Origin of the sequence: Streptomyces sp. NPDC001381, from assembly GCF_042895685.1 — a bacterium.
Classification (GTDB): Bacteria; Actinomycetota; Actinomycetes; order Streptomycetales; family Streptomycetaceae; genus Streptomyces.
The window spans coordinates 581,390-637,550 of record NZ_JBIAWO010000005.1 but is presented as its reverse complement, the minus strand read 5'-3'; the positions used below and the strand labels follow the sequence as shown (position 1 = coordinate 637,550).

General features: G+C 72.1%; 53 protein-coding genes and 1 pseudogene (2 of these 54 cut by a window edge). 15 read left to right on the top strand and 39 right to left on the bottom strand.

What is annotated here, in order from left to right; translation table 11 throughout:
* The 14 genes and pseudogenes from mptB to ACFY2L_RS25500 all read right to left on the bottom strand — a co-directional run.
* A pseudogene (mptB, locus tag ACFY2L_RS25565) lies at positions 1–350 on the bottom strand (polyprenol phosphomannose-dependent alpha 1,6 mannosyltransferase MptB); its annotated part reaches 1,087 nt to the left of the window's first position; the annotation flags it as partial.
* A gap of 63 nt (positions 351–413) precedes the next feature.
* A complete protein-coding gene (locus tag ACFY2L_RS25560) occupies positions 414–1,343 on the bottom strand; it encodes a glutaminase (RefSeq protein ID WP_390657693.1) in 930 nt (309 codons plus the stop codon).
* A 56-nt stretch (positions 1,344–1,399) separates the two neighbouring features.
* Positions 1,400–2,809 carry an aspartate ammonia-lyase gene (gene aspA, locus ACFY2L_RS25555; RefSeq protein WP_390657692.1) on the bottom strand — a complete coding sequence of 470 codons (1,410 nt, stop codon included), beginning with the start codon at positions 2,807–2,809 and terminating at the stop codon, positions 1,400–1,402.
* 674 nt (positions 2,810–3,483) lie between these two features.
* Positions 3,484–4,500 carry an asparaginase gene (locus ACFY2L_RS25550; protein WP_390657691.1) on the bottom strand — a complete coding sequence of 339 codons (1,017 nt, stop codon included), beginning with the start codon at positions 4,498–4,500 and terminating at the stop codon, positions 3,484–3,486.
* A 44-nt stretch (positions 4,501–4,544) separates the two neighbouring features.
* Positions 4,545–5,984: an amino acid permease gene (locus ACFY2L_RS25545; RefSeq protein ID WP_390823460.1), complete on the bottom strand. Its 1,440-nt coding sequence runs from the start codon at positions 5,982–5,984 to the stop codon at positions 4,545–4,547.
* Positions 5,981–6,658 (bottom strand): FadR/GntR family transcriptional regulator, encoded by a 678-nt coding sequence (locus ACFY2L_RS25540; RefSeq protein WP_390657689.1) that lies wholly within the window; start codon positions 6,656–6,658, stop codon positions 5,981–5,983. The genes ACFY2L_RS25545 and ACFY2L_RS25540 overlap by 4 nt, the downstream gene beginning before the upstream one ends.
* A 171-nt stretch (positions 6,659–6,829) precedes the next feature.
* A complete protein-coding gene (locus ACFY2L_RS25535) occupies positions 6,830–7,666 on the bottom strand; it encodes an undecaprenyl-diphosphate phosphatase (protein ID WP_390657688.1) in 837 nt (278 codons plus the stop codon).
* An 82-nt stretch (positions 7,667–7,748) separates the two neighbouring features.
* Positions 7,749–8,114, bottom strand: a complete 366-nt coding sequence (gene crcB, locus ACFY2L_RS25530) for a fluoride efflux transporter CrcB (protein WP_390657687.1) — start codon at positions 8,112–8,114, stop codon at positions 7,749–7,751.
* Positions 8,111–8,491 carry a DUF190 domain-containing protein gene (locus ACFY2L_RS25525; protein WP_390657686.1) on the bottom strand — a complete coding sequence of 127 codons (381 nt, stop codon included), beginning with the start codon at positions 8,489–8,491 and terminating at the stop codon, positions 8,111–8,113. Before ACFY2L_RS25525 ends, crcB (ACFY2L_RS25530) begins: the two co-directional genes overlap by 4 nt.
* Positions 8,491–8,943, bottom strand: coding sequence for a fluoride efflux transporter CrcB (gene crcB / locus ACFY2L_RS25520; protein ID WP_390823459.1), 453 nt, complete (start codon positions 8,941–8,943; stop codon positions 8,491–8,493). The genes ACFY2L_RS25525 and crcB (ACFY2L_RS25520) overlap by 1 nt, the downstream gene beginning before the upstream one ends.
* A 78-nt stretch (positions 8,944–9,021) precedes the next feature.
* On the bottom strand, positions 9,022–9,990 hold the full coding sequence (locus ACFY2L_RS25515; RefSeq protein ID WP_390823458.1) for an SMP-30/gluconolactonase/LRE family protein: 969 nt from the start codon (positions 9,988–9,990) through the stop codon (positions 9,022–9,024).
* A 156-nt stretch (positions 9,991–10,146) separates the two neighbouring features.
* Entirely contained in the window at positions 10,147–10,434 is a 288-nt protein-coding gene (locus tag ACFY2L_RS25510) for an ArsR family transcriptional regulator (RefSeq protein WP_390657683.1), read from the bottom strand.
* A gap of 216 nt (positions 10,435–10,650) precedes the next feature.
* Complete coding sequence (locus ACFY2L_RS25505) at positions 10,651–12,219, bottom strand: arabinogalactan endo-beta-1,4-galactanase (protein WP_390657682.1); 1,569 nt, start codon at positions 12,217–12,219, stop codon at positions 10,651–10,653.
* Positions 12,220–12,349: 130 nt separating this feature from the next.
* Complete coding sequence (locus ACFY2L_RS25500) at positions 12,350–14,371, bottom strand: beta-galactosidase (protein WP_390823457.1); 2,022 nt, start codon at positions 14,369–14,371, stop codon at positions 12,350–12,352.
* A 229-nt stretch (positions 14,372–14,600) separates the two neighbouring features.
* Here ACFY2L_RS25500 and ACFY2L_RS25495 point away from each other — a divergent pair, with 229 nt between their 5' ends.
* The 6 genes from ACFY2L_RS25495 (at position 14,601) to ACFY2L_RS25470 (ending at position 19,810) form a co-directional block, all read left to right on the top strand.
* Positions 14,601–15,920: an ABC transporter substrate-binding protein gene (locus ACFY2L_RS25495; RefSeq protein WP_390657680.1), complete on the top strand. Its 1,320-nt coding sequence runs from the start codon at positions 14,601–14,603 to the stop codon at positions 15,918–15,920.
* A complete protein-coding gene (locus ACFY2L_RS25490) occupies positions 15,917–16,891 on the top strand; it encodes a carbohydrate ABC transporter permease (RefSeq protein WP_390657679.1) in 975 nt (324 codons plus the stop codon). Before ACFY2L_RS25495 ends, ACFY2L_RS25490 begins: the two co-directional genes overlap by 4 nt.
* A complete protein-coding gene (locus ACFY2L_RS25485; protein ID WP_390823456.1) occupies positions 16,888–17,793 on the top strand; it encodes a carbohydrate ABC transporter permease in 906 nt (301 codons plus the stop codon). Before ACFY2L_RS25490 ends, ACFY2L_RS25485 begins: the two co-directional genes overlap by 4 nt.
* Entirely contained in the window at positions 17,790–18,824 is a 1,035-nt protein-coding gene (locus ACFY2L_RS25480; RefSeq protein ID WP_390657677.1) for a LacI family DNA-binding transcriptional regulator, read from the top strand. The genes ACFY2L_RS25485 and ACFY2L_RS25480 overlap by 4 nt, the downstream gene beginning before the upstream one ends.
* Before the next feature lie 170 nt (positions 18,825–18,994).
* A complete protein-coding gene (locus tag ACFY2L_RS25475; RefSeq protein ID WP_390657676.1) occupies positions 18,995–19,342 on the top strand; it encodes a VOC family protein in 348 nt (115 codons plus the stop codon).
* 66 nt (positions 19,343–19,408) lie between these two features.
* Positions 19,409–19,810, top strand: coding sequence for a MarR family winged helix-turn-helix transcriptional regulator (locus ACFY2L_RS25470; RefSeq protein ID WP_390657675.1), 402 nt, complete (start codon positions 19,409–19,411; stop codon positions 19,808–19,810).
* Between the two features lie 55 nt (positions 19,811–19,865).
* On the opposite strand, the gene ACFY2L_RS25465 is transcribed toward ACFY2L_RS25470, so the two are convergent.
* From ACFY2L_RS25465 to ACFY2L_RS25455, 3 genes are all read right to left on the bottom strand, one after another.
* Positions 19,866–20,957 carry a hypothetical protein gene (locus ACFY2L_RS25465; protein ID WP_390823455.1) on the bottom strand — a complete coding sequence of 364 codons (1,092 nt, stop codon included), beginning with the start codon at positions 20,955–20,957 and terminating at the stop codon, positions 19,866–19,868.
* A gap of 157 nt (positions 20,958–21,114) precedes the next feature.
* Positions 21,115–21,513, bottom strand: coding sequence for an SseB family protein (locus ACFY2L_RS25460; protein WP_390657673.1), 399 nt, complete (start codon positions 21,511–21,513; stop codon positions 21,115–21,117).
* 185 nt (positions 21,514–21,698) lie between these two features.
* The gene (locus ACFY2L_RS25455) at positions 21,699–22,316 is read right to left on the bottom strand and encodes a MerR family transcriptional regulator (protein ID WP_390657672.1); all 618 of its coding nucleotides are present in this window, start codon (positions 22,314–22,316) and stop codon (positions 21,699–21,701) included.
* A 116-nt stretch (positions 22,317–22,432) separates the two neighbouring features.
* Between ACFY2L_RS25455 and ACFY2L_RS25450 the strand changes: the two genes are divergently transcribed.
* The 4 genes from ACFY2L_RS25450 (at position 22,433) to ACFY2L_RS25435 (ending at position 27,074) form a co-directional block, all read left to right on the top strand.
* Complete coding sequence (locus ACFY2L_RS25450) at positions 22,433–22,834, top strand: DUF3291 domain-containing protein (RefSeq protein WP_390823454.1); 402 nt, start codon at positions 22,433–22,435, stop codon at positions 22,832–22,834.
* Between the two features lie 28 nt (positions 22,835–22,862).
* Positions 22,863–24,323 (top strand): MFS transporter, encoded by a 1,461-nt coding sequence (locus tag ACFY2L_RS25445; protein ID WP_390823453.1) that lies wholly within the window; start codon positions 22,863–22,865, stop codon positions 24,321–24,323.
* A 74-nt stretch (positions 24,324–24,397) separates the two neighbouring features.
* Positions 24,398–25,843 carry a glyceraldehyde-3-phosphate dehydrogenase gene (locus tag ACFY2L_RS25440; RefSeq protein ID WP_390657669.1) on the top strand — a complete coding sequence of 482 codons (1,446 nt, stop codon included), beginning with the start codon at positions 24,398–24,400 and terminating at the stop codon, positions 25,841–25,843.
* 115 nt (positions 25,844–25,958) lie between these two features.
* Complete coding sequence (locus tag ACFY2L_RS25435) at positions 25,959–27,074, top strand: LacI family DNA-binding transcriptional regulator (RefSeq protein ID WP_390823452.1); 1,116 nt, start codon at positions 25,959–25,961, stop codon at positions 27,072–27,074.
* Positions 27,075–27,693: 619 nt separating this feature from the next.
* Here the strand turns inward: ACFY2L_RS25435 and gndA are convergent.
* From gndA to ACFY2L_RS25415, 4 genes are all read right to left on the bottom strand, one after another.
* On the bottom strand, positions 27,694–29,133 hold the full coding sequence (gene gndA / locus ACFY2L_RS25430) for an NADP-dependent phosphogluconate dehydrogenase (RefSeq protein ID WP_390657667.1): 1,440 nt from the start codon (positions 29,131–29,133) through the stop codon (positions 27,694–27,696).
* Positions 29,134–29,289: 156 nt separating this feature from the next.
* A complete protein-coding gene (locus ACFY2L_RS25425) occupies positions 29,290–29,796 on the bottom strand; it encodes a MarR family winged helix-turn-helix transcriptional regulator (RefSeq protein WP_390657666.1) in 507 nt (168 codons plus the stop codon).
* Between the two features lie 54 nt (positions 29,797–29,850).
* A complete protein-coding gene (locus ACFY2L_RS25420; protein WP_390823451.1) occupies positions 29,851–30,735 on the bottom strand; it encodes an LLM class flavin-dependent oxidoreductase in 885 nt (294 codons plus the stop codon).
* 215 nt (positions 30,736–30,950) lie between these two features.
* Entirely contained in the window at positions 30,951–32,630 is a 1,680-nt protein-coding gene (locus tag ACFY2L_RS25415) for a cellulase family glycosylhydrolase (protein WP_390823450.1), read from the bottom strand.
* Positions 32,631–32,825: 195 nt separating this feature from the next.
* On the opposite strand from ACFY2L_RS25415, the gene ACFY2L_RS25410 reads away from it, so the two are divergent.
* Positions 32,826–33,341: a hypothetical protein gene (locus ACFY2L_RS25410; protein WP_390823449.1), complete on the top strand. Its 516-nt coding sequence runs from the start codon at positions 32,826–32,828 to the stop codon at positions 33,339–33,341.
* Positions 33,342–34,132: 791 nt separating this feature from the next.
* Here ACFY2L_RS25410 and ACFY2L_RS25405 read toward each other — a convergent pair.
* Positions 34,133–34,696, bottom strand: coding sequence for a hemerythrin domain-containing protein (locus ACFY2L_RS25405; RefSeq protein WP_390657662.1), 564 nt, complete (start codon positions 34,694–34,696; stop codon positions 34,133–34,135).
* Positions 34,697–34,961: 265 nt separating this feature from the next.
* Here ACFY2L_RS25405 and ACFY2L_RS25400 point away from each other — a divergent pair, with 265 nt between their 5' ends.
* Positions 34,962–36,806: a protein kinase gene (locus ACFY2L_RS25400; RefSeq protein WP_390823448.1), complete on the top strand. Its 1,845-nt coding sequence runs from the start codon at positions 34,962–34,964 to the stop codon at positions 36,804–36,806.
* A gap of 48 nt (positions 36,807–36,854) precedes the next feature.
* Here ACFY2L_RS25400 and ACFY2L_RS25395 read toward each other — a convergent pair whose 3' ends face one another.
* Complete coding sequence (locus ACFY2L_RS25395; RefSeq protein WP_390823447.1) at positions 36,855–38,045, bottom strand: PucR family transcriptional regulator; 1,191 nt, start codon at positions 38,043–38,045, stop codon at positions 36,855–36,857.
* A gap of 149 nt (positions 38,046–38,194) precedes the next feature.
* Between ACFY2L_RS25395 and ACFY2L_RS25390 the strand changes: the two genes are divergently transcribed.
* Together ACFY2L_RS25390 and ACFY2L_RS25385 are read left to right on the top strand one after the other, a co-directional pair.
* Positions 38,195–39,682: a long-chain fatty acid--CoA ligase gene (locus ACFY2L_RS25390; protein ID WP_390823446.1), complete on the top strand. Its 1,488-nt coding sequence runs from the start codon at positions 38,195–38,197 to the stop codon at positions 39,680–39,682.
* A 285-nt stretch (positions 39,683–39,967) separates the two neighbouring features.
* The gene (locus ACFY2L_RS25385) at positions 39,968–41,242 is read left to right on the top strand and encodes a glycosyltransferase (RefSeq protein ID WP_390657659.1); all 1,275 of its coding nucleotides are present in this window, start codon (positions 39,968–39,970) and stop codon (positions 41,240–41,242) included.
* A 65-nt stretch (positions 41,243–41,307) separates the two neighbouring features.
* Here ACFY2L_RS25385 and ACFY2L_RS25380 read toward each other — a convergent pair whose 3' ends face one another.
* The 3 genes from ACFY2L_RS25380 to rfbA form a co-directional block, all read right to left on the bottom strand.
* Entirely contained in the window at positions 41,308–42,198 is an 891-nt protein-coding gene (locus ACFY2L_RS25380; protein ID WP_390657658.1) for a hypothetical protein, read from the bottom strand.
* Between the two features lie 229 nt (positions 42,199–42,427).
* Positions 42,428–43,027 carry a dTDP-4-dehydrorhamnose 3,5-epimerase gene (rfbC, locus tag ACFY2L_RS25375; RefSeq protein WP_390657657.1) on the bottom strand — a complete coding sequence of 200 codons (600 nt, stop codon included), beginning with the start codon at positions 43,025–43,027 and terminating at the stop codon, positions 42,428–42,430.
* A 4-nt stretch (positions 43,028–43,031) separates the two neighbouring features.
* Positions 43,032–43,970, bottom strand: coding sequence for a glucose-1-phosphate thymidylyltransferase RfbA (gene rfbA, locus ACFY2L_RS25370; protein WP_390657656.1), 939 nt, complete (start codon positions 43,968–43,970; stop codon positions 43,032–43,034).
* 210 nt (positions 43,971–44,180) lie between these two features.
* Here rfbA and ACFY2L_RS25365 point away from each other — a divergent pair, with 210 nt between their 5' ends.
* Positions 44,181–44,567 carry a hypothetical protein gene (locus ACFY2L_RS25365; RefSeq protein ID WP_390823445.1) on the top strand — a complete coding sequence of 129 codons (387 nt, stop codon included), beginning with the start codon at positions 44,181–44,183 and terminating at the stop codon, positions 44,565–44,567.
* 90 nt (positions 44,568–44,657) lie between these two features.
* On the opposite strand, the gene hypE is transcribed toward ACFY2L_RS25365, so the two are convergent.
* The 13 genes from hypE to ACFY2L_RS25300 all read right to left on the bottom strand — a co-directional run.
* Positions 44,658–45,731 (bottom strand): hydrogenase expression/formation protein HypE, encoded by a 1,074-nt coding sequence (gene hypE, locus ACFY2L_RS25360; RefSeq protein ID WP_390657654.1) that lies wholly within the window; start codon positions 45,729–45,731, stop codon positions 44,658–44,660.
* Positions 45,724–46,851, bottom strand: coding sequence for a hydrogenase formation protein HypD (gene hypD / locus ACFY2L_RS25355; RefSeq protein WP_390823444.1), 1,128 nt, complete (start codon positions 46,849–46,851; stop codon positions 45,724–45,726). The genes hypE and hypD overlap by 8 nt, the downstream gene beginning before the upstream one ends.
* Positions 46,848–47,153: a HypC/HybG/HupF family hydrogenase formation chaperone gene (locus ACFY2L_RS25350; RefSeq protein WP_390657652.1), complete on the bottom strand. Its 306-nt coding sequence runs from the start codon at positions 47,151–47,153 to the stop codon at positions 46,848–46,850. The genes hypD and ACFY2L_RS25350 overlap by 4 nt, the downstream gene beginning before the upstream one ends.
* Positions 47,154–47,183: 30 nt before the next feature.
* Positions 47,184–49,559, bottom strand: a complete 2,376-nt coding sequence (hypF, locus tag ACFY2L_RS25345) for a carbamoyltransferase HypF (protein WP_390823443.1) — start codon at positions 49,557–49,559, stop codon at positions 47,184–47,186.
* The gene (gene hypB, locus ACFY2L_RS25340) at positions 49,556–50,320 is read right to left on the bottom strand and encodes a hydrogenase nickel incorporation protein HypB (protein WP_390823442.1); all 765 of its coding nucleotides are present in this window, start codon (positions 50,318–50,320) and stop codon (positions 49,556–49,558) included. Before hypB ends, hypF begins: the two co-directional genes overlap by 4 nt.
* Before the next feature lie 3 nt (positions 50,321–50,323).
* On the bottom strand, positions 50,324–50,722 hold the full coding sequence (locus ACFY2L_RS25335) for a hydrogenase maturation nickel metallochaperone HypA (protein ID WP_390657649.1): 399 nt from the start codon (positions 50,720–50,722) through the stop codon (positions 50,324–50,326).
* A 142-nt stretch (positions 50,723–50,864) separates the two neighbouring features.
* A complete protein-coding gene (locus tag ACFY2L_RS25330) occupies positions 50,865–50,969 on the bottom strand; it encodes a DUF6893 family small protein (RefSeq protein ID WP_390657648.1) in 105 nt (34 codons plus the stop codon).
* Positions 50,970–50,979: 10 nt separating this feature from the next.
* Positions 50,980–51,510, bottom strand: a complete 531-nt coding sequence (locus tag ACFY2L_RS25325; protein WP_390657647.1) for a hydrogenase maturation protease — start codon at positions 51,508–51,510, stop codon at positions 50,980–50,982.
* A complete protein-coding gene (locus ACFY2L_RS25320; protein ID WP_390657646.1) occupies positions 51,507–52,928 on the bottom strand; it encodes a hypothetical protein in 1,422 nt (473 codons plus the stop codon). The genes ACFY2L_RS25325 and ACFY2L_RS25320 overlap by 4 nt, the downstream gene beginning before the upstream one ends.
* A complete protein-coding gene (locus tag ACFY2L_RS25315; protein ID WP_390657645.1) occupies positions 52,925–53,617 on the bottom strand; it encodes a DUF6084 family protein in 693 nt (230 codons plus the stop codon). Before ACFY2L_RS25315 ends, ACFY2L_RS25320 begins: the two co-directional genes overlap by 4 nt.
* Positions 53,614–54,327 (bottom strand): DUF5947 family protein, encoded by a 714-nt coding sequence (locus ACFY2L_RS25310; protein ID WP_390823441.1) that lies wholly within the window; start codon positions 54,325–54,327, stop codon positions 53,614–53,616. The genes ACFY2L_RS25315 and ACFY2L_RS25310 overlap by 4 nt, the downstream gene beginning before the upstream one ends.
* Positions 54,324–54,857 (bottom strand): hypothetical protein, encoded by a 534-nt coding sequence (locus ACFY2L_RS25305; protein WP_390657643.1) that lies wholly within the window; start codon positions 54,855–54,857, stop codon positions 54,324–54,326. The genes ACFY2L_RS25310 and ACFY2L_RS25305 overlap by 4 nt, the downstream gene beginning before the upstream one ends.
* Positions 54,854–56,161, bottom strand: the 3' portion of a protein-coding gene (locus ACFY2L_RS25300; protein ID WP_390823440.1) for a nickel-dependent hydrogenase large subunit. Its footprint extends 474 nt past the window's final position; the window shows 1,308 of its 1,782 coding nt (coding positions 475–1,782); the start codon falls outside the window, past its right edge; its stop codon occupies positions 54,854–54,856. Before ACFY2L_RS25300 ends, ACFY2L_RS25305 begins: the two co-directional genes overlap by 4 nt.

The following is a 56,161-nucleotide window of genomic DNA, read 5'->3' as shown; positions in this document are numbered from 1 at the left end:
CTGTAGACGTCCCGGCTGAACAGCGGCGGTCCGATCAGCAGCGGCGCCGCCCAGACGGCGAGGACCAGGACGAGGGCGCGCGGAGCCGGCGGGTCCGCGCCGCGGACGAGGCGGCCGAGCAGCACCCAGGCCACGGTCAGCAGCACCAGCCCGAAGTACACGCCGACCAGGCCCAGTACGGCGTGGACCGACGAGGGGGCCAGGAGTTCCCGCGCGGGCAGCGCGCCGGCGCTCTCGCCGCCCAGCGCGAGAGCGGACGTACCGGCCAGGCCCAGCACCTGGCAGCGGCGGAGATCGACGGGGAAGGCCATGGCCGACATTCCGTCAGCGTGTCGACGCCGGGTGGCCGGAACCTGACGCGCCGCCCTCGGCCCGGGGGCAGGTGTGTGACCGGTGTGTGCGCGGCACCCGGGTCAGAACACGGACAGCCCCGTGAGGGTCGTGAAGCGGTCCAGGGCCGCGACGCCGGCCACCGAGTTGCCGCGCTCGTCCAGGCCCGGGCTCCACACGCACAGGGTGCAGCGGCCGGGTACGACGGCGATGATGCCGCCCCCGACCCCGCTCTTGCCGGGCAGCCCGACCCGGTAGGCGAAGTCGCCGGCCGCGTCGTAGGTGCCGCAGGTCAGCATCACCGCGTTGACCTGCTTGGCCTGGCTGCGGGTGAGCAGGCGGGTGCCGTCGGCGCGGATGCCGTGGCGGGCGAGGAAGGTGGTGGCGAGGGCCAGGTCGGCGCAGGAGGCGGTGAGCGAGCACTGGCGGAAGTACTGGCCGAGGAGGACCGGCACCGGGTTGTCGATGTTGCCGTAGGACGCCATGAAGTGGGCGAGCGCGGCGTTGCGGTCGCCGTGCGCGGACTCCGACGCGGCGACTTCCTCGTCGAAGTCGAGCGTGGCGTTGCCGCTCTCGGCGCGCAGGAAGGCGAGGAGTTCCCCGGCCGCGTCCCCGCTGCGGGTCTGGAGGCGGTCGGTGACGACCAGGGCGCCCGCGTTGATGAAGGGATTGCGCGGGATGCCGTTCTCGTACTCCAGCTGGACCAGGGAGTTGAAGGGGTTGCCGGAGGGCTCGCGGCCCACGTGCTCCCAGAGCGCGTCGCCCTCGCGGGCCAGGTCGAGGGCCAGGGTGAAGACCTTGGTGATGGACTGGGTGGAGAACGGCTCGCGCCAGTCCCCCACCCCGTACACCGTGCCGTCCAGTTCGGCGACGGCCATGCCGAAGCTGCGGGGATCGCGGGCGGCGAGCGCCGGGATGTAGTCGGCGGGGCGGCCGCGGCCGGGTGTGCGCTCCATCTCCTCGGCGATGCGCTCCAGGACCGGCTGGAAGGTCAGGGACGACGTCGTTGTCATGATCACTATTGTGCCTCCGGGCCGGTTCCGGCGCGTCACCGCAGGTCAGGAAGGGGTCATACGAGGGGGGCGCCGCTGCCCGCCACGACCTCGGGGCGCAGCAGGTCCGCGAGTCGATCGGCGGGCAACAGGCCCTTCTCGAGGACGAGTTCGGCGACCCCGCGGCCGGTGACGAGGGCCTCCTTGGCGATGTCGGTGGCCGCCGTGTACCCGATGTGCGGGTTGAGGGCGGTGACCAGGCCGATGGAGTTCTCGACACTCGCGCGCAGTGCCTCGGTGTTGGCGGTGACGCCGTCCACGCAGCGTTCGGCGAGGGTGAGGCACGCGGCGCGCAGATGGGTGATGCTCTCCGACAGGGAGTGCAGGATGATCGGCTCGAACGCGTTGAGCTGGAGCTGTCCGGCCTCGGCGGCCATGGTGATGGTGACGTCGTTGCCGATCACCTCGAAGGCGACCTGGTTGACGACCTCGGGGATGACCGGGTTGACCTTGCCCGGCATGATGGACGAACCGGCCTGCACGGGCGGGAGGTTGATCTCGCCGAGGCCCGCACGCGGCCCGGAGGACAGCAGCCGCAGATCGTTGCAGCTCTTGGAGAGCTTGACGGCGACGCGCTTCAGCACGCCGGACATCTGGACGAACGCGCCGCAGTCCTGGGTGGCCTCGACGAGGTTGGCGGCGGTGACGAGGGGCAGGCCGGTGATGGCGGCGAGGTGGCGGCGGGCCGCCTCGGCGTAGCCCGCGGGGGCGTTGAGGCCGGTGCCGATCGCCGTGGCTCCCAGGTTGATCTCATGGATCAGCTGGACGGCCTCGTCGAGACGGTTGCGGTCCTCGTCGATCATGACGGCGTACGCCGAGAACTCCTGACCGAGCGTCATGGGGACCGCGTCCTGCAACTGTGTACGGCCCATCTTGAGCACATCGCGGAACTCGACGGCCTTGCGGGCGAACGAGTCCTGCAGCACCGCCATGGCCTTGAGCAGTCCCCGCACCGCGAAGACCGTCGCCACCTTGACGGCGGTCGGGTAGACGTCGTTGGTCGACTGGCCCAGGTTGACGTCCTCGTTCGGGTGCAGGAACCGGTACTGCCCCTTCTCGTGGCCCATCAGCTCCAGGGCGCGGTTCGCCACGACCTCGTTGGCGTTCATGTTGGTCGAGGTGCCGGCACCGCCCTGGATGACGTCCACGACGAACTGGTCGTGCAGCCTGCCCCCGCGGATCTCCCGGCAGGCGGCGACGATCGCGGCGGCCTTCTCGGGCGCCAGCAGACCGAGTTCCTCGTTGGCGAGGGCGGCGGCCTCCTTGACGGCGGCGAGGGCGTCGACGAGGTGCGGATAGGCGGAGATCGTGGCGCCCGTGATCGGGAAGTTCTCCGTGGCGCGCAGGGTGTGGATGCCCCAGTAGGCGTCGGCGGGGACGTCCCGGTCTCCGAGCAGATCGTGTTCGCTGCGGGTGGCGGCGGTCATGAGGGTGCGGCCTCTTTCTGAGGTGAGGTGGGGGGTGGGGTGAGGAGCAGGTGACGTCGGGTGGGCTGGTGGCCGGCCCGGGCGGTACGGGGTGTCGTCCGCCCGGGCCGGTCGTGGCACCGGTCCGGTGGTGACCGGACCGGCGGTTCGGGGGCCGGCGGTGGATGCGCCGGCGGGGGTCGGCGGTGGATGCGCCGACGGGGATCCGCTCGGCGGTGGATGCGCCGAGCGGGGATTCGGTCGGCGGTGGATGCGCCGACCGAACGGATCCGGCCCATGGTCGGCGCGCCGACCGGGGGCTTCGGCCCACGGTCCATGCGCCGACCGAACGGATCCGGTCCGCGATCAGCACGACGACCAAGGGATCCGGCCCGCCGACCAAGGGATCCGGCCCGCCGGCCGGGGGACCCGGCCCGCGGTCCACACCCCGGCCGAGACGACCCGGCCCGCGGTCGGCACACCGGCCGCGACGATGCGGTCGGCGGCCGGTGCGCCTGCCGCAGGGGTTCGGTCGGCGGTGGATGCGCCGGCCGAACGGGTCCGGTCCGTGCGCCGTGCGCCGACCGGGCGGACCCGGCCCGCGCGCGACCGGATCCGGATCCGGATCCGAATCCGGGGTCCGGATCCGGGGTCCGCCGGTGACCACCGCGCACACTCGGTGGTCACCGGAGCCTTCAGGCGCAGGCCCGCACCGTGAGGGGGTCCAGGGCGCGCACCGGGCGGATCGAGCCGACCGGTACGCCGCCGCCGAGGAGCGGTTCGCCCGCGAACTCCGTGAGCAGGGCGGGGTCCACCCCCGCCCGGGCCAGGGCCGCCGCGGTGACCGGGACACGCGCCCGGTCGGCGCCGTCGGAGATCTTGACGGCGACGGCGCGGCCGTCCGGGAGGGCGGCGACCTCCACGCCCTCGAAACCGTCCTTCGCCAGCAGGCCGGGCACGGCCCGCATGAGGGCGGCCACGTCCCGGCCGGAGCCGGAGGCCATCTCGGCGTGGTCGCGCATCGCGTCCGCCACCCGGGCCTCGGGGGTGCCGGGGGCCGCGGTGGTGATGCGGGCGGCGGCCCGGGCGAGGCCGTGCAGGGAGACGGAGAAGAGAGGGGCGCCGCACCCGTCGACGGTGACCCGTGCGATCCGCTGCCCGGTGAGGTCCTCGACGATCTCGGCGATCGCCTGCTGGAGCGGGTGCTCCGGGTCGAGGTAGCCGTCGAGGGACCAGCCGTTGAGCTTGCAGGTGTACAGCATGGCCGCGTGCTTGCCGGAGCAGTTCTGGGCCAGGCGGGAGGGCGCGCGGCCCTCCCGTATCCACGCGTCGCGGACCGCCGGGTCGTACGGCATGTCCTCGACGTTGCGCAGGTCGTCCTCCGTGATGCCCGCCAGGCCGAGGATCTGCCGGGTCCCGGCGAGATGGCGTTCCTCGCCGGAGTGGCTGGCGGCGGCGAGCGAGAGCAGCGCGCCGTCGAGCGGCAGTCCGGCCCGCAGCATGGCCACGGCCTGGACGGGCTTGAGCGCCGAGCGCGGGTAGAAGGCGGCCTCGATGTCGCCGAGCTGGAAGTCGACCTCACCCCGCGCGCCGAGGACGACGACGGAGCCGTGGTGGACGCCCTCGGTCACCCCGCCGCGGACGAGATGGGCGACGGGCACATGGAGGGGTTCACGGATCACGGGGGCGTCCGCGAGAGAACTGCTGTACATCACTGCCTGGATCACTTGTGGGTTGTCGGGGGCCGGCGCCGGGTTCACGCGTCGGCCTTGGCCGAGGTGCGCGCGAGGCGGCCGCGGATGGCGTACCAGCCCGCTACGAGCGCTCCGACGATCAGCGGCAGGCACAGCACGGTGGTGCGTCCGGCGCCGCCGTCGGCGTACATGAGGACCAGGACCGAGGCGAGGAAGAACAGCGTCACCAGTTCGGTCCAGGGGGAGCCCGGCAGCTGGTAGCCGGGGCGGGTCAGCTCGCCCTTCTGGGTCTTCTGCCAGAAGAGGAGGTGACAGATCATGATCATGCCCCAGGTGGAGAGGATGCCGAGGGCGGCGAAGTTCAGGACGATCTCGAAGGCGTCCGCCGGGACCACGAAGTTGAGGCCGACGCCCAGGACGCACATCCCGCTGGTGAGCAGGATCCCGCCGTACGGCACCTGGCTGCGGCTCATCTTCGCGGTGAACTTCGGTGCGGAGCCGTTGACGGCCATGGAGCGCAGGATGCGGCCGGTGGAGTAGAGGCCGGAGTTGAGGGAGGACATCGCCGCCGTCAGGACGACGAGGTTCATCACGCCGCCCGCCGCGGGGACGCCGATGTTGGACAGCACGGTGACGAAGGGGCTCTCGCCGGCCGTGTACTTGTTCCACGGGAGCAGCATCGACAGCAGGATGACGGAGCCGACGTAGAACAGACCGACGCGCCACATGATCGAGTTGATGGCCTTCGGCATGATCTTCTCGGGGTTCTCGGTCTCGCCCGCCGCGACACCGACCAGCTCGACCGAGGCGTAGGCGAAGACCACGCCCTGGATGATCAGCAGCATGGGCAGCAGGCCGTTGGGGAAGACGCCGCCGTGGTCGGTGATCAGGGAGGGGCCGGGGGTGGTGCCGTCCACCGGGTGCTGGGTGACCAGCAGGAAGATCCCGATGCACATGAAGACCACCAGCGCGCTGACCTTCACGATGGCGAACCAGAACTCCAGTTCGCCGAAGATCTTCACCGAGATCAGGTTCACGGTGAGGACGACGGCCAGGGCGATCAGGGCGATCACCCACTGGGGTATGTCGGAGAACATGCCCCAGTAGTGGGTGTAGGTGGCCACCGCGGTGATGTCGGCGATGCCGGTGGTGGCCCAGTTCAGGAAGTACATCCAGCCGGCCGTGTACGCGCCCTTCTCGCCGAGGAACTCTCGGGCGTACGACACGAAGGCGCCGGAGGAGGGGCGGTACAGGACGAGCTCGCCGAGGGCGCGCACGACCAGGAAGGCGAAGACGCCGCAGACGGCGTACGCGACGAAGAGGGAGGGTCCGGCGTCGGCGAGCCGGCCGCCCGCGCCGAGGAAGAGGCCGGTGCCGATGGCGCCGCCGATGGCGATCATGTTGACGTGCCGGTGCTTCAGCGACTTGCTGTAGCCGTGGTCTCCGGCGTCGACGTGACGGGACGAGGGGCGCGTCTCGTCTTTGAGGTGCTGTTCGCTCACGCCTCGGGTCCGCCTTCCAGGGGATTGTTCGTGCCAGGGGAACGCACGATGTCGGTGAGGGTCGTCTCGACGCGGTCGAGGTGGTGGCTCATGGCCTCCACCGCGTCGTGCTCGGAACCGTCGATCAGCGCCTCGACGATGGCCCGGTGCTCGCGGTTGGACTGCTCGCGCCGGCCGCCCAGCTCGTTGAGGAAGGCCGACTGACGCGCCAGTGCGTCCCGGATCTCCTCGATGACCCGGCGGAAGACCGGGTTCTGGGCGGCTTCGGCGACGGCCAGGTGGAAGAGGGTGTCCATCGCGACCCACGCGGTGGTGTCCGTCTCCCGCTCCATGCGGTCGAGCAGATGGGCCAGGTGGTCCAGGTTCTCCGCGGTGCGGCGCCGTGCCGCGTACCCGGCGACCGGGATCTCGACGTGACGGCGCACTTCCAGCAGGTCGCTGGCCGCGTAGTCGCCGAAGGTGGGGTCCTCGACGGTGTTCGCGATCACGAAGGTGCCCTTGCCGGTCTTGGCGACCGTCAGGCCCATGGTCTGCAGGGCGCGCAGGGCCTCGCGCAGGACGGGCCGGGACACCTCGAGGGTGCGGCAGAGCTCCGCCTCGGAGGGGAGCTTGTCGCCGATGGCGTATTCGCCGCGTTCGATGGCGCCACGGAGATGGCCGAGAACCGCTTCCATGGCGCTGACGCGCCGCGGTGCCCTGCCACCTGTCTGGCTGTCTGACAGGTTCACGGGAGAGATGTTCCGGGTCACGTGCCGGTGGTGTCAAGGTCGACGAAAGGAGAAATTCAGCGGGCGGGAAGCCTGAAAACAGACTTCCCGCCCCGAGAGCGCGGAGGGGAACGGAGTTCAGCCGCTCAGCACACCGGTGCCGAGCAGCCCGAACAGCAGGACGCCGACGGCGATCCGGTAGATCACGAAGGCGTTGAAGGAGTGCTTGGCGACGAACTTCAGCAGCCAGGCGATGGAGGCGTAGGCCACCACGAAGGAGACGGCGGTGCCGACGACCAGCGGGGCCGCGCCCGCGCCGGTGCCGAGCGCGTCCTTCAGCTCGTACAGGCCCGCGCCGGTCAGCGCCGGGATGCCGAGGAAGAAGGACAGGCGGGTGGCGGCGACCCGGTCCAGGTCGAGGATGAGCGCCGTGGACATGGTGGCGCCGGAGCGGGAGAAGCCGGGGAAGAGCAGCGCCAGGATCTGGGAGCTGCCGACCAGCATCGCGTCCTTGAAGGAGGTGTCGTCCTCGCCGCGCTTGTGCCGGCCCATCTGGTCGGCCGCCCACATCACACCGCTGCCGACGATCAGCGAACCGGCGACCACCCAGAGGGAGGCCAGCGGGCCTTCGATGAGCGGCTTGGCGGCGAGACCGACGACGACGATCGGGACGGTCGCGTAGATCACCCACCAGGCGAACTTGTAGTCGTGGTGGACGCGCTCCTCGCGGTGGCGCAGGCCCCGGAACCAGGCCGACACGATCCGGGTGATGTCCTTGCGGAAGTACACCAGCACGGCGGCGATCGCGCCGACCTGGATCACGGCGGAGAACCCGACGACGGCGTCGTCGTCGACCGGGATGCCCATCAGGCCCTCGGTGATCTTCAGATGGCCGGTGGAGGAGACGGGGAGGAACTCGGTCACTCCCTCGACGGCTCCCAGGACGACGGCTTGGCCGACGGAGATGGCGCTCATGGAATCCAGTTCTGCGTGGGTCGACAACTGCGGTGGACAGTCCTACCAGGCGAATCCTGGCGGGCGTGGCGCGGCGGACCGGCTACGGCCACACCGCCTGGCCTATCGCGACCCCGGCGAACGCGGCCCCGAGGCCCGCCAGCACGCTCCCGAGGACATTGGCGGCAGCGTAGAGGCCCGCGCCCGTCTCCGTCAGCCGCAGCGTCTCGTACGAGAACGTCGAGTACGTCGTCAGCGCCCCGCACAGGCCGGTGCCCAGGAACAACCGCAGGTCGGGGCCGACGGCGCCGGCGCCGGTGAGGATGCCGAGGATCAGACAGCCGGTGACGTTGACGGCGAAGGTGCCCCAGGGGAAGACCGAGTCGTGCCGCGACTGCACCGCGCGGTCGGTCAGATAGCGCAGAGGGGCGCCGATCATGCCGCCCGCGACGACGACCCACCAGTTCACAACGACTTCTTACCCTCCGTGTCCGCTTCGCCCTGGTTCGCTCCACGGCCCGCGTACCGCACGACATGGCACTCGTCGAGGACCACCAGCCCTTCCGTGACCAGCTCGTCGAGCTGGGGCAGGAAGGCCCGCACCCGGTCCTCCGTGTCGACGACGACCACGGCGACGGGCAGGTCCTCGCTGAGCGAGAGCAGCCGTGAGGTGTGGATCAGCGAGGACGCGCCGAAGCCCTCGACGCCGTGGAAGACGCTGGCGCCGGCCAGTCCGGCCGCGCGGGCGCGGTGCACGATCTCGGTGTAGAGGGGCTTGCGGTGCCAGGTGTCGTTCTCGCCGACGAAGACGGTCAGGCGCAGGGCGTTGCCGGTCAGTCTCGTCATCACTGCCTCCACAGCAGAAGCCGGCGCGTCGCGGTCGCCGCGAGCCACACGGCCGCGAGTGCCGCGCACAGGGTCGCGGCGAGGTAGGCGAGGGCGGCGCCCGGGCGGCCCGCGTCGACCAGCCGCTGGATGTCGACGGCGTACGTCGAGAAGGTCGTGAAACCCCCGAGGACACCGGTGCCGAAGAAGGGGCGCACCAGCCGGTGGACGGTCAGGGCCTCGGTGATCAGCACCAGGAAGACACCGATCACCGCGCAGCCGACGACGTTCACCCCGAGGGTGGTCCAGGGGAAACCGCCCGTGCGTGTGGGCCACCACAGCGTGGCGGCGTAGCGGGCGGCGGCACCGATCCCGCCCCCGACGGCGACCACGGCGACCACCGGGAGCCGGCCGCTCCCGGTGGTCCCGCGGGGGGCGCCGGTGCGGAGGCTCTCGGCCTGCGGGGCTGTCATGTCGTACGTCTCCTGACCGGTCCCTGACCGCCGCTGTTCTCCGGGGCGATCACGGCCGGGCACCAGCGTAGCGCCGTCTCACTTGGTCACGGGCGCCTCGCAGACGGCGATCCCGCGCTCCCACAGGCTGCCCAGGACCAGGCGGCCACCGGTCTCGCAGACGCTGGTGACCATGCGGAAGCCGGAGCGGCGGCGGGTGAGGTGTTCGAGGATCCGGCCCTCGTCGTCGACCGCGAGGACCCCGGTCGTGCCCGAGGGGCGGAAGGGCGCGCGCAGGGCCACGCGGGCGGCACGGCGGCGTGCGGCGGGGCCCGCGCGGTGGAGGAGGTCGAGGGGTGGGACGCGAGGGCCGGCCAGGGCGACCCGGATCGGGCCGTCGGGAGCGCCGCGCCACATGTTGTCGGGGAAACCCGGCAGGTTCTCGGCGAGGGGTTCCGCCTGGCCGGCGCGGGGGCCGGTGAGGTGGAAGCGGGTGAGGCGGCGGGCGCCGGTCTCGGCGACGACCAGGAACGAGTCGTCGGCGCCGCGGACCAGGCCGTTGGCGAACTGCAGCCCGTCCAGGACGACTTCGGCCTCGCGCCGGCCCGGCTCGAGGCGCAGCAGGCGGCCGGTGCCGGTGTGTTCGACGATGTCCCCCATCCAGTCGCGCAACGGGTGGACCCGGCTGGAGACGGTGAAGTAGACGGTGCCGTCGGGCAGGGCGACGACGTTGCTGCAGAACCGCAGCCGCTCCCCCGCCGCCGATTCGGTCAGCACGCGGACGTTGCCGGGGCCGCGCTCGGGGTCGAGGCGCAGCAGAGCGCCGTCGGCGTCGCAGACCAGCAGGTCACCGTCCGGGAGGAGTTCGAGGCCGAGGGGACGGCCGCCGATCTCGCCGATGTGCTCGACGCGGGCCGAGGACGGGTCGTCCAGGCCGTCGATCCGCAGGATCCGTCCGTCCGCCACCCCGGTCAGCACACGTCCTCCGGGGTCGGCCACGACGTCTTCGGGGCCGTGACCGGGGAGAGTGAGGTAGCTGGTCGGGACGAGGGCCGTCCGACGGTCCATGAGGTTCCGTCCTTCCTGGAGGAAGTGGCCATCCTCGCAGGCAGGGGTGTCGGCGACGGGCCGTACCCGTGGTGTTTTGCCGGGGCTTTCCGGAAACGGTTCTCCGTGGTGCCGCCCCGCCGCACGGCGTGCCCGGGCGTCCCTTCCGCCCGCCCTTCACCATCCCTTTTCGAACATGCGCGCCACCTCGGCGATGCGCACCTCGTCGCGCCGGTAGTAGACGCGCCGGCGTACGCGGGTGGCGCGCAGCAGGCCGAGGTCGGTGAGCAGGGTGAGGTGGGTGTCGGCCACCCGGCGGCGCACTCCGAGTTTCGCCGCGATGGCGTCGGCGGTGACACCGTCGTCGGCGAGGTGGCCGTGCCGCTGGGGCGGGAAGTGCCGGGCCGGCTCCTTCAGCCACTCCAGGATGTCGAGCCGCCGCTCACCGACGGGAGTCCTCAGCATCGTCGTCCCCCTCCGTCCGGGCCTCCTCGTGCCGCGGCTCCCCACTCTTGCGCAGTCTGGGGCGCCGTGTAGGGAACTTGTGAAGGCTTGGCTGGGATCGAACACCCTTGTCATGGAGGGGTGTTCGGATCAGGAGGCCCCATGGACACGGTCGCCGCGACGCGGAAAGGCCCGGCCGCGGGTGCGGCCGGGCCCCCGGTTCACCGGGTGACGTGGTCAGCGGTGGCTGAACCACGCCATCGAGGACAGGGCCTTGTCGTCGTAGCCGAACAGGGCCTGGTTCTCCCAGCCGTTGCCCGAGGTGGCGTCGGCGGGGTCCCAGCCGTTGCCGCTGACGGCGGTCCAGGTGGCCTCCCAGTAGAAGACACCGAGCCCGCGGCCGTTGGGAACGGCTTCCACGATGTTCGCGACGGCGTTCATCCACGCCAGCTGGCCGGCCGCGCTGGCCGGGTAGCCGGAGACCAGCTCACCGGTGGTGTCGATCTGGTTGGTGAGCGAGTCGTCGCTGTCGAGACGGAAGGGGTAGGCCGTCTCGGCGATGAACACCGGCTTGGCGTAGCGCGAGGCCACGTCGTCGAGGGTGGTCTGGGCGGCGGCCGGCGAGCCGTGCCAGTAGCCGTAGTACGACAGGCCGATCACGTCGTAGGTGATGCCGTACGTCTTGGCGTTGTCGAACCACCAGCGGACGGTGGCGTCGTCACCGGCGTTGGCCAGGTGCAGTGCGACCTGTGTGCCGGAGGAGACGGCCTTCACCGCGCTGTAGCCGGAGTTGAGCAGCCCGGCGAGCTGCGACCAGTTGTCCGTGGAGCCCTCGGACCACAGCATGCCGCCGTTGATCTCGTTGCCGACCTGCACCATGTCGGCCGTGGTGCCCTGTGCCTTCAGCGCGTTGAGCACGTCGTACGTGTGGTTGTACACGTCCGTCTTCAGCTGGCTGTAGGAGTGGCCGGACCAGGCGGAGGGCTTGGTCTGCTTGCCCGGGTCGGCCCAGGTGTCCGAGTAGTGGAAGTCGACCAGCAGTTTCATGCCCGCGGCCTTGACCCGCTTGGCCATCGCCAGCACGCGCGTCTTGTTGTTGTAGCCGTCGGCGGGGTTCACCCAGACCTTCAGGCGCGCGTAGTTCATGCCGGCGTTCTTGAGGATGGTGACCGCGTCGCCGGTGGTGCCCGAGCTGGTCCGGTAGACGCCGCCGAGGGCCTCGCTCTTGGCGAGCGACGAGATGTCGGAGCCCTTGACGGACAGGCCGGTCGATCCCGACGTGAAGGTCAGGTCGTCGACGTTGATCCAGTTGCCCGCTTTCGCGTCGCTGTTGATGCTGATCGTGCACTGGTTGTTCGTCACGTTGACCGACGTGACGATCCGGACCCAGCCACTGGCCGACACCGGCAGGTCCGTGCGCTGTTCCGAACTGCCGCAGTTCTTCAGGGCTATGTAGGCGGAGTTCTGGCCGCCGCCGGAGCGGACCCAGGCGGTGAGGGTGTGGTACCCGTTGGTCAGCCCGGACAGGTACTGGTACGTCTCCACCTTGTAGGCGGTGGACGCCCAGTGGGTCAGACGGTAACTGCCGCCGTGGCCACCGGACTCGGTGAAGGAGGCGGAGTTCTGCCCGGCCGCCGAGTACGTCGACCAGCCGGACGGGGTGGCGGTGCCGGTGCCGTCGGACTCGAAGCCGCCGTTGCTGAGCGTGGCGGCCGCCTGGGCGGTCTGCGCGGGCAGGGCCGTGAGGGCGAGCCCCGCGACGAGCGGCAGGAGCAGGGCTCTGAGGGTGCGTCTGGGATGGAACATCGTCGTCCGTCGTCCCTTCGACGTGATGGGGATGGGGTTCCCTCCCGAGGTGGGCGCCCCGCGGGGGCTCTCTCGTGAGGGGCCCCCTCCGCCCGCGGCTCGCGGCTCCACGGGCGGAGGGGGAGTCGGCTCAGCCGTCGAGTCGGACGACCCGTACGGCTCCCGCCGGGACCGCGAGGCGGCCGGCGGCGCGTTCGCCCGTCAGCAGCTCGGTGCCGGGCGTCTCCAGCGGCACCTTGGCGTCGGTGGCGGTGTGATTGACGGCGAAGAGGTAGCTGCCGCTCTCGCCGGAGCGGCGCACGACCTCCACGTCCCGGGGCAGGTCGGCGCGGGGGGCGAGCCGGGCGTCCTCGGCGGCCCAGCCGATGAGGGCGTCCAGGCCCTCGTGGCCGAGGCGGGTGGAGACGTACCAGGCGGTGCCCTCGCCGAGGCGGTGCCGGGTGACGGCGGGGTGTCCCGCGGTGAGGCCGTCGGCGTACGTCCAGACGGTCTCGGCGCCGCGCGGCACCACGAACTCGGTCCACACGTCGCCGCCGAGTTCGGAGCCGTCGGGACCGGTCAGGCGCACGTCCTGGCCCGGGAGCAGCGGGGAGAACTCCTCGACGGTCAGGCCCAGGACGTCGCGCAGCGCGCCCGGGTAGGCGCCCTCGTGGACGGCGTCGTGCTCGTCGACGATGCCGGAGAAGTACGACACGACGAGCGTGCCGCCGTTCTCGACGTACTCCCTGAGGTTGTTCCCGGCCGCCTCCGTCGTCAGATAGAGGGCGGGCACCACGACCAGCGGGTACGCCGACAGGTCGGACTCGGGGTGGGCGAAGTCGACGGTGAGGTGGCGGTCGTAGAGCGCCTCGTAGAAGGCGTCGGCGCGCTCCCTGGCGTCATGGTCCTCGCTGGGGCGCCAGGCGAGGTTCTGCGCCCACCAGGAGTGCCAGTCCCAGAGCACGGCCACGTCGGCCTCGGTGCGGGTGCCGCGGATCGTGGCCAGCGAGTCGAGGGAGGCGCCGAGCTCGACGACCTCGCGCCACACGCGTGTGTCGGTGCCGCCGTGCGGGACCATCGACGAGTGGAACTTCTCGGCACCGCGCCGGGACTGCCGCCACTGGAAGAACATGGCGCCCTCGGAGCCCCGGGCCACGTGGGCGAGTGAGTTGCGGGCCATCTGGCCGGGGGCCTTGGCCGGGTTGCGCGGCTGCCAGTTGACGCCCGACGTGGAGTGTTCGAGGAGGATCCAGGGGGCGCCGCCCGCGACCGAGCGGGTCAGGTCGGCGGCCATCGCCAGATTGACGTGGGTACGGCGGCCGTCGGTGATCAGATAGTGGTCGTTGGTGACGATGTCGACCTCGCGGCCCCAGGCCCAGTAGTCGACGGAGTCGCACTGGCTGAGGGCCGTCATGAAGTTGGTCGTGACGGGGACGCCGGGCGCGAGGCGGTGCAGGATGTCGCGCTCCGCGCAGAAGTTCTCGCGCATGGTGGCGTCGGCGAACCGCCGGTAGTCGAGGGCCTGGCCCGGGTTGCCGACGGTCGGGGTGGCACGCGGCGGGTTGATCTCCTCGAAGCTCGCGTAGCGCTGGCCCCAGAAGGCGGTGCCCCAGGCCTCGTTCACCGCCTGCACCGTGCCGTACGTCGTCTCCAGCCAGCGGCGGAAGTGGGCGGCGCAGGAGTCGCAGTAGCAGGCGGAGACGGGGACGCCGTACTCGTTGTGCACGTGCCACATCGCGAGCGCCGGGTGGTCGCCGTAGCGCTCGGCGAGCCGGGTGGTGATCGCCGCGGCCGCCGCGCGGTAGTCCGCGTTGCTGTGACAGATGGCGCCGCGGGAGCCGAACTCGTAGCGCACGCCCTCGGACGTCACGGGCAGCGCCTCGGGGTGGGCGCGGTAGAACCAGACCGGCGGGACGACGGTGGGGGTGCCCAGGTCGACGCGGATGCCGTTCTCGTGCAGCAGGCCGATGATCCGGTCCAGCCAGCCGAAGTCGTACACCCCGGGCGAGGGCTCGAGCAGGGCCCAGGAGAAGATCCCGACGCTCACCATGGTGACGCCGGCCTCCCGCATCAGCCGGACGTCCTCCTGCCAGACGCTTTCCGGCCACTGTTCGGGGTTGTAGTCCCCACCGAAGGCGAGCCTGGTGAGGCCCCTGGGGGTGGTCTCCGGCATGGATGTCTCCCGTTTAATCGATCATTTGGGAACGTGCACACACTGCGGCGGCGTTCGGAGCCCAACATAACCGCACAGCAACAACCATTGACAAGTGTCCGGGATGTTTCTCTACTGTGAACGCTCACAGACAGCATGACGGGGCCCCGCGACGGGCGGGGACCCAGGTCGTGCCATTCGCATGGCAGGTTTCCGCACCCGGCGGGGACCCAGGTCAGGGGAGAGATCCATGCCCAACACGAAGCGCCGTCGCCTCGTGGCAACTGCTGTTGCCGTCGCTCTCGGCAGCACCGCCCTCGCCGCCTGCGGCTCGTCCGACGGTGACAGCAAGGCCGAGTCCGGTCCGGTCTCGCTGACGTACTGGACCTGGACGCCCGGCATGGACAAGGTCGTCGACCTCTGGAACAAGGGCCAGGGCAAGAAGGACCGGATCACCGTCACGGTGAAGAAGCAGGCGTCCGGCGACACGCTGGTCACCAAGATCCTCACCGCGCACAAGGCGGGCAAGGCGCCCGACCTGGTCCAGGCCGAGTACCAGGCGCTGCCGACGCTGGTCAGCAATGACGCGCTGGCGGACATAGCGAAGAACGTCGGGGACGCGAAGAGCAAGTTCGCCGACGGTGTGTGGCAGCAGACCACGCTGGGCACGGACGCGGTCTACGCGGTGCCGCAGGACATCGGCCCGATGATGTTCTACTACCGCGCCGACCTCTTCAAGAAGTACGGCCTGACGGTCCCGACGACCTGGGACGAGTTCGCCGAGACCGCCCGCGCGCTGAAGAAGAAGGCGCCGGACACGGACCTCACCACGTTCTCCGCCAACGACTCCGGTCTGTTCGCGGGCCTCGCCCAGCAGGCCGGCGCACAGTGGTGGACCACCTCCGGCGACAAGTGGAAGGTCGGCATCAACGACGCGGCCACCAAGAAGGTCGCCGACTTCTGGGGCGGCCTCGTCAAGGAGGGCGCCATCGACAACCAGCCGATGTACACCCCGGCCTGGAACAAGGCGCTGAACACCGGCAAGCAGATCGCCTGGGTGTCGGCCGTGTGGGCGCCCGGCACGCTGACCACCGCCGCGCCCGACACCAAGGGCAAGTGGGCCATGGCCCCGCTCCCCCAGTGGTCGGCGAACGAGAACGTCACCGGCAGCTGGGGCGGCTCCTCCACGGCCGTGACGACGGACTCGAAGCACCAGGAGGCCGCCGCCGAGTTCGCCGCCTGGCTGAACACCGACGACGAGGCCCTGCAGGCGCTGGCCAAGGAGAGCGGCATCTACCCGGCGGCCACCAACGCCCAGATCAGCGGCGCCTTCTCCACCCCGCCGGAGTACTTCTCGACGCAGCCGGACTTCTACACGCTGGCCGCCGGCATCGCGAAGACGACGGCGCCCTCCGCCTGGGGCCCGAACGTGAACGTGGCCTACCAGACCTTCAAGGACGCCTTCGGCGCCGCCGCGAAGAACAAGTCCGACTTCTCCGCCGCCCTGGACGAGATGCAGGACGACACGGTCGCCGACCTCGAGAAGCAGGGCTTCGAGGTCTCCGAGTGACCACCGCACGCCGGACGTCGTACGGGGTCGAGGAGGCCCCGTACGCCCTCCCGTCTCCCGCCGGTGCCCTCAGACGAGCGCGAAGCGCCCCCTACTTCTTCCTCCTCCCCGCGACACTCCTCTTCGCCCTGTTCTTCGCCCTGCCCATCGGGTACGCGGTCTGGCTCAGCTTCCACAAGGTGAAGGTGTCCGGGCTCGGCCTGGGCGCCGGTGCCCGGAAGGAGGTCTGGGCCGGCATCGAGAACTACACCGACGCCTTCACCGACAGCGAGCTGGTGAACGGCGCGCTGCGCGTCCTCGGGTACGGCTGCGTCGTCGTCCCGGTGATGCTGGGCCTGGCCCTGCTGTTCGCGCTGATGCTGGACTCCGAGAAGGTGCGGCTGGCCCCGTTCACCCGGCTCGCGATCTTCCTGCCGTACGCCATCCCCGGCGTGGTGGCGGCGCTGCTGTGGGGCTTCCTGTACCTGCCGGACGTCAGCCCCTTCTACTTCGTGCTGGAGAAGCTGGGCCTGCCGCAGCCGGACCTGCTGGACGGCGGTCCCCTGTACCTCGCCCTCTCCAACATCGCGGTCTGGGGCGGCACCGGCTTCAACATGATCGTCATCTACACCTCGTTGCAGGCCATCCCGGCCGAGGTCTACGAGGCGGCGAAGCTGGACGGCGCCACCCCGCTGCAGATCGCGCTGCGGATCAAGATCCCGATGGTGGCGCCCTCGCTGGTGCTGACCTTCTTCTTCTCGATCATCGCCACACTCCAGGTGTTCAACGAGCCCACCACCCTGAAACCGCTCACCAACTCCGTGTCCACGACCTGGAGTCCGCTGATGAAGGTGTACCGGGACGCGTTCGGCACGGGCGACATCTACCAGGCGGCCGCCGAGGCCGTGATCATCGCCCTCGCCACGCTGGTGCTGTCGTTCGGCTTCCTGCGGGCCGCGAACCGTCGTAACAAGCAGGAGGCAGCACTGTGAGCTCTCTTGCCGTCCACAAGGCGCCGTCGGCGGCCGGTGCGACCGGCGCCGCGCGGAGCCGCCCGCCGCTGCGCGGCCGGGTCGCGCTGGTGCCGACGATCACGCTGCTGCTGGGCGCGGTCTACTGCCTGCTGCCCGTGGCATGGGTGGTGATCGCCTCCACCAAGTCCGGCCGTGAGCTGTTCTCCACGTTCACCTTCCTGCCGGGCACGGGCTTCGCCGACAACATCAAGGACCTCAGCTCCTACCGCGACGGCGTCTACTGGAAGTGGCTGGGCAACTCCGCCCTGTACGCCGGCCTCGGCGCGCTGCTGTCGACCTGTGTGTCGGCGTTCAGCGGGTACGCGCTGGCGACCTACCGCTTCCGCGGCCGTGAGTCGATGTTCAACATCCTGCTCGCGGGCGTGCTGATGCCGCCGATCATCCTGGCCGTCCCGCAGTACCTCCTGCTGGCCCAGGCGAACCTCACCGACTCGTACTGGTCCGTGCTCCTGCCGCAGATCCTCTCCCCGTACGGCGTGTACCTCGCGCGCATCTACGCGGCCGCGGCCGTGCCCGGTGACGTGGTGGAGGCGGGCCGGATGGACGGGGCGGGCGAGTGGCGGATCTTCACGCGGATCGCGCTGCCGATGATGGTGCCCGGGCTGGTGACGGTGTTCCTGTTCCAGTTCGTGGCGGTGTGGAACAACTTCCTGCTGCCGTACATCATGCTGAGCGACGACGAGAGGTTCCCGATCACGCTGGGTCTGTACACGCTGCTGGAGCAGGGCTCGAACCAGCCCGCGCTGTACACGCTGGTGATCACCGGGGCGTTCCTGGCCGTGATCCCGCTGGTGGCGCTGTTCCTGGTGGTCCAGCAGTTCTGGAGTCTGGATCTGCTGTCCGGGGCCGTAAAGTCATGACCATGAGCAATGGTGCGGGGGGCCGGCGCAAACCGCCGACGATCCACGACGTGGCCCGGGAGGCAGGGGTCTCCCGGGGCACCGTCTCTCGGGTGCTCAACGGCGGGCACTACGTCAGTCCCTCCGCGGCGGAGGCGGTCAACGCCGCGATCCGCAAGACGGGTTACGTCGTGAACCGGCACGCCCGCTCATTGATCACCGGCCGCTCGGACTCCGTGGGCTTCCTGCTGACGGAGCCCCAGGAGCGGTTCTTCGAGGACCCCAACTTCAACGTCCTGCTGAGTGGGTGCACCCAGGCCCTGGCGGCGCACGACATCCCGCTGCTGCTGATGCTGGCGGGCACGAAGGACGAGCGGCGGCGCATCACGCGGTACATCACCGCGGGTCACGTCGACGGGGTGCTGCTGGTCTCCAGCCACTCCGGGGACCCGGTGGCGGAGGAACTGCGCGAGGCGGGGGTGCCTCTCGTCCAGTGCGGCAAGCCGATGGGGCTCCGCTCCAAGGTGAGCTACGTGGCCGCGGACGACCGGGACGGCGCCCGTGACATGGTGCGCCACCTGCTGTCGCTGGGCCGCCGGCGCATCGGCGTGGTGAGCGGCCCGCTGGACACCCCGGGCGGAGTCGATCGCCTCGCCGGTTACAAGGAGGTGCTCACGGAAGCGGGCATCGAGGTCGACGAGCGGCTCATCGTCTCCGGCGACTACAGCCGGGCCAGCGGCCAGGCGGGCGCCGAACGGCTGCTGGCGCAGGCGCCGGACATGGACGCCGTGTTCGTGGCGTCCGACCTCATGGCCCAGGGCGCCCTGACCGCGCTGCACCAGGCGGGCCGCCGGGTTCCCGAGGACGTGTCCGTGGGCGGCTTCGACGACTCCGTCGCGGCGACGGAGGCCACCCCGCCCCTCACCACGATCCGTCAGCCCTACGACCGGATCAGCGCCGAGATGGTGCGCGTGCTGCTCGCCCAGATAGGCGGTGAGGATCCGGCGGCGGTGATCCTGCCGACGGAGCTGGTGAAGCGGGAGTCGACCTGACGGATCGCCGGCGGGGCCGGTCACGAGGACCGGCCCCCGTTTCCGTGCTGTGCCGTGCCCCACGATCCGGTCAGGATTCGAGAAGCGTCCTCCCCTGCCCTCGGCCTAGCGTGAAACCACCGACGCCGACGATCCCGTCGGCGGCACGCACCAGCGAGGAGTGACCAGCCATGGCTGACGGACTGCAGACGATCATCTACCCCGTCAAGGACCTCGACCGGGCGAAGGCCGTGTTCAGCGCGTTGCTGGAGGTCGAGCCGTATGCGGACGAGCCCTACTACGTCGGCTTCAAGGCCGCCGGCCAGGACGTCGGCCTCGACCCGAACGGGCACGGCAAGGGCATGACCGGCCCGGTTCCGTACTGGCACGTCACGGATCTGCGCGAGCGGCTCGCGGCGCTGCTGGCGGCGGGCGCGGAGCTGCTCCAGGACGCGCACGACGTCGGCAACGGCCGGCTGATCGCCTCCGTGAAGGACCCGGACGGCAACCTGGTGGGGCTGCTCCAGGACCCCTCGTAGCGAACTGCTTGCATCCGCACTAGTTGCACTGTCAAGGAAAGGCGGAGACGGTGTTACCGTGCGGGTATGGCAGCGAAGACGGCCGGGGCGGGCCTCGAGGAACGGTGGCGGGACATCCTGTCGGTGCACGCGCGCACCATGTGCGAGATCGACCGCGCGCTGCACCCGCACGGCCTGGGCGCGAGCGACTTCGAGGTGCTCGACGTCCTCGCCGCCGAGGCGCCCCTGCGGGGCGACCAGTGCCGGGTGCAGGACCTCGTCGGGCGGGTGCACCTCAGCCAGAGCGCTTTGTCCCGCCTCATCGGCCGGCTGGAGAAGGACGGTCTCGTGGAGCGTGCCGTCTGCGTGGAGGACCGGCGCGGGGTGTACGTGACCCTCACCCGGAAGGGCCGTGACCTGCACTCCGAGGTGCTGCCGCTGCAGCGGGCGGTGCTGGAGCGGATGCTGGGCGGCGCTTCCCGGGCCTGATCCCCGTGCGTCCTTCCCACGGATCACCTGGCCGTGCCCGGCAGGCGCCGTCTGCCTACGACCGTGTCTCCCCCGGCCTGCGGTCCGCCGGCCGGCGCGGGGGGATCGGCGCCGACGGGAAGTCGCGCGGCCCTGTCCACAGGGCCGGGACCGCGTCGCAGCGGCGGCACAGTTCGTAGCCGAGCGCCTCGTAGTTGACCCGCCAGCCCTTGAAGTGCGGCCATGCCTCCTCGGTGTCGCGTTCGGCCCGGAAGCCGGCCGACTCCAGCATCGACACCGCCGCGTCGAACTCGACGTAGGTCAGGCGGACCGGGGCGTCCGGCGAGGGGTCGGAGTCGAAGGTGAAGCGGATCGAGCGGGCGATGTCCCGCAGGGCGGTGAATCCGGCGCGCAGCACGAGCCGGGCCTCCGGCGGGGCGGAACGCGGTGTCAGCGCGAGCTGCATGGCCGCCGCGTCCATCACCGCGATGAGCCCGACCAGCCAGCTGCGGTGCGGGCGCGGGGAGCGGAAGGCGAGCAGCACGGGGTACGTCGAGTGGCTCTCCCCCATGTCCGAGGCCAGCCGCTCCCAGGCCCGGTACAGCTCGGGCAGGGCGGTCTCGGTGTCGACGAGCCACTGCCGGGCGAGGATCTCCGGACCCCAGGCGGGCTCGCCTGCCCGGGACTGGAGCAGGGTGACCTCCAGCTCACGGCGGTTGTAGGCGGCGTAGAGGGTGGGGAGGTAGGCGATCTGCAGGGCGATGACGACCGGGCCGGTGATCGCGGCGGCGAAGTCGAGGCCGGTCAGTCGCAGGCGGGCGCCGCCGGCGAAGCCCAGGGTGAAGAGGCTGGAGCCGGCCTCCCGGAAGGAGGTGGTCCAGTCCAGCGGGGACAGGGCGTACAGCAGCAGGCCGTACCCGATCAGGGCACCGACCAGCCAGATCCCCAGCATGCCGACCAGCATCAGCGGGGCGAGCCAGGCCTGCAGACGGTCGATGGCCTCGTAGCCGCGGCGCAGGGCGGCCAGGTGCAGCAGGCGGCGCAGCGTCCACCACAGCCGGTACACCACCACGGAGTACAGGCCGCGCGGTACGACGAGGGTCCGCAGGATGCTGCCGAGGACCAGCGCGAGCACGAGTCCGCCGGCCACGCCGGAGAGCCAGATCATGCGGTCATTCTGGATCACGTGCCCGGGGCGGACCGTTCTCTCCGTGCAGCGGTTCGCGCCGGAGCGGCCGGCCCCGCGGCCCGCGTGCTCCGGCGCCCTCCGCCGGCTGAGGTCTTCGGTCCGTGCGGGATCCTCTGTCCCGCTCCGGGTCTCCGGCTCACCTGACGAGCAGGGTCCGTACTCCTTCGGAGGTGAGCGTCAGCGGGTGCTCGCCGGCCGCGTCGATCGCGAGCGACAGTTCCTCGGCCGGCCACTGCGCGGCGAGCGCGCCGAGGGGCACCAGACGGTAGCGGTCGACACCGGGCAGCAGTCCGGCCATCTCCGGTTCGGAGGTGAACACCGGTACGACGGGTGCGCCGCCGGGGTTCTCCAGCACCGGCAGGGCCACCGTCGCGGGGTTGGTGACGTCCTCGTCGGTGGCGTCGTCGGGCACGGGCACCAGCACGTCGCAGTGCGCGAGCGTGTCCAGGGCCGTCGTGTCCTCGGTGTCCCGGGCCAGCGCGTCCAGCGCCCACTGGGCGGGGTTGGCCTTGCGGTCGTGGGCGGGCGTCTCCATGGCAGATCCCCTCGTCGCGGCGGTCGTACGGCCCGCTCCGGAAGCATTCCCTCCGGGCGGGGTCCGGCCACGCGTACCCGACGGGGCGAGGATCAATCCCCTCGCTCCCCGGGGTTGACCCGGCCGCGCCGGGGCGGAGGGGAGGCGAGGAGACCGGCCGAGGGGAGGCGAGGGCGCGGCACTCGCTAGGTGGTGTGCCGCCGGGCCGACTCGTTCTCCTGGGCCATGCGCCGGAGTGCCATCAGGGCGGGTTCCAGCAGGACGGTCAGCAGCAAGGCGCGTTCGGCGGTCTCCAGCGGGTCCTCGATCCCGTCGAGCTGGTCGAGGTCGAGCACCGCGGTGTGCTCGGCGAGGCGGGCGTACGGCAGCAGGGTGTGCCAGTCCAGGGGGACGCCGAGGGCACGCAGTGAGCCGAGGGTCTCGGCGAGGGTGGCGCGGGCGGGTGCCGCCTCGTGCACGTCCCAGCCCAGCTCCCTGACGAGCGCGTCGACGTCGGCCGCCTCCGGGACCTCGTCGGCGGGCTTCTCCCCCACCCGGACGGAGCCCAGGGCGAGGCCCAGGAGGCGGTGGGTGTCGCCGGAGTGCTCGGCGAGGGCGTCCAGCACCTCGCGGGTGGTGCTGACCGACAGGCCCCGCACGCCGGTCAGGGCGCGGATCAGGCGCAGCCGGCGCAGGTGCTGGTCGTCGTACTCGGCCTGGGTGGCGGCCGTCTGACGGCCGGGCGGGAGCAGGCCCTCGCGGAGGTAGTACTTGATCGTCGTCACGGAGACGCCACTGCGGCGGCTCAGTTCGGAGATGCGCATGCGGTTCGGCTCCGATTTCGTGCGGCCCCACTCTTGAAAACTGGATACCTCTACTGTCTAACATAGATAGTAGAGGTATCCAATTACCCCGCACCGTCGGAGAGAAGGCCTCAGCCATGCCCACCCTGCGCTGGACGACTGTCAGCACCCCCGCACCCGACACCGAGGCGTTCGTGATGGCGTCCCGGTTCGAGGTCCGCTCGTTCAAGGACGTACCGCGCTTCCTCTGGAAGTCGCTGGCCGCGTGGCGGCAGGTCTCGGGCGCGCCCGGCGCGTACGGCGCCTCCCTGATCGCCGAACCCCTCAAGCGCACCTTCTGGACCCTGTCGGCCTGGGAGGACGAGAGCGCCCTGTACACGTACGCGAGGAGCGAGCCGCACCGGTCGGTCATGACCGGCCTGCGGCCCACGACGAAGGAGTCGGTCTTCACGTTCTGGCAGGTCCCGGCCGCCGGACTGCCCATCGACTGGAACGACGCCCGCCGCCGCATCGCCGAGCAGGCCCGCTCCGGTGCCTGACCGCCCCCACCCAGGAGAGATCCCCGCCATGACCCTGTCCGAAGAGAGCCCGGTCCTCGACGCACCGGCCGTCTCCACCCCCGGGGCCCGGAGCCGACGCACACCGCTCTGGCTCGCGATCGTCGCGGCCGCCGTGCCGATGTTCATGGTCGCGCTGGACAACCTCGTCGTCTCCACGGCCCTGCACACCCTGGCCGTGGACCTCCAGGCGGACACGCAGGAACTGCAGTGGTTCGTCAACGCCTACGTGCTCAGCTTCGCCTGCCTGCTGATGACCGGCGCCGCCCTCGGCGACCGCTTCGGGCGGCGGCGGGTGTTCGTCGTCGGCATCGCCCTGTTCACCCTGGCCTCCATCGGCTGCGGGCTGTCCGACACCAGCGCCCAACTGATCACCTTCCGCGCGCTCCAGGGCCTCGGCGCGGCCGCCGTGATGCCGCTGTCGCTGACCCTGTTGTCGCAGGCCGTGCCGGAGCGGCTGCGCGGCATGGCCCTCGGGGTGTGGTCCGGGGTGAGCGGTCTCGCCGTGGCGATGGGCCCGGTGGTCGGCGGCGCGGTCGTCGACGGCTGGGACTGGCGGTGGATCTTCTGGATCAACGTGCCGGTGTGCGTGATCGCGATCCCGCTGGTGCTGTCCGCCCTGCGCGAGAGCTCGCTGCCCGGCGTCCGGCTCGACCTGACCGGCATGGTGCTGGCGGCGGCCGGGCTGTGCGCCGTGGTGTGGGCGATCGTGCACGGCGAGCCCGACGGCTGGACCTCCTGGAAGGTGCTGGGCGCGTTCGCGGCGGGCGTGGCGCTGCTGGCCGGGTTCGCCCTGTGGGAGGCACGGGTCCCCGCGCCGATGCTGCCGCTGTCGTTCTACCGGGTGCGGGCCTTCACCCTCACCAACTTCGTGTCCGCGGCGATGTACTTCGGGGTCTTCGGCTCCCTGTTCCTGCTCGCCCAGTACCTCCAGATCGTGCCGCCGCGCACCCCGCTGGAGGCCGGTGTGCGCACCCTGCCCTGGACGCTGATGCCGATGTTCGTCGCCCCCGTCGCCGGACTGCTCACCGACCGGGTGGGCGGCGGCCGGCTGATGGCTCTCGGCCTCTTCCTCCAGGGGGTCGGCCTGGGCTGGATCAACCTGGTCGCCGACGTCGACACGGAGTACGCGTCCCTGGTCGGCGCGATGATCGTGGCCGGCGTCGGCATGGGCTTCGTGTTCGCCCCCACGGCGGCGGTCGTGCTCGGTTCGGTCGCCGGGGAGCACGCGGGCAAGGCGTCCGGCGCCAACGCCACCGTGCGCGAGATCGGCGGCGCGCTCGGCATCGCCGTCCTCAGCACGGTGTTCGTGGCACACGGCAGCACCGTGGAGCCGCGGCAGTTCGTCGACGGCCTGCACCCCGCGGTGTGGGTCGGGGTCGCGGTGGTGTTCGCCGGCGCGCTGTGCGCCCTGGGGATTCCCCGGCGGCCGCGGCCGTCCGAGTCCGCACCCGCCCATCCGCACACCTGAGCGGACCCCCGCTTGAATGATCGAAGGGGCATCGGGTTAGCATCTGAGCGCCACCTAGCTCGAAAGATAGGCCCGTGACGCTCAACGACGATTCGTTCACCAACTGGAAGAACCGCGAGGAGATCGCGGAGTCGATGATCCCGATGATCGGGAAGCTGCACCGCGAGCGGGATGTGACGGTCCTGCTGCACAGCCGCTCCCTGGTGAACAAGTCGGTGGTCAGCATCCTCAAGACCCACCGGTTCGCCCGGCAGATCGCGGGCGAGGAGCTCTCGGTCACCGAGACGCTGCCGTTCCTCGAGGCGCTCACCACCCTGGACCTCGGCCCGTCCCAGATCGACATCGGCATGCTCGCCGCCACCTACCGGGCCGACGACCGCGGTCTGTCGGTCCGCGACTTCACCGCCGAGGCCGTGGCGGGCGCCACGGGCGCGAACAAGATCGACCGCCGGGAACCGCGTGACGTCGTCCTGTACGGCTTCGGCCGCATCGGCCGGCTCGTCGCCCGGCTGCTGATCGAGAAGTCCGGTTCGGGCAACGGCCTGCGGCTGCGCGCCATCGTGGTGCGCGGCGGCGGCGACCAGGACCTCGTCAAGCGGGCGTCGCTGCTGCGCCGGGACTCCGTCCACGGCCAGTTCCAGGGCACGATCACGGTCGACGAGGCGAACGGCACGATCATCGCCAACGGCAACGAGATCAAGGTGATCTACGCGAACGACCCGACCGAGGTCGACTACACCGCGTACGGCATCGACAACGCCATCCTCATCGACAACACCGGCAAGTGGCGCGACCGCGAGGGCCTCTCGAAGCACCTGCGGCCCGGTGTCGACAAGGTCGTCCTGACCGCCCCCGGCAAGGGCGACGTCCCGAACATCGTCCACGGCGTCAACCACGACACCATCAAGCCGGACGAGCAGATCCTGTCCTGCGCCTCCTGCACCACCAACGCGATCGTCCCGCCGCTGAAGGCGATGAACGACGAGTACGGCGTGCTGCGCGGTCATGTGGAGACCGTCCACTCGTTCACCAACGACCAGAACCTGCTGGACAACTACCACAAGGCCGACCGCCGCGGCCGCTCGGCGCCGCTGAACATGGTGATCACCGAGACCGGTGCCGCGTCCGCCGTCGCCAAGGCGCTGCCCGACCTCAAGGCCCCGATCACCGGCAGCTCCATCCGGGTGCCGGTGCCGGACGTCTCGATCGCGATCCTCAGCCTGCGGCTGGGCCGCGAGACCACGCGCGAGGAGGTCCTCGACCACCTCCGCGAGGTCTCGCTGACCTCGCCGCTCAAGCGCCAGATCGACTTCACCACGGCTCCCGACGCGGTCTCGATGGACTTCATCGGCTCGCGTCACGCCTCGATCATCGACGCCGGCGCCACCAAGGTCGACGGGGACAACGCCATCCTCTACCTCTGGTACGACAACGAGTTCGGCTACTCCTGCCAGGTCGTGCGCGTCGTCCAGCACGTGTCCGGGGTGGAGTACCCGACCTACCCGGCCACGAGCGTCTAGCCCGGCGGCGCCGGGGAGGGGCAAACGTCTTCCGGCTTCCGGCTTCCGGCTTCCGGAAAGGCACGTTCCCCTCTCCCGGCCCGTCGCGGGACCACCGATGCAGTAACGTCGGGCCGTGACGGATCACGCGACCGGGGACCCCGCGGGCCGACGGCCCGTGGGCGGCGGCAGGCGGCGCCGCGGCGCCACGGGCCAGGACAAACCCAGCACCATCCGCGACGTCGCGGCCCGGGCGGGAGTGTCGGTGGCGACCGTCTCACGGACGCTGGCCGGCAACTACCCCGTCTCCGAGGCGACCCGGGCCCGGGTGACGGCCGCGGTCGAGGCGCTGCACTACGTGGTGAACGTCCACGCCAAGGCGCTCTCCGGCGGGGTCCCCGGCCCGATCGCGCTGGTCCTGCACGACATCACCGGCCCGTCCCTCGCCCATGTGGCCGCCGGGGTGGAGCAGGAGGCGGCGACCCGGGGGCGGCTGAGCCTGGTCTGCGCCACCCACGGCGATCCGGCCCGCGAGGACGATCTCGTCCAGCTGATGCGGGAACACCACGCCGCAGCGGTGGTGCTGGTCGGCGGCGCGGAGATCGACGACGCGTATCACGCGCGGATGGCCGGCTACGCGAAGGGGCTGGCCTCAGCGGGGTCCCGGCTGGTCCTGGTCGGCCGCCCGCCCCTGCCCGCCGGCCTGCCGGCCACGGTGATCGAGTACGACAACCGCGGCGGCGCCTTCCAGGCCTCCGCGCACCTGCTCACCGCCGGGCACCGGCGCGTCCTGTTCCTCGGCGGCGAGACCGGGTTCAGCACCGCCGAGCAGCGCCGGGCCGGCCACCTGGACGCGCTGCGCGCGCACGGGGTGCCGTACGAGGAGGACCTGGACGTGCCGGGTCCCTACACGCGTACCTCCGGCTATCTGCGCACCCGGGACGCCCTGCGCGCCGGGCTGGGGTTCACCGCCGTCTTCGCCGGCACCGACATGGTGGCCCTCGGCGCGCTGGCCGCGCTGCGGGAGTTCCGGCTGAGCGTCCCGGACGACGTCTCGGTGATCGGCTACGACGACGTGCCCTTCGCGGCTGACCTGACCCCGGCCCTGACCACCGTCCGGGTGCCCTACGAGGACCTCGGCCGGTCCGCCGTGCGGCTGGCCCTGGAGCGGGAGGAGCGGGTCTCCGGGGACGACCACGTGATACTGAGCACACAGTTGGTCATCCGCCAGTCAGTGCTCCCACCCACCTGAACCACCCGTACGCCCGAGCCGGACCACGTACCCGACCCGACCAGACGCCCCCGCGCCGAATGGACGGCCGAACCAGGCAGACACCGGAGCCGGACGGCCCCCCGAGCCAGACCAGACACCCGAGTTGGCCAGGCCTCACCGAGCCAGACCGCACGACCGAGCGGACCAGACACCCGAGCCGGCCGCACGACCGAGCCAGACCACACGGCCGGAACGACCCAGACACCCGCACCGGACGAACCCCCAACCGGACGGCCCCCCAGCCAGACCCGGCCCCGCCCCGGACAGACGGCAGCCAGGCAGACGGCCGAGCCGGACCAGACAACCGCGCCGGCCAGGCCGCCAAGCCAGACCACACGGCCGGAACGAACCAGGCACCCGCGCCGGGCGAGCGCCCCAACCGGACGGCCGGCCGAGCCAGACCCGGCGCCGCGCCGGACAGACGGCACCGGGCAGGCGGCCGAGCCGGACCAAGCGCCCGTGGCGGAGAGGTGGCCGACGGGGACGGGTGGCTGCCCCGGCTGACGGCGGAGGGGTGGCCTCCGTGGGTGGGGGACCTTCCGGTCCGTGCGGCGGTCGGCCGGCGGGCCGGAAGGGCGGGCAGCTGTTCCGGCCTGGGTCAGGCCGAGGTCTCCGGGCGGCCGGGGCTGGACCAGTGGGTGTGGAAGGCGCCGGGGCGGTCGGTGCGACCGTAGGTGTGGGCCCCGAAGTAGTCGCGCTGGCCCTGGAGGAGCGCGGCGGGCAGCCGTCCCGCGCGCAGGGTGTCGTAGTGGGCGAGGGCGGCGGAGAAGGCGGGCACGGGGATGCCGCGCCGGGCGGCGGAGGCGACCGTCTCCCGCCACGGCACCTGCGCGTCGGTGATCTCCATGGCGAACTCCATCTCGCCGAGGAGGCTCACCAGTTCCGGGTCGGCGGCGTACGCGGCACGGATGCGGTCCAGGAAGGACGCGCGGATGATGCAGCCGCCGCGCCAGATCTTGGCGACCGCGCCCAGGTCGATCTTCCAGCCGAACTCGGCGGCCGCGTCCTGGATCATCTTCCAGCCCTGGTCGTAGGCGATCACCTTGGAGGCGTACAGGGCGTGCTCGACCTGGGAGGTGAAGCGGGCGGCCTCGGTGCGGCTGAGCGCGGGGGTGGTGCCGCCGGGCAGCCCGGCGTAGGCGGCGCGCAGTTCACGCTGGCCGGAGGCGGCGCGGGCGAAGGTGGCCTGGGCGATGGCGGTGACCGGGGAGCCCAGGTCCAGCGCGGTCTGCACGGTCCAGCGGCCGGTGCCCTTCTGGCCGGCCGCGTCCGTGACGATGTCGACGAACGCCAGGCCGGTGGCGGCGTCGGTGTGGGCGAGGACCTCGGCGGTGATCTCGATCAGGTAGGAGCCCAGCCGGCCCTGGTTCCAGGTGCGGAAGACGTCTGCGATCTCGCCGGGGGTGTAGCCGGCGACCTGGCGGAGCAGGTCGTACGCCTCGGCGATGAGCTGCATGTCGGCGTACTCGATGCCGTTGTGGACCATCTTGACGAAGTGCCCGGCGCCGTCGGTGCCCACGTGGGCGGCGCAGGACTCGCCGTCCACCTTCGCGCTGATGGAGTCGAACATCGGGCCGAGGACGTCGTACGACTCGCTCGAACCGCCGACCATGATCGACGGCCCGTTGAGGGCGCCTTCCTCACCGCCGGAGACGCCGGTGCCGACGAAGTGGATGCCCTTCTCGCGCAGGGCGGCCTCGCGGCGGCGGGTGTCGGCGAAGTGGGCGTTGCCACCGTCGATGATCATGTCGCCGGGCTCCAGGAGCGGGGCGAACTCGTCGATGACGGCGTCGGTGACCGCACCCGCCTGCACCATGATCATCAGGCGGCGGGGGCGCTCGAGCGCGGCCACGAACTCCTCGGCCGACTCGGCGGGGACGAAGGCGCCCTCGTGGCCGAACTCCTCGACGAGCGCACGGGTGCGGCCCGCGCTGCGGTTGTGGACGGCGACGGTGTGGCCGTTGCGGGCGAAATTGCGCGCGAGGTTGCGGCCCATCACGCCGAGGCCGGTGACGCCGATGGCGGCGGTTGCGTTCACGAGGTACGTCCCTTGGATCGGTGGCGTGTATCGGAGGGGGGCGGGCAGCCCCGTACCCCCAGGTACGCGCCGTGGGCCGGTTCTTCTCGATGCCGGCACGTCGAACTCCTCGGACGGCTGCCGGACGACGGCGGGCCACCGCTCCCGCGCCGGGTCTCAGCGGCGCCGCCAGGGCAGCACCGCCGGGTCGGCCTCGGTGCCCTCGGCCCGGTGCAGGGCGTCGCTGATGGCCTCGCCGATCTCCGCGAACTGCCGTACCTGCTCGGGCGTGAGCACGTCGAACACCGCCCGGCGGACGGCCTCCACATGCCCCGGGGCGATCTCCACCAGCAGGGCCCTGCCCTCGTCGGTGAGGAAGGCGAGCTGACCGCGGCCGTCGGCGGGGTCCTCCCGCCGGTCGACGAGACCGATCTCCCGCAGCCGGTTCACCGCGTGGGTGAGACGGCTGCGGGTGATCTTCAGCCGCTGGGCCAGCTCGGACATCCCCAGGCCGCCGTCCGGCGCCATCGAGAGGTACGCCAGCAGGCTGTAGTCGGCGTGCGTCATACCGGCGTCGCGCCGCAGCTGCCGGTTGAGGTAGTCGGCGAGCAGGGTGGAGAAGTCGACGTAGGCCAGCCAGGCACGTCGTTCCTCGGCGGTGAGCCAGCGCGGCGTCGTGGACATGGCCACACCTTACCCAGAGCGACTTTTGTTTGAAATGTCAGATACAGCGCGTGGTCATCGCGGGGGCGGCGAGGAGGGGAGCGGTTCGTGGAACACGGCCTCGGCCAGGCGGTCCACCTGGTCGGGGTCCGGGGCCCAGCAGTAGAGGACGACCTCGTCGGCGCCGATGTCCGAGAGGGCTGCGACGGCCGCGCGGATCGCGCCCGGCGTGGTGAGCAGACCGTCCGCCATGTACTCGGCGCGGCCGCTGAACGCGTAGTAGTCGAGGAGGTTGCGCCGGGCCCGGTCCAGGGTGTCCCGCCCGCCGAGCGCGACGCTGACCTGGGCGACCAGACGCGGCCGGCCGGGGCGGTCGTACCTCGCCCAGGCCTTCTCCACGTCACGGAACAGGCCGCTCAGGTACGTCGGGGGCAGGGCGGCGCCGAGGAAGCCGTCGCCGAAGCGGCCCACCCGCTCGACGGCCGCCGGGGCGAAGCCGCCGAAGAGCACTTCGGGGCCGCCCGGTGTGCAGGGCGCCGGTCCGATCGGCCCGGCGCCTTCGCCGTACGGCTCACCGGCCCAGGTGCGACGCAGCCGGGTCATCTGCTCGTCGAGGCGGCGGCCCCGGGTGCGGAGGTCGATGCCGGCGGCCCGGCAGTCGTCCTCACGGCCGCCGACGCCGATGCCGAGGGTGAAGCGGCCGCCGGACACACGGTCGAGGGTCGCGGTCTGCTTGGCGAGCAGCGCGGTGTTGTGGTGGGGCGCGATCAGCACCTCGGTCTGGAGGCGGATGCGGGAGGTGGCACCGGCGAGGGCCGCCAGGGTGACCAGGGGCTCGGGGTTGTGGAAGACGAGCCGGTCGAGCAGGCCGAGGGTGCGGAACGGGGCCGCGTCGGCGCGACGCGCCCAGTCGAGGAGCAGGGCGGGGTCGTCGATGGGAAGGCCGAGGCCGATCTTCATGGAAGCAGTCCTCCGGAGGGTATGCGGACGGTGGGGCCGCCCCTCCTGACTCCGCGCGCTGATGCGCGGGCCTGCTCCCGTTCTGCGGCGATGGTTCCAGAGAGCGTGATGCGTAAGAGTGCCGCGACCGTAACGAGTCTGGCCGGCCCCGGGCAAACCCTTTTCCCTCCGGCCGGCCGGCGCCGGGTCCGTCGGCCGGCCGGAGGAAGGGCGTCTCACGTGGTCGCGCAGGCGCTGCCGTTGAGGGTGAAGGCGGTCGGTGCGGTGTTGGTGGCGCCCTTGCCGCCGATGAAGCCGACGGTGACCGAGCCGCCGGCGGGGATGGTGGAGGTGTACGACGCGGGCGCGACACTGACGGTGCCACCGCTCTGGGTGGGGGTCCCGCCCCACATGTTGGTCACGGTCTGCCCGTCGGCGAAGGCGAACACGAGCTTCCAGCCGTTGATCGCGGCGGTGCCGGGGTTGCGGAGGACGAGTTCGCCCTGGAAGCCGCCGGGCCACTCGCCCAGGACGCGGTAGCCGACGGAGCAGGGCGTGGCGGGTGCGCTCGTCGTCGTGACGGCGACCGTGCCCGAGCGGGCCGAGCGGTTGCCGGCCGCGTCCCGGGCGTAGACGGCGAAGGTGTACGCCGTGCTCGCGCTGAGCCCGGTCACGGTCACGCTGTTGGTGGTGGAGGCGGCGACCGTGGTCTCGGTGCCGCCGCCGACACGGACGACGTCGTAGCCGGTGACGCCGACGTTGTCGGTCGCGGCGGTCCAGGAGAGCGTCACCGACGTGGCCGTCACGCCGGAGGCGGTGGGGGTGCCGGGGGTGGTCGGGGCCTGGGAGTCGCCGGGGGTGCCGCCGCCGTAGACGGTGGCTTCCTTCGCGGTCTGGGCGATGCCGTCGGCGCCGTTGAAGACGCGCCGGCCCCAGGAGCTGAGCCGGGTGGGGTCGAAGTCGGTGACCAGGTCGAGGATCGGGTCGGTGTTGCCGCTCCACGACCAGGCGAGGTAGCCCAGGTCGAGCTGCTCGGCGGCGGCCATCATGGTGTCCTCGTCCGGGTCGCCCCACTGGTCGGCCGGGCCACCGAACTCACCGATGAGGATGGGCAGTTCGGCGTCGACGAAGGCGTTCAGATAGTCGGTGATCTCCGCGGCCGTGTCGAAGACGCTGTACATGTGGATCGAGAAGATCAGGTTGCCTGTGGTGTCGGCGGCGTAGACGGACCGGGCGTTGGCGCGCATCACGCCCTGCCAGTCCTGGCCCCAGTTGGGCGCGTCCACCATGATCGTGTGCTGGAAGCCGGCGTTGCGCAGCTTCTTGATCGCGGCGATCGTCGGGTCGGTCCAGCCCTCGGGGGCGGTGTTGCCCCAGGGCTCGTTGCCGATGTTGATGACGACGTAGTCCTCCTGGCCGGCCAGGACGTCCTTCAGGCCGATCCAGTAGTCGGCGGCCTGGTCGAGGGTGCCGGCCGCGCTGTCCTCGCCGTAGCCGGTGGTGTCGTGCACCTCCAGGACGCAGATGAGGCGGTTGGCCTTGCACTGGGCGACGACGTTCGCCACGTCCGAGGCGCTGTTCGCGCTCCAGCGGTGGCCGTCGGCGAGGACGACGCGGACCGTGTTGGCGCCCAGCGCCTTGATGTCGGCCAGCGACTGGAGCTCGCCGGGGTACCAGGTGTGGGCGTGATTGACGCCACGCATGACGAAATCGTTCCCGTTGGCTTCGAGCAGCCGGCCGTCGCCGATGTGGAGGCCGGTGGCGGCGAGGCCGCCGGAGCGGGCCTGGGCCTGGGCGGGGGCCGGGGCGAGGGCACCCAGGGCGACCAGGCCGAGGAGCACGGCCAGCCTGGTCAGCAAGGTGGTCAAGGGGCTCTTGCGCGGCGGACCGCCGGTGGTGCTTCTTGTCGTTCTCACTGCGACTCCAGGAGTGAGGCCAAGAAGGCAAGGTGGGGGACATGACGTGGGGGCACTATATGGGAGCGCTCCCATGAAGCCACTGTGCCAAGTACACGTCAAGGGACCGCGCAGTGCTCCGCTACCGTTTCGGAGGAACCCGAATCCTCTCGGCCCCTGTCACCCCGCCCCCGCACCCCGCTCGGACGGTCCTCTGTGCTCGCAGACCTCGCCCCGCTCATCGCCGCGACCACCCAGTGGCTGACCCGCGCCTACCCCGCGTCCGGTGGCGCGCTCGCCGCCGCCCTGTGCGAGGCGCAGGCCCGACAGGCGGTCACCGTCGCGGCCTGGCTGCGCTATCCGACGGCCACGGACACGGCGCTGGTCGGGATGACGGGCCCCGGCGGCTCGGCCGGGCTCGACCGGATGAGCGGCGCCGCGGAGGACCCGGACGACTCGGCCTGGCGCAGCTGGGTGGACGAGGTCGTGGCGAGCTGGGCGGCCGGTCTGCTCGCCGATCCGCAACTGGCCGCACGGGCGGTGGCCGGCCTCACCGGCGGCGCCCACACGAGCGGTACGCCGGTGGAGTTCCGGCGCCTGATCGCCCCCGACGCCCACGACCGCCGAGCGGCGGCCCTCCTGCGCCACCCCGACCTGATCGCCCCCGTCGCCGACCTCCACCACGCCCGTCTCCTGGACCGGTTGAGGCCGGGGCAGGCGCTGATCGCCTGAGGGTCGGGGTCGGCCGACGACTCACGCGGCGGCCCGCTGATGGCCCGGCGGGGTGGCGGGGCGCTGATCGCTTGCGGGCGGCGCGCTGAGCGCCGGTGCGCGAAAGCCGCCTGATCACTCGCGGGCGACGCGGGGAGCCCGGTGGGCGAAGGCCGGCTGATCACTCGCGGGCGACGCGCGGAGCACCGGCGGGACAACGGCCGGCTGATCGCCTGAGGGATGCTCGCCGGGCGGCGGCGAGGCGTGGCAGCGGCCGGCCGATCGCTTGATGGCTGCCCGCACATCGCCAGGCCGGATGGCGGGTGGACCCCGGCGCCTACCGTCAGGAACGCCCCACTCCCTGGCCTGCGAGAGATCCCGAGGAGAGGCCGAACAGCGCGGGACGCCGCCGAGCGTGCGGGCCTCCAGGCCGAAACCGGGGCGGGCGGGCGGCTCCGCCGCAGGCGGACCCTGGACCGGCGGCAGCACGCTCACCCCGGGGGCCGCCCAGGGCCACGGACGATCCTGACCGCCAGGCGGTCAGAAGCCGGGCCGGAGGGGGTGACTTCCCGTCAAGGCGTGCCTGCTACGGAGCCCAAAGAAGCCGAACACACGGGACGCCGCCGAGCGCGCGGGCGCACGCGCCGCGAACGAGGCGCCCGGTCGCCGCCCGAGGGCGGCCGGCTCCGCCGCAGGCGGACCCGGGGCCGGCGGCGACGCGCTCGACCCGCGGGCCGCCCAGGGCCATGGACGACCGTGACCGCCGGGCGGTCAGAGGCCGTGGTCCCCGGACCGGAGGGGGTGGCTTCGCGTCAGGCGTGCTTGCCTCGGCCGGACAGGGCGTCGCGGAGGCGGTCGATCATGCCGACGCCCGGAGCCAGCATCTTGTTCGCCGGGGGCTTGTCGGGGGCGGCCGGGTGCGGCCGTGTCGGCGCCGTCTTCTTCGCCATGCGGACCTTCTCCCCCAGACTGTCCAGGGCGTCCGGCGGACACGCGGCGCGCAGCCGGGGGAAGAGGTTCTGCTCCTCGTCGGCCACATGCTCGCGGATCTCCCGCATCAGCTTCACCATGAGCTGGTCGAACCGCGCGTCGTCCGCCGCGCAGCCCTCCAGGTCCTTCATGATCTGCTCGGCCTCGGCGTGGTCCTCCAGTTCCTTGTCGGCCAGCGCGTCACCGCCGTCGACGTGCTCGCGCACCGCCGGATAGAGGTAGGCCTCCTCGGCCACCGAGTGCCGGACCAGCTCCATGGTGACCTGGTCCGCGTACATCTTGCGGTCCTTGTGTCCCGACGGCAGCGCCGCGATCTTCCCGAACAGCTCCTCGACCTCGCGATGATCGGTCACCAGTTCGTCGATGACGTTTCCACCATGACCCATGCCGTCCTCCTCCAGCCGAACCCGGCGGGCTCCCGGAACGGGCCCGCCAGGCCCCGGGTGCCCCGGCCGCCGCCCCTTGAACTTCGCCCGTCCTGGCTCGCCGGAGGTCTCCCGGAGACCGTCCGGGGCACCGGGCGCGAAGCCCCCGGTGATCACGAGCCGACGGAAGTGTTTGAAAGCCTGAGCACAGGCGGCGACTGGGCTAGCCTCGTTCTCCGCGCCTGAGAACGAACTGACGTACGGCGAACATCACTTCGGGAGTTCCGTGACTGACCAGCGGCCGACCCCACCGAGTGCCACGGCGAACGAGGCCGCCGCACTGCGGCAGACCGGCGCCTCACCCCTGCGGGTCGGCGATCCCGGCCGTGTCGGCCCCTATGTGCCGTTGGCGCTGCTCGGCAGCGGCGGGATGGGACGGGTCTATCTGGCCCGGGCGGCCGACGACACCCCGGGGCTGTTCGCCGTGAAGGTGATCCGGCCGGAGTACGCCGAGGACGTCCGCTTCCAGCGCCGTTTCGAGCGCGAGGCAGCCGTGCACGCCCGGCTCGGCCCGCCGTACGCGCCGCTGCTGTGCGGTACGGGCTTCGAGGACGAGTTGCTCTGGATGGCCACCGAATACGTTCCGGGGCTCGATCTGACGGAGGCCGTACGCGGGGACGGCTCCCTGCCGACGGCCACCGTGTGGCGGCTGACGGCGGACCTGGGGCGGGCGCTCGCCGCCCTGTCCGCCGCGGGCGTCGTCCACCGGGATCTGAAGCCCTCCAACGTGCTGCTGTCCGACCAGGGCACCCATCTGATCGACTTCGGGATCTCCAAGGCCGCGGACGCGAGCGCGCTCACCGGCACCGGAAACCGGGTGGGCACCCCGGCCTACATGTCGCCGGAGTACCTCAGGACCGGCCGGTGCGACACCGCGTCGGACGTGTTCTCGCTGGCCTGCACCCTGGTCTACGCGGCGGCCGGGCGCGCCCCCTTCGGTGACGGCACCGGGGTCGACGTCATGCACCGGGTGGCGTTCGAGGAGCCCGACCCGGAGGTGACCGCCGCCGTCTCGGCGGCCGACCCGGAACTCGCCTCGCTGCTGTCCCGCTGTCTGGCCAAGGAACCCGGTCAGCGGCCCACCCCCGAGGATCTGATCGAGCTCGCCGGGGCGCGGACCGGGGTGTCCGACTGGCCCGAGCCGCTGCACGGCGAGGTACTGGCCCGCCGGCGGGCGTACGAGACGCTGCACCGGCTCCCCGCCGAACGGGCGGCCCTGCTGCGTCCCTCGCGGCACCGTGTCATGGCCGTGGTACCCCCGCCCGCCGCGCTGAGCCGCCCCGCGGCACCCGGCGTCGCCGCCGTGCCGTCGGAGGCCGCACCCGCGTCCGCCTCGAAGCCGGCCCCGGCCTCGGCCTCGGCTTCGGCGCCCACGTCCGCGTCCGCCGACGCGTCGTCAGGAGCGTTACCCGGCGCGGGACCCCGAGGGTGGCCACGCCGGAGAGGGGTGCTGGTCGTCACGGCGGCCGCCGCCCTCTGCGCCGTCGCCGCAGGTGTGCTCGTCCTCGTCCGCCCGGACGGTCCCGCGACCGCCGCCCCTCCGGCGGACCAGGTGACGGTGACCGGCGCCGTGCCCGCCGACCGGCCCGGCAACGCCGCTCCGGGGACGCCCGACGTGGCGGACCGGGCCTCCGCCGCGGGCTCGTCCGACGGACGCGCCGACGTCGCCGGCGGCAGCGGCTCCGCGCGGCCGGACGCCTCCGCTTCCACGACCGGTGACGCCGCGAGCGCCCCGGCCACCGGCGCGGCGGGCGCGGGGACCAGCGCCCCCGCCACTCCGGGCACGGACCCCGCCACCCCGTCGGCCGAGCCGGCCGGCGAACCCTGGAACACCGACTGCACGTACTACGACGGCAGCGGACGCACCCGTCAGGGCGACAGCGGCGTGAAGGTGTCGCAGGTGCAGTGCATGCTGACGAAGCGCGGATACAGCGTCGGAAGCGCCGGTGTGAACGGGGAGTTCGGGCCCGAGACGGCGAGCGCGGTGAGCGCCTTCCAGAGTGACAAGGGCCTGTCCGCCGACGGTGTGGTGGCCCGCGCCACCTGGGTCGCGCTGCGCGCCGGCGACTGAGCCACGCCTGCCGGACGACCTCGCGGCCCACGGCGCCGGCAGGAGCGGTCACCCGGTTCCCGGATCCATCGGAACCGCCCCCGTATTGCGGACGGCCGGGAGGGCGGCGCCGAGGTCCGCCACCGTGCGCGGGTCGGAGAGGGAGCGGCCGGTCAGCTCCTCGACGCGGCGCAGCCGGTAGCGGACGGTGTTGGGGTGCACGAAGAGGGTCCGTGCGGTGTCCGCCGCGGAACCGGCGGCGGCGAACCAGTGTTCCAGGGTGGTCAGGAGGCGGGCCCGTTCCGCCGCGGGGAGGTCGAGCAGCGGTCTGAGGACCACCTCGGTCAGATGGGCCGCCTCGGCCGGCGCGGCGGCGACGAGCATCGCCAGCGGATTGTCGTCGAACCGTGCGACGCCTGGTCCGGTGCCCGGCAGACCGGCCAGGGCCAGCCGGGCGAAGCGCAGGGCCCGCGGAGTGTCCCGCAACGAGTGGAAACCGGGGCTGACGCCGACCCGGGCGCGGGCGCGCCGCAGGGTGCGCAGACAGGTCTGCTCGGCCGTCGGCGTGGCCAGGGCGACCACACCGATCTGCTGGTCCGGCAACAGCCGCCAGGCGGAGGGGAGTTGCGCCTGACGCAGCGCCGTCTCGATACCCGCGAGGGGCTCCTCGCCGGGGGCGCCCGCCACCGCGGCGACGACCGCGAAGGGCCCCTGTTCGGGCAGGCCCAGCTCATGCGCGGCCTCCCAGAGCGTGGTGCGGTCCGAGATGACACCGGTGAACAGCGCCTCCACCAGCGCCGAGCGCCTGGCCTCGCGCTGCAGGGTCAGCTCCGCCGCGGTCTCCCGGTGGGCCGCCGCCACGGCCTCCGCGTAGCGGCCGAACAGGGCCCAGATCTCCGCCGACTGGGACACCAGCTGGGCGTCGGAGACCTCGGGGTGGGTGCGGGACTCCTCGACGATCTCCGACCACAGGAGTTCGAAGCCGATCCGGTAGGCGTGCAGGGTGTCGGCCAGCGGCATGCCCTGTTCGGCGCGCATCCGGCCGGTCTCGCGGGCCGGGCTCGGATCCGGGGCGCCCGCACGGTGGAAGTGGCTCAGGATGAGGTCGGCGTTGGCGGTGCACGAGCGGCGCAGCGAGTCGAAGGGGATCAGTGACTCGTCCTGGTAGGCGTCGACGTCGGAGCGGATGCGCTGTGCCATCCGCTCGCCCAGTTCCGGCAGCCGGGCGTGGAGCGCCGCGGTCACCCCCGAGAGGTCCATTCCCCCAGCTTAAGCCGCTCTTCTTGTCCTCCGGAACAATCCCGGCGGGGAGACACTGTGCCACCGCCCATAGGCCGTCGCCGATTGCGCCAGCACCATGTCGTGCACGTGAACGGCGGATTTCGACGGGGACATTCGTGGAGGCGGGCATGGCCAATCTGGCGGCGTTTCTGGTGGACACGGCGGCGCGGCAGCCGGACCGTCCGGCTCTGCGGCTGGGCGGTCAGGTGACCGCCTACGCGGAGCTGGACGAGCGCAGTGCCCGCGTCGCGGCGCTGCTGCGGGCCGAGGGCGTGCGACCGGGCGACCGGGTGGCTCTCATGCTGCCCAACGTCCCCGAGTTCGTCGTCCTGTACTACGGCGTGCTGCGTGCCGGGGCGGTCGTCGTACCGATGAACCCGCTGCTGAAGGCGCGGGAGACCGAGTACCACCTCACCGACTCCGGGGCGAGAGTGCTGTTCGAGTGGCACCAGGCACCGGGTGAGGGCACGCAGGGCGCGGTGGCCGCCGGGGTGCGGCACCTGGCCGTGGAACCCGCCGCCTTCGCCGGTCTGCTGGCCGGGCACGAGCCGCTGGCCGGCATCGCGGAGACGGACGACGAGGACCTGGCCGTCCTCCTGTACACGTCCGGCACCACGGGCCGCCCGAAGGGCGCCTCGCTCACCCATGGCGGGCTGCGGCACAACACCGAGGTCAATGCGGTCCATGTGCAGCAGATGACACCGGACGACGTGGTGGTGGGCTGTCTGCCGCTGTTCCACATCTTCGGCCAGATCTGCACCATGAGCGTGGCCGTGCGCGCCGGCGCCTCTCTCACGCTGGTGCCCCGTTTCGATCCGCAGGCCGTGCTGGACGCCATCGCGCGTGACCGGGCCACGGTCTTCGAGGGCGTGCCCACCATGTACGCGGCCCTGTTGCAGCACCCGTCGGAGACGGACGTGTCGACCCTGCGCATGTGCATCTCCGGCGGCGCCTCGCTGCCGGTGGAGATCCTGCACGGCTTCGAGCGGCGCTTCGGATGCGCGATCCTCGAAGGGTTCGGCATGTCGGAGACGAGCCCGGTGGTGACGTTCAACCACCCCGACCGGCCGCGCAAGCCCGGATCCATCGGCACCCCGATCCGGGACGTGGAGGTGCGGCTGCTGGACGAGAAGGGGCAGGACGTGACGCCCGGCGAGGTCGGCGAGCTGGCCGTCCGGGGACCGAACGTGATGAAGGGGTACTGGAACCGTCCGGAGGAGACGGCGGCCACCGTTCCGGACGGCTGGCTGCGCAGCGGCGACCTCGCGCGGCAGGACGAGGACGGCTACTTCTACATCGTCGACCGCAAGAAGGACATGATCATCCGCGGGGGCTACAACGTCTACCCGCGGGAGATCGAGGAGGTCCTGCACGAGCACCCGGCCGTCGCGCTGGCCGCCGTGGTGGGCGTGGGCCACGCCCACCTGGGCGAGGAGATCGCGGCCGCGGTCGTCCTGCGCCCGGGTGCCCAGGCCACCCCCGACGAACTGCGTGAGTTCGTCAAGGACCGGGTGGCGGCGTACAAGTACCCCCGGCAGATCTGGCTCATGGACAAGCTCCCGACCGGCCCGAGCGGCAAGATCCTCAAGCGGGAGATCACGGCACCGGCGGGGTGAGCATCGCGGCTGTCCGGCGGTGACGACGGGCGGATCCCGCGTGACGGTGGGAAGGGGGCGGCCGGCTGACGACGGCCGCCCCGCCGCGTGGTGGGCGGGTGCGTGCAATCGGGTGGTCCGTCCACCCCACCGCCTGCCGAACGGCGACGTCGTCAGGACGGGCTCGTAACCTCGGCGGAAATGACGGTGGCCGGCTCCGGACCACCGCGGGCCATGCCAAGTGCTGGCGGGATTCCGGGACTTCACAGGCCGCCCTCACCGACACCGAGCCACGCAGGGAGCATCATGACGTCGACCGCCACCCCGAGGTTCTCCGTCTTCACCCCCAGCCACCGGCCCCGCTTCCTGGACGAGTGCCTGGCCACCCTGCAGGCGCAGACCTGTACGGACTGGGAGTGGATCGTCCTGCTCAACAACGGGGCCCGATGGCGACCGGAGCACCCCGACGAGCGGATCCGGGTGGAGATCGCGGACGACATCACCGGTGTGGGCGCCGCCAAGCGCAGGGCCTGCGAGCTCGCACGCGGCGAGATCCTCGTCGAGCTCGACCACGACGACCTGCTGGCGAAGGCGTGTCTGGCGGAGCTCGGCAAGGCGTTCGACGCGCACCCCGAGGCCGTCTTCGTCTACAGCAACACCGCGCAGATCACCGAGAAGGGCAAGCGGGACGAGAGCCGTTTCAACGAGACGCACGGCTGGCACTACGAGGACGTACGCGTCGACGGCCGCAAGCTGCTGCAGGTGCGGTCCATGGCGCCGACGCCGCACAACGTCTCGTACATCTGGTACGCGCCCAACCATGTGCGCGCGTTCCGCAAGGACGCGTACGAGCGAGCCGGGGGGTACGACGCCGCCCGTTCGGTGCTGGACGACCAGGACCTGATGTGCCGGCTGTTCCACGTCGGCGACTTCCACCACATCCCGCGCTGTCTGTACCTCCAGCGGATGCACTCCGCGAACACCCAGCTCGACCCCGAGATCAACGCGTTCATCCAGCGCGAGACGGTCGCCCTGTACGACCGGTACATCGAGGCCAACGCGCTCGCCTGGACCCACCGCAGGGGGCTGCTCGCCCTGGACCTCGGCGCGGCCCACCGCAAGCCGCCCGGTTACGTGGGCGTGGACAAGTACCCGGGCAAGGGCGTGGACATCGTCGCCACCCTGCCCGGCAGACTGGACCTGCCCGACGACTCCGTCGGCCTCGTGCGGGCGGTGAACTTCCTCGAGCACGTGCCCGCGAAGGTGCCCCTGATCAACGAGCTGTACCGGCTGCTGGCACCCGGCGGCATGCTGCTCGTCACGACGCCCAGCTCCGACGGCCGCGGCGCGTACCAGGACCCGGGTCATGTGGCGTACTACAACGAGAACTCGTTCTGGTACTACACGGACGACCAGTACCGCGCCTTCGTGCCCGACCTCGAGGCCAGGTTCCAGAGCTCACGCCTCGCCACCTACTTCCCCTCCGAGTGGCACTCCGAGAAGAACATCTCGTACGTCGTCGCCAACCTCATCGCGATGAAGGACGGCGCCGAACGGTGCGGCGGTCCGTTGCTGGTCTAGGACGAACGCCGAGGGGCGCCCCGGGGCCGAAAGCTCCGGGGCGCCCCTCGCACGGGGGTGCTACGTCACGTCGCGCAGAGCACGTAAGCCGTGATCGTCTGGTTGGAGGTGGTGGTGACCGTCCAGCCGGTGGGCGGCGTATCGGGCAGCACGCCACCGCTCGGGAAGCTGTCACGAATGGAGCCCGTGCTGGTGGTGAATCCACCACCCACCACGGACTCGCCCGGGAGACACTCCACCGTCGCCGTCATGACGTCGGTGTCGGTGAAGGTACGGATCGTGATGCCGTTCAGCCCTCCCTGCGCACCCTGGGCTCCCTGAGCACCCTGGGCTCCTTGCGCACCCTGGGCTCCCTGGGCTCCCTGGGCTCCCTGGGCTCCCTGAGCACCCTGAGCTCCCTGAGCTCCCTGGGCTCCTTGGACGCCGACGAGCCCCTCAGCACCCTGGGCCCCCTGGGCCCCCTGAGCACCCTGGGCTCCTTGGACGCCGACGAGCCCCTCAGCACCCTGGGCCCCCTGAGCACCCTGGGCCCCCTGAGGACCGCGCGGGCCCTGGACACCCTGGGGACCACGCGGGCCCTGGACACCCTGGGGACCACGCGGGCCCTGCGGACCCTGCTTGCCCGGCTTGCCCTGCGGGCCACGGGGGCCCTGTGGGCCACGGTCGCCCTTGTGGTGGGGATCGCGGTCCCCGTAGCGGTCGACGGTGGCGCCCGCACGGCCCGGTGCCATCATCTCGCCGCCCTGGGCACCCGCCCGGCGCAACGCGTCGGCGATGGCCACGGGCAGTTCCGCGGTCGAGCGGGACCGGGCGGCGGAGCTCTCGGTCGCGTGTCCGTGCACCGCCTCCGCGGCGGCCACCGTCCCCGGGACGACGCTGAGCGCCACGGCGGCGGCGCCCGCCGTCAGCAGCGTGGCGGACTTCAGGCGCGAATTTCGGATCGTTCTACGGCTCAAGAGAACCTTCCTCACATCTGGAGGGTCGGAGCGCAGGAGCGCACTCGGCGTGCTTCATTCCGCCTGCGTCGCAACACCCTCTGCCATGAACGACGTCATCCCTTCCACCGGTATGAAGAAATGATGGAGAGGACAACCCGCCTCGCGTACGAAGATCACCCGTGCGGCGTCGAACACCTGCGCCGAAGCCGACGTTGTGGTTGCCTCGAGGTCCGCCCCCGGCGATTCCTCAGGTGCCGCTCACGAGACTTCCGCGATATGCGGTGCAGTCCGAGAAGGAAGGCAGCAGCCCCTGCCGCTCGGCCTCCTCCAGCGTGGGCGCGGCGGCGTCCTTGTCGGAGAGAAGGGGGGTCAGATCGTCGGGCCAGGCGATGGCCAGTGCCGGGTCGAGCGGGTTGATCCCGTGTTCGCGCTGGGGCGCGTACCCCTGCGAACAGAGGTAGACGACCGTGGAGTCGTCCTCCAGTGCCATGAACGCGTGGCCCAGCCCTTCCGAGAGATAGAGGCAGCGATGGGTGGTGTCGTCGAGCCGGACGGCCTCCCATCTCCCGAAGTCCGGGGAGCCGACGCGGATGTCGACCACGACGTCGAGGACGGCGCCGCCGACGCAGGTGACGTACTTCGCCTGGCCCGGCGGGACCGTCGCGAAGTGGACACCGCGCAGGGTGCCGCGGACGGAGCGGGAGCAGTTGGCCTGCTCGAAGCGGAATCCGTGCCCGACGGCCGCACGGAAGGCGTCGCTCCTGAACCACTCGTGGAAGCGTCCCCTGTCGTCCGTGAAAACCCGGGGCGTGTCCACCCACGCCCCCTCGATGCCGAGCGGTTCCATGTGATCACTTCCTTCCGCCGGGCAGCCCGGGCGCGTCGCACAGCAGCTCCTGGCCGCCTCGGGCCGGGACGGGGTCGCGGGTGTCGTCCAGCAGGCCCAGCAGATAGTGGCCGTATCCGCTCTTGAGCAGCGGCCGGGCCAGTTCCCGCAGCCGGTCGTCGTCGATCAGGCCGGCCCGCCACACGGCCTCCTCGACACAGCCGACCTTGAAGCCCTGGCGCTCCTCGATGACCCGGACGAATTCCGAGGCCTGGACCATGGAGGTGAAGGTTCCGGTGTCGAGCCAGGCGGTGCCCCGGTCCAGCCGGGTGACCTGTAGTTCGCCCGCTTCCAGATAGACGCGGTTGAGGTCGGTGATCTCCAGCTCGCCCCTGGCACTGGGGCGCAGGCCGCGGGCGATGTCCACGGCGCGGTTGTCGTAGAAATAGAGCCCGGGTACCGCGTAGCGGGACCGGGGGCGGGCCGGCTTCTCCTCGATGGAGACCGCGCGCCCCAGGTCGTCGAACTCCACCACACCGTAGGCCGAGGGATCGGCGACCTGGTAGGCGAACACCCTGCCGCCCGCCGAGACGTCGTGCCGGGCCAGCCGGGTGCCGAGGCCGCTGCCGTGGAAAATGTTGTCGCCCAGAATAAGGGCCACGGATTCGTCGCCGATGAATCCGGCGCCCAGCACGAATGCGTGGGCAATTCCCTCCGGGCGATTCTGCGCCATGTATTCCAGCCGCAGGCCCAGATGGCTTCCGTCACCGAGCAGCCGTCGGAACTGGCTCTGGTCCTCCGGGGTGGTGATGATCAGGATGTCCCGGACGCCGGCCATCACGAGCGTGGACAGCGGGTAATAGACCATGGGTTTGTCGAAGACCGGCAGCAGTTGCTTCGACACCGAACGGGTCAACGGCCACAGCCGCGAGCCGGTCCCTCCGGCCAACAGGATTCCGCGCACGGCCACACCATAAGTCAGCCATTAGTGAATACCGGCTTTTAACACGGTTTTCCGGCACGTGTACGGCCGGCGGTGCGGGTACGGCTCCCGGGACCTGGGCGGCCCGCCTCCCCGCCGGTCACGACATGCCCGAGATGACAGGAGACGAGATGATTCAGTCATCACGGCGACGCGCGACCGGCGTCCCCCCACAGAACAGGCAGGTCGGCCATGCCGAAGAAACCACACGGGTCCGAGCCTCCCCACGGAAAGGGCCCGAGCCGGCACGAGGGCACCGAGCAGCACGGCTGGGCGCCCGACGTCGACGAGACACGTCAGCAGGACAACCCGAGCGCCCACCGCTCCTTCCACCCCGAGGAGCACGCGCCCGGACGGGGCCCGGGCCGGACCAGGTCCAAGGAGGAGACCAGGTCCGTTCCGGGTGACGAGGTCAGCAGTGACGGCGTCCGCGGTGAGGAGTACGCCGGCGAGGACGAGAAGGGCCGCCGGGACACCGGACGCAGGGGCCGCTCCCAGCGCCCCAGCGGCACCAGGGACGCGTCCGCCACGACGGGCGTGGACCCGCAGGACCCGCCGTCCCGGCGCGGCCGGGGATAGCGCGGGCCCTTCCCGGGCCCCTGCCGCAGTCCCCTTTCACGTTCCGGGTGCGGTGGCGTGGGCAGATCCGACCGTCCCGGTCCGGCGGCGTCAGCAGATCCGCGGCAGCTGCTCCCCGATCGGCAGATCGACCACCCGCGTGCCGCCAAGGCCGGTGCGGGCCACCACCATGCCGGGATGCGCCTCGACGGTCTCGCCGACGACCACGGCGTCCGCGCCGAGCGGATGGGCGCGCATCGCCTCCAGGACGGCGTCGGCGTGCTCGCGCGGGACGAAGGCCACCAGCTTGCCCTCGTTGGCGATGTACATGGGGTCCAGGCCGAGGATGGCGCAGGCGTTGGCGACGGCCGGCGGCACCGGGATGTCGCGTTCGCGGAGGACCACGCCGGTGCCCGAGGCCGCCGCGATCTCGTTGAGCGCGGCGGCCAGCCCGCCCCGGGTGGGATCGCGCAGCACGTGCAGATCCGGGGTGACGGCGAGCATCGCCTCGACCAGGCCGCCGAGCGGCGCGCAGTCGCTGGCGATCTCCACCCCGAACTCCAGGCCCTCGCGGACACTCATGATGGCCACGCCGTGGACGCCGATGGCGCCGCTGACGATCACGACGTCACCGGGGACCACCCGCTGCGGACGCAGGTCCACGCCCGCCGGGACGACGCCGATGCCCGCCGTGTTGATGAAGATCCCGTCGCCGTGGCCGGCCTCCACCACCTTGGTGTCGCCGGTGGCCACCTCCACGCCCGCCGTGCGCGCCGCCGCGCCCAGCGCCTCGGAGACCCGGGTGACCGTGTCCAGCTCGACACCCTCCTCCAGGATGAATCCGCAGGAGAGATAGGCGGCGCGGGCGCCGCTCATGGCGAGGTCGTTGACGGTGCCGTTGACCGCCAGGTCGCCGATGCTGCCGCCCGGGAAGAACAGCGGGCGGACCACGTAGGAGTCGGTGGAGAAGGCCAGCCGGGCGCCGCCCAGGGAGACGACGGCGGCATCGCCCATCCCGGCGAGCACCTCGCCGCCGTAGGCGGGGGCGAAGATCTGCTGGACCAGCTCGGCGGAGAGGACTCCGCCGCCGCCGTGGCCCATGACGACCCGGGGCCGGTCGCGCAGGGGCGCGGGGCAGGTCCATCCCTCGATGTCGAGGGCGGGGAGTCCGGTGGTGTCAGACAACGGGGCTCGCCTCCCGGGCCGCGGTGGCGGGCACGTCCAGCCGCCGGTACAGGTAGTACGCCGCGCAGGCGCCCTCGCTGGAGACCATGGTGGCCCCCAGCGGCGTACGCGGGGTGCACAGCGTGCCGAAGGCGGCGCACTCGTGCGGCTTGAGCAGGCCCTGCAGGACCTCTCCGCTGCGGCACGCGGCCGGTTCCTCCGTCCGGATGCCGTCGACCTGGAAGCGGTGCTCGGCGTCGTGGTCGCGGTACTTCGGTGACAGCCGCCAGCCGCTGCCGGGGATCACCCCGATGCCCCGCCAGGCACGGTCGGTGACCTCGAAGACGTCCTCCAGCATGGCCCGTGCGGCGGGGTTGCCCTCCGGGCGGACGGCGCGCGCGTAGGCGTTGTCGACGGTGTGCTCGCCGCGTTCCAGCTGCCGCACGGTCCGGCGTACGCCTTCGAGGATGTCCAGGGGCTCGAAGCCCGTGACGACGATCGGCACGCGGAAGCGTTCCGCCAGTCCGGGGTACTCCCCCACGCCCATCACGCTGCACACGTGCCCGGCCGCGAGGAAACCCTGCACCCGGCAGCTCGGCGACGACATGATCGCCTCGATGGCGGGCGGTACGCGGACATGGGAGACCAGCATGCTGAAGTTCCGGACGCCCTGCTCTCGGGCCTGATGGACGGTCATGGCGTTGGGCGGCGCCGTCGTCTCGAAGCCGATCCCGAAGAACACCACCTCGCGGTCCGGGTTCTGGCGGGCGATCCGCAGGGCGTCCAGCGGCGAGTAGACGACGCGTACGTCGCCGCCCTCCCCGCGGACCTGGAACAGGTCCCGGCCGGTGCCCGGCACCCGCAGCATGTCCCCGAAGGAGCAGAAGATCACTTCCGGCCGGGAGGCGATCTCCAGCGCCTTGTCGATGACCTCCAGCGGGGTCACGCACACGGGACAGCCCGGACCGTGGATCAACTCCACCTCTTCGGGCAGGAGTTGGTCGATGCCGTGCCGGATGATGCTGTGGGTCTGCCCGCCGCAGACCTCCATCAGCGCCCAGGGCCTGGTCACCGTGGCACGGATGTCGTCGAGGAGCCGGCGGGCCAGCTCCGGGTCCTGGAACTCGTCGATGTACTTCACGGCCCGTGCACCTCTTCCACCGGCTCCACGCCCGCCTCCGCCGCCGCCATCTCCCAGGCGTCGCCGAACTCCTCCTGCAACATGCCGAGTTCGGCGAAGAGTTCGAGCGTCTGCTTGGCCGACTCCTCGTCGAGGCGCTGCAGGGCGAACCCGACGTGGACGATGGCGTACTCGCCGACCTGGAGATCGGGCAGGTACTCCAGGCACACCTCCTTGACCACGCCGCCGAAGTCGACGGTGGCCATCCGGGTACCGTCACGTTCCTCGATGTCCAGCACTCTGCCGGGTACCGCCAGGCACATGGGCCTCTCCTCGCTCTGGGTCACGGGTGGTCATGGGGTGGGGACGGCCCGGGCGGCCACGATCAGCTGGCCCAGCGCCAGACCGCCGTCGTTGGGCGGCACGAGGCGGTGCCGCAGGACCGTGAAACCGTCCTCGCGCAGGGCGGTGGCGCAGGCCGAGGAGAGCAGGGTGTTGGCGAACACCCCTCCGGTCAGGGCGACCGTGTCCAGGCCGTGCCGCTCCCGGGCCGCCGCGCACATCCGGTGCACCAGGCCGGTCACGCCCCGGTGGAAGCGGGCCGCGACCAGGGCCGGCGCGTGGCCCGCGCGCAGGTCGCGGACGACGGCCGCGAGGACGGGTGCCGGATCGGCCCGTACGGCACCGCCGTCCCGCTCCTTTGGCGCGTGCAGGGCGAAGGCGTAGGCGGCGGTGTCCCCGGCGGGCGCCCGCAGGGCGGCCCCCTCCAGCTCGACCGCGGCCTGGGCTTCGTATCCGGCCCGGTGGCACACCCCGGCGAGCGAGGACACGGCGTCGAAGAGCCGGCCCATGCCGGACGTGCGGACGCAGTGCAGACCGGTCTCCAACTGGCGGCGCAGGACGGGGAGTTCCTCGGGCGGGCAGGCGGCGGTACAGGGCAGGTCGGCCGACCAGTCGATCCCGGCCGCCCGCAGATGGGACAGGGCCATGCGGTACGGCCGGCGCACCGCGGCGTCGCCGCCGGGCAGCGGGACGTACGCCAGGTGCCCGAACCGGGTGAAGCCGTCGTAGTCGGCGAGCAGGAACTCCCCGCCCCACATGGCGCCGTCGTCGCCGTGACCGGTGCCGTCGAAGGCGACGCCGATCACCGGCCGGGTGCCGTCGAGGCCGTGTTCGGCCATCACGGCGGCGACATGGGCGTGATGGTGCTGGACCCGCGCCACGGGCCGGCCGGCCGCGTTCCGGTCGGCCCACCGGGCGGAGCGGTACCCGGGATGCCGGTCGGCCACCAGGGTCTCGGGCCGCACCCCGGTGAGGGACCCGAGGTGCGCCGCCGCGTGCGCGAACGCCCGCTGGGTGCCGAGGTCGTCCATGTCGCCGATGTGCGCGGACAGCCACGCCCGGCGGCCCTGTCCGAGACAGAAGGCGTTCTTCAGGTCTCCGCCGACGGCGAGCGCGGGACGGACGGGCAGCGGCAGCGGGACCGGCAGCGGGGCGTAGCCGCGCGAGCGGCGGATCAGCAGCGGTTCGCCGTCGCAGACGCGGACCACGGAGTCGTCGCAGGGAACGCGGATGGGCCGGTCGTGGGTGAGCCAGGCGTCGGCGAGGTGCGCGAGCCGTTCGAGTGCCTCGGTGTCGTCGGTGACGATCGGCTCCCCGCAGACGTTGCCGCTGGTCATGACGAGCAGCCGGGGCCCGTCGGGATCGCCCGGCAGGCCGAGCAGCAGGTGGTGCAGGGGGGTGTACGGCAGCATCACCCCGAGGTCGGGGCTGCCGGGCGCGACGGCCTCGGCGGGGCGCGGGGCCCCCGCGGGGTACGACGGGTCCGGGCGGCGCCGCAGGAGTACGACGGGCCTGATGCCGCCTTCGAGCAGGCGCCGTTCCTCGGGGCCCAGCCGGACGAGGTGCTCGACGTCGGCCGGGCCGCGGGCCATGACGGCGAACGGTTTGTCGCCGCGGGCCTTGCGGTGCCTGAGGAGGGCGACGGCCGTGCCGTTGGTGGCGTCGCAGGCCAGGTGGTAGCCGCCCAGTCCCTTCACGGCGAGGATCGCGCCGCCGGCGAGCAGCGCGCGGGCCCCGGCGACCGGGTCCGCTCCGGCCGGGGTGTCGGAGCCCGGCAGGATCAGCCGCAGCCGCGGCCCGCAGGCCGGGCAGGCGACCGGCTGTGCGTGGAAGCGCCGGTCGCCCGGATCGCCGTACTCGCGGGCGCAGTCGGGGCACATCGCGAAGCCGGCCATCGTGGTGTGGGCCCGGTCGTAGGGCACGCCGGTGACGATGGTGAAGCGCGGACCGCAGTGGGTGCAGTTGACGAAGGGGTGGCGGTGGCGCCGGTCCGCGGGGTCGGCCAGTTCGGCGAGGCAGTCGGCGCAGGTGGCGCTGTCCGGGGAGACCAGGGTGCGGGCCGGCCCTCCGGTGCGGGAGGCGAGGATGGTGAACGCCTCACCGCCGGTGGGGGGCAGTTCCTGGTGGTGGACGGACTCCACGCGGGCCAGCGGGGGTGCCTGGGCGGCGATCCGGGCGCAGAACCGGGCCACGGCCGAGGCGCTGCCCTCGACCTCGGCGACGACGCCCTCCGGGGTGTTGGTGACGTGTCCGACCAGCGCGAGTTCGGTGGCGAGGCCGTACAGGTACGGGCGGAAGCCGACGCCCTGCACCACTCCGCGGACGACGACCCGGCGGCGCAGCGGAGGGTCGCCGGCGACGGCGGCCGCTGACGGCGGAGCGCTCACGAGCGCTGGGGGGCCAGGGCGCCGGCGTCGGCCGCGCCCGGGTGGGGGTGGGTGTGGCCGTGGTGAGCGTCCGGCTGCCCGGCCATGACCGGGGTGTGGACGGGGGTGCCGGCCGCGGCGGCCAGCGCCCTGTCGAGCAGCGCGCCGACGCCCTTGCCCCTGCGTGCCGAGGTCAGGACGACCTCGACGCCCGGGTTGACCTGTTCCACGTTCGCGCGGAAGGCGATCTCGTCGAACTCGACGGCTTCGGCGATGTCGGTCTTGGTGACCACGACGAGATGGGCGAGGCCGAAGGCGGTGGGGTACTTCAGCGGCTTGTCCTCGCCCTCCGTCACGGAGGCGAGGACGACCCTGAGGGTCTCCCCCAGGTCGTAGGAGGCGGGGCAGACCAGGTTGCCGACGTTCTCCACGAACAGCAGCCGGGTGTCCCCGGGCAGCCATCCGTCGAGGTGGCCGGCGAGCATCCCCGCCTCCAGGTGGCACAGTCCGTCGGTGAGCACCTGTCTGACCGGGACGCCCGCCCGGGCCAGGCGCGCGGCGTCGTTCTCGGTGGCGAGGTCGGCGGTCAGCGCCGCGACGGGCACGGACCGCTCGCGGGCCCGCAGCAGTTCCTGCTCCAGCAGCGCGGTCTTGCCGCTGCCGGGGCTGGAGAGCAGGTTGACGACCGTGGTGCCGCGAGCGGCGAGGTGGTCGCGCAGGGTGTGGGCGCTCGCGTCGTTCTTCGCGAGCACGGCCTGCCGCAGGTCGGCGACACGACACATGGTTCAGCACTCCTCGGGGATCGGTGCGCCGGTGGGCGCGGGTGCGGCGTCGCCGTCCTCCCACCGCACGCCGGTGATCTGCAGTTCCCGCCCGGCGACCAGGTCGGTGCTGCCGCCGCCGCACCCGGGGCAGGTGAGCCGGGGCGGCATGCCGACGGCCCAGGCGTGCGCGCAGGAGGTGCAGCGGGCCCTCCCGGGCACCGCCTCGGTGACCAGTTCGGCGCCTTCCAGCAGGGTCCCGGCGCAGGCCAGTTCGAAGCAGAAGGCGAGCGCGTCGGGGACGACTCCGGCCAGTTCGCCCACCTGGAGCCGTACCGAGCGGACCGCCGTGACGTCACCGGCCCGCGCGGCGGCCTCGGTGACCTGGTCGACGACGGCCAGCGCGACGGACATCTCGTGCATCGGTCCTCGACCTCCCGGGTGTGGCTGCCGCCGGCCTTCATTAGAGGCGGGTGCACCCGGGCCGCACGGCCCGGCACGCCGTCACCGGCCGGCGGGTACGCCGTTCGACGCAACCGCCCGGCCCGCACGGCGGCGCCCGGTGTCACATGCGGCGGATCCGGAGGTAGCGCCTGATGTCGGGGAAGACCTCGACGACGACCACGGCCATGGCGGCGAGGGCCGCTCCCCCGAACACGATCTTCTTCATCCGTCTCTCCTCATCTCGGAGCCTCAGTGGTTGAGGCCTGGGCCGGGGACGGCTCGGCGTCCGCCAGCAGCTCTTCGATCAGCCGAACGGCCCGGGGCACGGCGTCGGACACCGGCGGGCTGAGGCCGATGCCCTCCTCGGTCGAGGCAGGCTCGCATCCGACGATCAGGACCCGCCGCGGCGGCTGTCCGCCGGTGCCGGCGCAGAGGGTGCCCAGCAGCGCCAGGACGGTGTCGGGGGTCATCCGGTGGCCGTCGAGCGCGGGAACCGCTGCGGTGCCGCCGCCGGGGCCGTCGTATTCGATGACGTACAGCGTGCCGGGTGCCTCGCCGCGTGCCGTGGCGTCCACCAGGACGAGGGTGTCGTAGCCGTCCAGCAGCTGGTAGGCGAGGTGCACCCCGCGCACGCCGATGTCCACGACCTCGGTGTGACCGGGCAGGTCGCGCTCGGCCAGCCGGCGTGCGGTCTCCACGCCGAAGCCGTCGTCGCCGAGGAAGATGTTGCCGATGCCGGCGACGAGGGTGGGCCGGGGGCCGCTCATCCGTCGTCCTCCGCGGGGGAGATCTCGTCGGGCTGGAAGTACAGGAAGCGGCCCTGCTCGCGGCGGATGTCGGCGCCCGGGTCGCCCTCGACCGTGACCGCCAGGTGCACGACGCCGTCGACGTCGTGCAGGACCGCTTCGACCGTCGCGGTGCGGCCGTGCAGGAACAGGTCCTGTGCGTCCGTGTGGCGCCGGCCCGGGCGCAGTACGACGCGGCTGCCCCTGGACACCGGGCGGCCGTCCACGACCACGCCGTCCCGCTCCGGGTCGAAGCCGGCCTCGCCGGCCGGGTCCCACCAGGGCGTGTCCGGGCGCCGTACGCCGTGCTCGTCGGGGAAGCCGGCGGCCGGGCCGGAACCGGTCACCTCGCGCAGGCTGCGCACCGCCCCGTGCAGACGTTCCAGCACCTCCGCGGGCATCGAGTCCGCGAGGTCGATCACGGCGGCGGCCCGCTCGTCGGTGCCCCGGGCCTCGCGCTTCTCCTCGTCGGTGAGGGCGGCGGTGCGCAGGGCGAGGATCTCGTCGATCTCGGTGGCGTCGTAGAGCGCGCCGGGGCTCTCCGGAGCGATGGCCGGATGGTCCTCCAGGATGATCGGTGAGGACAGCACGAGGTCGGCGCGGCCGGGTTCGCCGGCGAGCACGGGCCAGGTGTGCAGGTTGCGGCAGGCGGCGGCCGCGCCCTTCGCCCATTCGGGGGGATCGGTCATCGACAGGAACGATCCGGCGCTGAGGGCCATGAGGAGGTGGGTGGCCACCAGGGAGTGCGGCAGCGCCGCGTCCCGGTCGGCGGCACGGCCCTGCGGCGGTGTCCAGTCGCTGCTGTTCTCCACGACGGCGGTCAGCCGCATGGTCCGGTAGGGCCCGTCGAGCTCGCGGGCGGACAGCCTGAGCGTTCCGCTGATCTCCTCGCTCCGCCGCGCCAGCCGGCCGACGACGCGGCCCGCCGCGTCCAGGACCGGTTCGGTGTCCTCCCGGGCCGGGCGCCGGAAGGGGTGCGTGACGCCGTCGCCGAGGAGTTCGTCGACCGGTACGACCAGTTCGACGCGCTCCTCGCCGCCCTCGTCCCAGGGCACCAGCACCCGGTCGTCGAGGCGGAGTTCGGCGACCGTCTCGTAACCGCCGTCCGGGCAGGCCCGCTGCACGGTGCGCCGCCGGGCGTGCAGGAAGCGCACCTCGACGGAGAGGGTCGCGCCCCTTCTCGGTTCCATCAGGCACTCGGTGTGCTGGAAGTCGTGCTCCTCGCACTCGGCGCCCCAGGCGGGGGGCACGAGCACGCCGAACTGCCAGCGCAGCCGGTTCTTGGCGGAGGAGGCGCGGTACGGGTAGAGCACGTAGCCCTCGAAGAGGACGGCGTCGGCCACCTGCCGGGCGAGGGCGAACCGCTCCTCGGTCTCGGGGGCGAACGCGGTCACGGTCACGGGTCGGTCCTTCCGGTGGTGCCGGTGAGCGCGCGGAACGGGTCCCTCGCGGGCGGGTCCGGGGCGCCGCGGTCGTCGAGCAGGGCCTTGAGGGTCGCCTCCCAGGAGGGCAGGGCGTGCCGGGAGCGGTAGGCGAGGAGGGCGGCCATGGTGTCGCGGGGCAGCCGGATCCAGCCGCAGCCGGGGAAGTGCTGCTCGACCATCTCCCGCCAGGTGGCGACCGGCAGCCGGAAGGATGCCTCGCGGTCCCACGGCACCGGCTCGACCTGGAAGCCGCCGGCGCCGGTGAAGGCCGTGCCGGAGAAGAGCAGCAGCAGGGGGACCTCGCCGTCGGTGAGGGCGTCGAGGTAGCGGGTGGCGGCGATGTCCATGTCGTAGGTGCAGGGGACGACGAGGTCGGCCTCGGTCTCCCCGGTGAAGGAGGAGACCATCAGCGGCACCTGGGCGAACTGCACCGGCTGGAGGGTGCTCCCCCAGCGGGAGCGTTCGCCGAAGAGGTCCTTCAGGCCGTCCGCCTCGGCCGGCGCGTAGGCGCGGCGGGCGGGTTCGATGCGGATCTGGCAGCGCAGGGCGAGGGCGTGCACGGGCGTGTCGCCGGAGGCGGTGACGCGCAGCCGGAAGACGAGGGTCGGTCCGGCGGCGAAGCGGTCGGCACGGACGCCGGTGCAGGCGAAGGAGAACTCCGTCACGGGCGTCCCGCCCCGCCCGGGGAGCGCCCCGCGTCGTGCGTCGGACGCCCCGCGTCGTGCGTCGGGCGCCCCGCCTCTTCTGCCGGGCACCGCGCGTCGTCCACGGGCCGCACGCGGCGCTCGACGTCCGCGAAGAACGCGTCCAGTGCCGCGCGGGCCTCGGCCCCGCCGTCGAAGCCCTGCCACAGCAGGCGCATCCGGCCGACGAGTTCGTAGCAGATGTCGATGGGGACGAGGTGGCATGCGTGGCGGCCGTCGGTGCGGCGCAGCAGCAGTGCCTCCACGTCCGGTTCGAGGAGTCCGGCGAGGCGGCTGCCGCCGAGGACCTGCGTCCAGGTGGCCGGGTCGAGTTCGCTCTCGGTGGCTCCGGCCGGGCTCGGGTAGAGGGCGACCAGCCGGTCGAGCGCCGCGTTGCGGAAGAAGAAGGCGACGCCGACCGGGATCTGCAGCGCCTCCCAGGCCCACTCGTCGAGGCGGTGGCCGGGGTCGGTGAGGTAGCGGGCCGGGACCGCGCGGAAGCGGCCCGCGGCGGCGCCCGGTTGTTCCATGAGCAGCGCGCAGGCCGCGCAGGCGCAGACGAGGGCGCGCTTCTCGGTGTCGACCAGGTGCCGGTGGTCCTCGGGCACCACGACCGCGCACAGCTCGCACCGCTCCGGCCGCGGCGGACGCTCGGTGAGGAACCTCCGCAGGCCGACTGTGGTCGCGCTCATCGGGCGCCCGTCGGTGCCGTGCCGATCTGCAGGAGCGTGGGCCCGGCCGGGGAGGTCTCCACGTCGACGGCCCTGACCTCGGGTGCGAAGCAGGCGAGCGCGGCCTCCGCGGCCTGCCGGGCGTCCGTGCCGGAGCCGCAGCCGCAGCCGCCGCCCGCCCGGGCGCGCACCCTCAGCGTGCCGCTGCGCTCCTCGAAGCCGACCACTTCCAGGGTGTGGTCGCGGACGCTGTCGAGGGCCCGGGCGATCCGGGTGTCGCGGTCCTCGGGGTGCAGGTCGTGCAGGACGAGCAGGCTCGCGACGAGGTCGTCGCCGAGCAGCCCGGCCAGCGGTGCGCCGGGAGCGGAGTCCAGCAGTTCCACGACGCGGGCGAGGCCGGAGCCGTAGAAGTCCATGAGGGTGCGGACGAGTTCCTCGGCCGCGGCCGCGGCGGCGTGATCGCCGCTCGCGGCCAGCCGGTCCAGGACCTCCTCGACACGGCGGCCCGTCTGTTCCGCGGTCACGGGCCGCGTCGCGGCCGGCGCGCTCATCCGCCCAGTCCGCTCAGGCCGGTGGGCACGTGCATCGACTTCACGGTCCTGCCGTCGCCGACGTACATGTGGACGCCGCAGGGCAGACAGGGGTCGAAGCTGCGCACGGCGCGCATGATGTCGATGCCCTTGAAGTTCTCCGGCGGGTTCTCCTCGAAGATCGGGGTGTTCTGCACGGCGTCCTCGTAGGGGCCCGGTGTGCCGTAGGAGTCCCTGACGCTGGCGTTCCAGGGGGTGGGCGGGTAGGGGTGGTAGTTGGCGATCTTGCCGTCGCGGATCACCATGTGGTGGGAGAGGACGCCGCGGACCGCCTCGGTGAAGCCGACGCCGATGCCCTCGTCCGGGACCTCGAACTTCTCCCAGGTCTGGGTGCGTCCGGCACGGACCTCCTCCAGGCCCTTCTCCGCGAAGTGCAGCGCCAGGGCGGCGGTGTAGGCCTGGAAGTAGGTGCGCGCGCGGTTGCGTTCCAGCGCGTTGCTCCACCGGGGGATCTTCCACTCGAAGGTGGTCTCGGGCTTGGTCAGGGTGCGCGGCAGGTTGATGACCACGCTGTGTCCGGTGGCCTTCACATGGCCGGTGTCGACGAGTCCGGACAGGGCGGTGGACCACAGGCGGGCGAGGGGGCCGCCGCCGGTGTCGAGGGCGAGGTGGTCCTTGCCGTCGAACCAGCGCGGGGACATGACCCAGCTGTACTTGTCGTCGAAGTTCCGCTTCTGCGGGGCGGGGATGGTGTGCTGGTTCCACGGGTGGCGCGGGTCCACGGGGTTGCCCAGCGGGTCGTGGGTGACGAACTGCTCCTGGCCCTGCCAGTCCTCGTAGTAGGAGCTGCCGAGCAGGATGCGGATGCCGAGGTTGATCTCGGTGAGGTCGTTGGTGAGGAGCTTGCCGTCGACGACGATGCCGGGCGTGACGAACATCCGCCGGCCCCAGTCCGTCATGTTGGCGTAGGTGAAGTCGCAGTACTCGGGGTCGTTGAGCGCGCCCCAGCAGCCGAGCAGGACACGCCGGCGGCCCACTTCCTCGTAGCCGGGCAGTGCCTCGTAGAAGAAGTCGAACAGGTCGTCGTGCAGGGGCACGACCCGCTTCATGAACTCGACGTACCGCATCAGGCGGCTCATGTAGTCCGTGAAGAGCTGTACGGAGGCGATGGTGCCGACGCCGCCCGGGTAGAGCGTGGAGGGGTGGACGTGGCGTCCCTCCATCAGGCAGAACATCTCGCGCGTGTAGCGGCTGACCTGGAGGGCCTCGCGGTAGAACTCGCCCTCCAGGGGGTTGAGCGAGCGCATGATGTCGGCGATCGTGCG

Excerpts from the sequence above, each read along its gene's own strand:
- ACFY2L_RS25560 (WP_390657693.1), bottom strand. The coding sequence starts at position 1,343 with ATGACAACGACGTCGTCCCTGACCTTCCAGCCGGTCCTGGAGCGCATC.
- ACFY2L_RS25350 (WP_390657652.1), bottom strand. The coding sequence starts at position 47,153 with ATGTGCCTGGCGGTACCCGGCAGAGTGCTGGACATCGAGGAACGTGAC.
- ACFY2L_RS25385 (WP_390657659.1), top strand. The coding sequence starts at position 39,968 with ATGACGTCGACCGCCACCCCGAGGTTCTCCGTCTTCACCCCCAGCCAC.
- ACFY2L_RS25455 (WP_390657672.1), bottom strand. The coding sequence starts at position 22,316 with ATGCGCATCTCCGAACTGAGCCGCCGCAGTGGCGTCTCCGTGACGACG.
- ACFY2L_RS25550 (WP_390657691.1), bottom strand. The coding sequence starts at position 4,500 with ATGTACAGCAGTTCTCTCGCGGACGCCCCCGTGATCCGTGAACCCCTC.
- ACFY2L_RS25540 (WP_390657689.1), bottom strand. The coding sequence starts at position 6,658 with ATGGAAGCGGTTCTCGGCCATCTCCGTGGCGCCATCGAACGCGGCGAA.
- ACFY2L_RS25460 (WP_390657673.1), bottom strand. The coding sequence starts at position 21,513 with ATGGAGACGCCCGCCCACGACCGCAAGGCCAACCCCGCCCAGTGGGCG.
- ACFY2L_RS25335 (WP_390657649.1), bottom strand. The coding sequence starts at position 50,722 with ATGCACGAGATGTCCGTCGCGCTGGCCGTCGTCGACCAGGTCACCGAG.
- ACFY2L_RS25325 (WP_390657647.1), bottom strand. The coding sequence starts at position 51,510 with ATGAGCGGCCCCCGGCCCACCCTCGTCGCCGGCATCGGCAACATCTTC.
- ACFY2L_RS25310 (WP_390823441.1), bottom strand. The coding sequence starts at position 54,327 with ATGAGCGCGACCACAGTCGGCCTGCGGAGGTTCCTCACCGAGCGTCCG.
- ACFY2L_RS25425 (WP_390657666.1), bottom strand. The coding sequence starts at position 29,796 with ATGTCCACGACGCCGCGCTGGCTCACCGCCGAGGAACGACGTGCCTGG.
- rfbC (WP_390657657.1), bottom strand. The coding sequence starts at position 43,027 with ATGGAACCGCTCGGCATCGAGGGGGCGTGGGTGGACACGCCCCGGGTT.
- ACFY2L_RS25505 (WP_390657682.1), bottom strand. The coding sequence starts at position 12,219 with ATGTTCCATCCCAGACGCACCCTCAGAGCCCTGCTCCTGCCGCTCGTC.
- ACFY2L_RS25445 (WP_390823453.1), top strand. The coding sequence starts at position 22,863 with ATGACCCTGTCCGAAGAGAGCCCGGTCCTCGACGCACCGGCCGTCTCC.
- ACFY2L_RS25395 (WP_390823447.1), bottom strand. The coding sequence starts at position 38,045 with ATGGACCTCTCGGGGGTGACCGCGGCGCTCCACGCCCGGCTGCCGGAA.
- ACFY2L_RS25535 (WP_390657688.1), bottom strand. The coding sequence starts at position 7,666 with ATGAGCGCCATCTCCGTCGGCCAAGCCGTCGTCCTGGGAGCCGTCGAG.
- ACFY2L_RS25405 (WP_390657662.1), bottom strand. The coding sequence starts at position 34,696 with ATGGGTCATGGTGGAAACGTCATCGACGAACTGGTGACCGATCATCGC.
- ACFY2L_RS25480 (WP_390657677.1), top strand. The coding sequence starts at position 17,790 with ATGACCATGAGCAATGGTGCGGGGGGCCGGCGCAAACCGCCGACGATC.
- ACFY2L_RS25525 (WP_390657686.1), bottom strand. The coding sequence starts at position 8,491 with ATGACGAGACTGACCGGCAACGCCCTGCGCCTGACCGTCTTCGTCGGC.
- ACFY2L_RS25470 (WP_390657675.1), top strand. The coding sequence starts at position 19,409 with ATGGCAGCGAAGACGGCCGGGGCGGGCCTCGAGGAACGGTGGCGGGAC.
- hypB (WP_390823442.1), bottom strand. The coding sequence starts at position 50,320 with ATGTGTCGTGTCGCCGACCTGCGGCAGGCCGTGCTCGCGAAGAACGAC.
- crcB (WP_390823459.1), bottom strand. The coding sequence starts at position 8,943 with ATGACAGCCCCGCAGGCCGAGAGCCTCCGCACCGGCGCCCCCCGCGGG.
- ACFY2L_RS25510 (WP_390657683.1), bottom strand. The coding sequence starts at position 10,434 with ATGCTGAGGACTCCCGTCGGTGAGCGGCGGCTCGACATCCTGGAGTGG.
- ACFY2L_RS25515 (WP_390823458.1), bottom strand. The coding sequence starts at position 9,990 with ATGGACCGTCGGACGGCCCTCGTCCCGACCAGCTACCTCACTCTCCCC.
- ACFY2L_RS25420 (WP_390823451.1), bottom strand. The coding sequence starts at position 30,735 with ATGAAGATCGGCCTCGGCCTTCCCATCGACGACCCCGCCCTGCTCCTC.
- aspA (WP_390657692.1), bottom strand. The coding sequence starts at position 2,809 with ATGACCGCCGCCACCCGCAGCGAACACGATCTGCTCGGAGACCGGGAC.
- ACFY2L_RS25495 (WP_390657680.1), top strand. The coding sequence starts at position 14,601 with ATGCCCAACACGAAGCGCCGTCGCCTCGTGGCAACTGCTGTTGCCGTC.
- ACFY2L_RS25500 (WP_390823457.1), bottom strand. The coding sequence starts at position 14,371 with ATGCCGGAGACCACCCCCAGGGGCCTCACCAGGCTCGCCTTCGGTGGG.
- ACFY2L_RS25390 (WP_390823446.1), top strand. The coding sequence starts at position 38,195 with ATGGCCAATCTGGCGGCGTTTCTGGTGGACACGGCGGCGCGGCAGCCG.
- ACFY2L_RS25305 (WP_390657643.1), bottom strand. The coding sequence starts at position 54,857 with ATGAGCGCGCCGGCCGCGACGCGGCCCGTGACCGCGGAACAGACGGGC.
- ACFY2L_RS25365 (WP_390823445.1), top strand. The coding sequence starts at position 44,181 with ATGCCGAAGAAACCACACGGGTCCGAGCCTCCCCACGGAAAGGGCCCG.
- ACFY2L_RS25330 (WP_390657648.1), bottom strand. The coding sequence starts at position 50,969 with ATGAAGAAGATCGTGTTCGGGGGAGCGGCCCTCGCCGCCATGGCCGTG.
- ACFY2L_RS25465 (WP_390823455.1), bottom strand. The coding sequence starts at position 20,957 with ATGATCTGGCTCTCCGGCGTGGCCGGCGGACTCGTGCTCGCGCTGGTC.
- ACFY2L_RS25450 (WP_390823454.1), top strand. The coding sequence starts at position 22,433 with ATGCCCACCCTGCGCTGGACGACTGTCAGCACCCCCGCACCCGACACC.
- ACFY2L_RS25475 (WP_390657676.1), top strand. The coding sequence starts at position 18,995 with ATGGCTGACGGACTGCAGACGATCATCTACCCCGTCAAGGACCTCGAC.